The 57,671-nt window shown below is 48.2% G+C and carries 50 protein-coding genes, 1 tRNA gene and 3 pseudogenes (1 of these 54 running past the window's edge); 13 read left to right on the forward strand and 41 right to left on the reverse strand.

From position 1 onward, the window contains the following. Positions 1-73: 73 nt before the first annotated feature. From DXA93_RS11520 to DXA93_RS11555, 9 genes are all read right to left on the reverse strand, one after another. A complete protein-coding gene (locus DXA93_RS11520) occupies positions 74-1,825 on the reverse strand; it encodes a sensor histidine kinase (protein ID WP_119208356.1) in 1,752 nt (583 codons plus the stop codon). Positions 1,826-2,056: 231 nt separating this feature from the next. Then, on the reverse strand, positions 2,057-3,835 hold the full coding sequence (locus tag DXA93_RS11525) for a glycoside hydrolase family 31 protein (RefSeq protein ID WP_243109220.1): 1,779 nt from the start codon (positions 3,833-3,835) through the stop codon (positions 2,057-2,059). After that, positions 3,832-4,101: a hypothetical protein gene (locus tag DXA93_RS18615; RefSeq protein WP_243036610.1), complete on the reverse strand. Its 270-nt coding sequence runs from the start codon at positions 4,099-4,101 to the stop codon at positions 3,832-3,834. Before DXA93_RS18615 ends, DXA93_RS11525 begins: the two co-directional genes overlap by 4 nt. 127 nt (positions 4,102-4,228) lie before the next feature. After that, entirely contained in the window at positions 4,229-5,899 is a 1,671-nt protein-coding gene (locus DXA93_RS11530; protein ID WP_158565063.1) for an extracellular solute-binding protein, read from the reverse strand. Between the two features lie 56 nt (positions 5,900-5,955). Then, positions 5,956-6,867 carry a carbohydrate ABC transporter permease gene (locus DXA93_RS11535; protein WP_117804701.1) on the reverse strand — a complete coding sequence of 304 codons (912 nt, stop codon included), beginning with the start codon at positions 6,865-6,867 and terminating at the stop codon, positions 5,956-5,958. 38 nt (positions 6,868-6,905) lie between these two features. Then, positions 6,906-7,847, reverse strand: coding sequence for an ABC transporter permease (locus DXA93_RS11540; protein WP_226906294.1), 942 nt, complete (start codon positions 7,845-7,847; stop codon positions 6,906-6,908). A 198-nt stretch (positions 7,848-8,045) separates the two neighbouring features. After that, positions 8,046-9,605: a response regulator transcription factor gene (locus DXA93_RS11545; protein ID WP_117813791.1), complete on the reverse strand. Its 1,560-nt coding sequence runs from the start codon at positions 9,603-9,605 to the stop codon at positions 8,046-8,048. A gap of 95 nt (positions 9,606-9,700) precedes the next feature. After that, positions 9,701-11,113 (reverse strand): amidophosphoribosyltransferase, encoded by a 1,413-nt coding sequence (locus DXA93_RS11550; RefSeq protein WP_117813789.1) that lies wholly within the window; start codon positions 11,111-11,113, stop codon positions 9,701-9,703. 207 nt (positions 11,114-11,320) lie between these two features. Continuing rightward, entirely contained in the window at positions 11,321-12,196 is an 876-nt protein-coding gene (locus tag DXA93_RS11555; protein WP_119208358.1) for a LysR family transcriptional regulator, read from the reverse strand. 306 nt (positions 12,197-12,502) lie between these two features. Here DXA93_RS11555 and DXA93_RS11560 point away from each other — a divergent pair, with 306 nt between their 5' ends. Then, positions 12,503-13,687 (forward strand): MFS transporter, encoded by a 1,185-nt coding sequence (locus tag DXA93_RS11560; RefSeq protein WP_055227985.1) that lies wholly within the window; start codon positions 12,503-12,505, stop codon positions 13,685-13,687. A gap of 304 nt (positions 13,688-13,991) precedes the next feature. Here DXA93_RS11560 and DXA93_RS11570 read toward each other — a convergent pair whose 3' ends face one another. The 4 genes from DXA93_RS11570 to pepF form a co-directional block, all read right to left on the reverse strand. Beyond that, entirely contained in the window at positions 13,992-14,519 is a 528-nt protein-coding gene (locus DXA93_RS11570) for a flavin reductase (protein ID WP_117509337.1), read from the reverse strand. 519 nt (positions 14,520-15,038) lie between these two features. Next, positions 15,039-15,110: transfer RNA gene (locus tag DXA93_RS11580), tRNA-Gly, on the reverse strand. Between the two features lie 590 nt (positions 15,111-15,700). Continuing rightward, positions 15,701-16,465 carry a nitroreductase family protein gene (locus tag DXA93_RS11585; protein ID WP_022462268.1) on the reverse strand — a complete coding sequence of 255 codons (765 nt, stop codon included), beginning with the start codon at positions 16,463-16,465 and terminating at the stop codon, positions 15,701-15,703. 326 nt (positions 16,466-16,791) lie between these two features. Continuing rightward, positions 16,792-18,600 (reverse strand): oligoendopeptidase F, encoded by a 1,809-nt coding sequence (pepF, locus tag DXA93_RS11590; protein WP_243109221.1) that lies wholly within the window; start codon positions 18,598-18,600, stop codon positions 16,792-16,794. A 202-nt stretch (positions 18,601-18,802) separates the two neighbouring features. Between pepF and DXA93_RS11595 the strand changes: the two genes are divergently transcribed. The 3 genes and pseudogenes from DXA93_RS11595 to DXA93_RS11605 all read left to right on the forward strand — a co-directional run bounded on the left by DXA93_RS11595 (position 18,803) and on the right by DXA93_RS11605 (position 20,697). Next, on the forward strand, positions 18,803-19,180 hold the full coding sequence (locus DXA93_RS11595) for a GntR family transcriptional regulator (protein WP_022462266.1): 378 nt from the start codon (positions 18,803-18,805) through the stop codon (positions 19,178-19,180). Then, positions 19,173-19,870, forward strand: a pseudogene (locus DXA93_RS11600) (ATP-binding cassette domain-containing protein). Before DXA93_RS11595 ends, DXA93_RS11600 begins: the two are co-directional and overlap by 8 nt. Beyond that, a complete protein-coding gene (locus DXA93_RS11605) occupies positions 19,864-20,697 on the forward strand; it encodes a hypothetical protein (RefSeq protein WP_118741624.1) in 834 nt (277 codons plus the stop codon). Before DXA93_RS11600 ends, DXA93_RS11605 begins: the two are co-directional and overlap by 7 nt. A gap of 73 nt (positions 20,698-20,770) precedes the next feature. Here the strand turns inward: DXA93_RS11605 and DXA93_RS11610 are convergent. From DXA93_RS11610 to DXA93_RS11665, 12 genes and pseudogenes are all read right to left on the reverse strand, one after another. After that, positions 20,771-23,034: pseudogene (locus DXA93_RS11610) on the reverse strand (glycogen/starch/alpha-glucan phosphorylase). A 168-nt stretch (positions 23,035-23,202) separates the two neighbouring features. Beyond that, positions 23,203-24,237, reverse strand: coding sequence for a LacI family DNA-binding transcriptional regulator (locus DXA93_RS11615; RefSeq protein ID WP_117802081.1), 1,035 nt, complete (start codon positions 24,235-24,237; stop codon positions 23,203-23,205). Positions 24,238-24,335: 98 nt separating this feature from the next. Then, complete coding sequence (gene malQ, locus DXA93_RS11620; RefSeq protein ID WP_119208362.1) at positions 24,336-25,817, reverse strand: 4-alpha-glucanotransferase; 1,482 nt, start codon at positions 25,815-25,817, stop codon at positions 24,336-24,338. Between the two features lie 438 nt (positions 25,818-26,255). Next, positions 26,256-27,914, reverse strand: coding sequence for a sensor histidine kinase (locus tag DXA93_RS11625; RefSeq protein WP_119208364.1), 1,659 nt, complete (start codon positions 27,912-27,914; stop codon positions 26,256-26,258). Positions 27,915-27,923: 9 nt separating this feature from the next. After that, entirely contained in the window at positions 27,924-28,595 is a 672-nt protein-coding gene (locus tag DXA93_RS11630; RefSeq protein ID WP_022462258.1) for a winged helix-turn-helix domain-containing protein, read from the reverse strand. Between the two features lie 3 nt (positions 28,596-28,598). Beyond that, positions 28,599-29,243, reverse strand: a complete 645-nt coding sequence (phoU, locus tag DXA93_RS11635; RefSeq protein ID WP_119208366.1) for a phosphate signaling complex protein PhoU — start codon at positions 29,241-29,243, stop codon at positions 28,599-28,601. Between the two features lies 1 nt (position 29,244). Beyond that, on the reverse strand, positions 29,245-29,997 hold the full coding sequence (pstB, locus tag DXA93_RS11640; RefSeq protein WP_022462256.1) for a phosphate ABC transporter ATP-binding protein PstB: 753 nt from the start codon (positions 29,995-29,997) through the stop codon (positions 29,245-29,247). A 20-nt stretch (positions 29,998-30,017) separates the two neighbouring features. Continuing rightward, complete coding sequence (pstA, locus tag DXA93_RS11645) at positions 30,018-30,920, reverse strand: phosphate ABC transporter permease PstA (RefSeq protein WP_330378100.1); 903 nt, start codon at positions 30,918-30,920, stop codon at positions 30,018-30,020. Continuing rightward, positions 30,910-31,764 carry a phosphate ABC transporter permease subunit PstC gene (pstC, locus tag DXA93_RS11650; RefSeq protein ID WP_022462254.1) on the reverse strand — a complete coding sequence of 285 codons (855 nt, stop codon included), beginning with the start codon at positions 31,762-31,764 and terminating at the stop codon, positions 30,910-30,912. The genes pstA and pstC overlap by 11 nt, the downstream gene beginning before the upstream one ends. A gap of 188 nt (positions 31,765-31,952) precedes the next feature. Continuing rightward, complete coding sequence (locus tag DXA93_RS11655; protein WP_117509344.1) at positions 31,953-32,909, reverse strand: substrate-binding domain-containing protein; 957 nt, start codon at positions 32,907-32,909, stop codon at positions 31,953-31,955. A 73-nt stretch (positions 32,910-32,982) separates the two neighbouring features. Further along, a complete protein-coding gene (locus DXA93_RS11660) occupies positions 32,983-33,207 on the reverse strand; it encodes a hypothetical protein (RefSeq protein WP_119208368.1) in 225 nt (74 codons plus the stop codon). Between the two features lie 90 nt (positions 33,208-33,297). Next, positions 33,298-34,434: an aldo/keto reductase gene (locus DXA93_RS11665; protein ID WP_243109222.1), complete on the reverse strand. Its 1,137-nt coding sequence runs from the start codon at positions 34,432-34,434 to the stop codon at positions 33,298-33,300. A gap of 355 nt (positions 34,435-34,789) precedes the next feature. On the opposite strand from DXA93_RS11665, the gene DXA93_RS11670 reads away from it, so the two are divergent. Continuing rightward, on the forward strand, positions 34,790-35,878 hold the full coding sequence (locus tag DXA93_RS11670; protein ID WP_119208370.1) for an MFS transporter: 1,089 nt from the start codon (positions 34,790-34,792) through the stop codon (positions 35,876-35,878). Between the two features lie 73 nt (positions 35,879-35,951). Here DXA93_RS11670 and DXA93_RS11675 read toward each other — a convergent pair whose 3' ends face one another. The 5 genes from DXA93_RS11675 to tsaE all read right to left on the reverse strand — a co-directional run bounded on the left by DXA93_RS11675 (position 35,952) and on the right by tsaE (position 39,149). Beyond that, the gene (locus DXA93_RS11675; protein WP_119208372.1) at positions 35,952-36,950 is read right to left on the reverse strand and encodes an alpha/beta fold hydrolase; all 999 of its coding nucleotides are present in this window, start codon (positions 36,948-36,950) and stop codon (positions 35,952-35,954) included. A 46-nt stretch (positions 36,951-36,996) separates the two neighbouring features. Continuing rightward, positions 36,997-37,239 carry a hypothetical protein gene (locus DXA93_RS11680; RefSeq protein ID WP_022462249.1) on the reverse strand — a complete coding sequence of 81 codons (243 nt, stop codon included), beginning with the start codon at positions 37,237-37,239 and terminating at the stop codon, positions 36,997-36,999. A gap of 168 nt (positions 37,240-37,407) precedes the next feature. Continuing rightward, a complete protein-coding gene (rimI, locus tag DXA93_RS11685; protein WP_179965869.1) occupies positions 37,408-37,863 on the reverse strand; it encodes a ribosomal protein S18-alanine N-acetyltransferase in 456 nt (151 codons plus the stop codon). Continuing rightward, entirely contained in the window at positions 37,860-38,612 is a 753-nt protein-coding gene (gene tsaB / locus DXA93_RS11690) for a tRNA (adenosine(37)-N6)-threonylcarbamoyltransferase complex dimerization subunit type 1 TsaB (RefSeq protein ID WP_055220568.1), read from the reverse strand. The genes rimI and tsaB overlap by 4 nt, the downstream gene beginning before the upstream one ends. A gap of 117 nt (positions 38,613-38,729) precedes the next feature. Further along, positions 38,730-39,149 carry a tRNA (adenosine(37)-N6)-threonylcarbamoyltransferase complex ATPase subunit type 1 TsaE gene (gene tsaE, locus DXA93_RS11695; protein WP_022462246.1) on the reverse strand — a complete coding sequence of 140 codons (420 nt, stop codon included), beginning with the start codon at positions 39,147-39,149 and terminating at the stop codon, positions 38,730-38,732. 245 nt (positions 39,150-39,394) lie between these two features. Between tsaE and DXA93_RS11700 the strand changes: the two genes are divergently transcribed. The 8 genes from DXA93_RS11700 to DXA93_RS11735 all read left to right on the forward strand — a co-directional run bounded on the left by DXA93_RS11700 (position 39,395) and on the right by DXA93_RS11735 (position 48,126). Continuing rightward, complete coding sequence (locus tag DXA93_RS11700) at positions 39,395-40,603, forward strand: aspartate kinase (protein WP_022462245.1); 1,209 nt, start codon at positions 39,395-39,397, stop codon at positions 40,601-40,603. A gap of 150 nt (positions 40,604-40,753) precedes the next feature. Continuing rightward, positions 40,754-41,272 carry a peptidylprolyl isomerase gene (locus DXA93_RS11705; protein WP_055227969.1) on the forward strand — a complete coding sequence of 173 codons (519 nt, stop codon included), beginning with the start codon at positions 40,754-40,756 and terminating at the stop codon, positions 41,270-41,272. Between the two features lie 2 nt (positions 41,273-41,274). Next, positions 41,275-41,805 carry a GNAT family N-acetyltransferase gene (locus DXA93_RS11710; RefSeq protein WP_022462243.1) on the forward strand — a complete coding sequence of 177 codons (531 nt, stop codon included), beginning with the start codon at positions 41,275-41,277 and terminating at the stop codon, positions 41,803-41,805. Positions 41,806-42,275: 470 nt separating this feature from the next. Next, a complete protein-coding gene (locus tag DXA93_RS11715; protein WP_022462242.1) occupies positions 42,276-43,535 on the forward strand; it encodes a saccharopine dehydrogenase family protein in 1,260 nt (419 codons plus the stop codon). Between the two features lie 4 nt (positions 43,536-43,539). Continuing rightward, complete coding sequence (gene nspC / locus DXA93_RS11720; RefSeq protein ID WP_118697649.1) at positions 43,540-44,673, forward strand: carboxynorspermidine decarboxylase; 1,134 nt, start codon at positions 43,540-43,542, stop codon at positions 44,671-44,673. Then, positions 44,645-45,775 carry an agmatine deiminase gene (gene aguA / locus DXA93_RS11725; protein WP_119208374.1) on the forward strand — a complete coding sequence of 377 codons (1,131 nt, stop codon included), beginning with the start codon at positions 44,645-44,647 and terminating at the stop codon, positions 45,773-45,775. Before nspC ends, aguA begins: the two co-directional genes overlap by 29 nt. Further along, positions 45,772-46,650, forward strand: a complete 879-nt coding sequence (gene aguB / locus DXA93_RS11730; protein WP_119208376.1) for an N-carbamoylputrescine amidase — start codon at positions 45,772-45,774, stop codon at positions 46,648-46,650. The genes aguA and aguB overlap by 4 nt, the downstream gene beginning before the upstream one ends. A gap of 78 nt (positions 46,651-46,728) precedes the next feature. Next, positions 46,729-48,126 (forward strand): Na+/H+ antiporter NhaC family protein, encoded by a 1,398-nt coding sequence (locus tag DXA93_RS11735; RefSeq protein ID WP_119208378.1) that lies wholly within the window; start codon positions 46,729-46,731, stop codon positions 48,124-48,126. 92 nt (positions 48,127-48,218) lie between these two features. On the opposite strand, the gene atpC is transcribed toward DXA93_RS11735, so the two are convergent. The 11 genes and pseudogenes from atpC to DXA93_RS11790 all read right to left on the reverse strand — a co-directional run. Beyond that, a complete protein-coding gene (gene atpC / locus DXA93_RS11740) occupies positions 48,219-48,620 on the reverse strand; it encodes an ATP synthase F1 subunit epsilon (RefSeq protein WP_022462237.1) in 402 nt (133 codons plus the stop codon). A gap of 14 nt (positions 48,621-48,634) precedes the next feature. Further along, complete coding sequence (gene atpD / locus DXA93_RS11745) at positions 48,635-50,035, reverse strand: F0F1 ATP synthase subunit beta (protein ID WP_022462236.1); 1,401 nt, start codon at positions 50,033-50,035, stop codon at positions 48,635-48,637. A 35-nt stretch (positions 50,036-50,070) separates the two neighbouring features. Further along, positions 50,071-50,937 carry an ATP synthase F1 subunit gamma gene (atpG, locus tag DXA93_RS11750; RefSeq protein ID WP_055220552.1) on the reverse strand — a complete coding sequence of 289 codons (867 nt, stop codon included), beginning with the start codon at positions 50,935-50,937 and terminating at the stop codon, positions 50,071-50,073. 18 nt (positions 50,938-50,955) lie between these two features. Further along, complete coding sequence (atpA, locus tag DXA93_RS11755) at positions 50,956-52,485, reverse strand: F0F1 ATP synthase subunit alpha (RefSeq protein ID WP_119208380.1); 1,530 nt, start codon at positions 52,483-52,485, stop codon at positions 50,956-50,958. A 9-nt stretch (positions 52,486-52,494) separates the two neighbouring features. Continuing rightward, on the reverse strand, positions 52,495-53,034 hold the full coding sequence (gene atpH / locus DXA93_RS11760; RefSeq protein ID WP_118697646.1) for an ATP synthase F1 subunit delta: 540 nt from the start codon (positions 53,032-53,034) through the stop codon (positions 52,495-52,497). Continuing rightward, a complete protein-coding gene (gene atpF / locus DXA93_RS11765; RefSeq protein ID WP_022462448.1) occupies positions 53,031-53,534 on the reverse strand; it encodes a F0F1 ATP synthase subunit B in 504 nt (167 codons plus the stop codon). The genes atpH and atpF overlap by 4 nt, the downstream gene beginning before the upstream one ends. A gap of 37 nt (positions 53,535-53,571) precedes the next feature. Further along, on the reverse strand, positions 53,572-53,850 hold the full coding sequence (atpE, locus tag DXA93_RS11770) for an ATP synthase F0 subunit C (RefSeq protein WP_022462449.1): 279 nt from the start codon (positions 53,848-53,850) through the stop codon (positions 53,572-53,574). 50 nt (positions 53,851-53,900) lie between these two features. Further along, positions 53,901-54,661: pseudogene (locus tag DXA93_RS20955) on the reverse strand (F0F1 ATP synthase subunit A). A gap of 166 nt (positions 54,662-54,827) precedes the next feature. Further along, on the reverse strand, positions 54,828-55,250 hold the full coding sequence (locus DXA93_RS11780) for a hypothetical protein (protein ID WP_055227959.1): 423 nt from the start codon (positions 55,248-55,250) through the stop codon (positions 54,828-54,830). 103 nt (positions 55,251-55,353) lie between these two features. Next, the gene (locus DXA93_RS11785; RefSeq protein WP_119208404.1) at positions 55,354-55,638 is read right to left on the reverse strand and encodes an AtpZ/AtpI family protein; all 285 of its coding nucleotides are present in this window, start codon (positions 55,636-55,638) and stop codon (positions 55,354-55,356) included. Between the two features lie 267 nt (positions 55,639-55,905). Then, positions 55,906-57,671 carry the 3' portion of an alpha-L-rhamnosidase gene (locus tag DXA93_RS11790; protein WP_119208406.1) on the reverse strand. Its footprint extends 832 nt past the window's final position, so 1,766 of the gene's 2,598 nt are visible here — the last part of the coding sequence; its start codon lies off the right edge, out of view — the gene reads right to left on this strand; it ends in the stop codon at positions 55,906-55,908.

The raw sequence follows: 57,671 nt of genomic DNA on the forward strand, positions 1-57,671 counted from the left end.
AAGCTCCTGCAGTTTTTTCACGCAAAAAGGCGGGAACCCTCTATGTTCTCCGGTCCGCTTTTTTCTTTTCGCTTTATTCTGTTTTCGGCAGCCGCACCTCTACGACGGCTCCGTAATTTTCATCCATATTGGAGCACGTAATGCTCGCCCGTTCGCCGTACATCAGCGCCAGGCGGCGTTTTATATTGGAGATGCCGACATGGTGACGACCGTGGTAGATGATAGGCGTGTCGTTTTCGATTGCATCCAGTGCCTCTTTCGAAAATCCGTTTCCGGTGTCGGAAATACAGATGTAGAGGTACTCACCGTCCTCGTACGTTTCATTTGTCAGATACAGGGAAATCTCGCTCTTCCGGTCCAGGGATACACCGTGTACTACGGAGTTTTCCACCAGTGTCTGTAGCAGAAGAGACGGAACCTTCCATTCTCCGATATCACCATCCGTCGTTGCTTCAAAGGAAAAGGCTTCTTCTCCGTACCGCAGCTTCTGGATGCGGATATATGCCTCAATGTGTTCCAGCTCTTCCTCCACATCGCGCTGCTTCTTGGAATCCTGGAAAATGTAGCGCATATAGTCGGACAGCACCGTTGTGATCTCAACGATCTCGCCTTCGTTATTCTTATCCGCAATGCCATGGATCAGGCTCAGGCAGTTCAGAAAGAAGTGTGGCTTGATCTGTTCCTGCGTGTATTCCAGCTCGGCTTTCTGTTCGGCAAGCTCTTTTTCGTAGATTGCAATTTTCAATCCCTGTATTTTCCGCAGCAGTTCCTTGAATTTGCCGCTCACAGACTCCAGCTCTAACAGATTGTTGTTGCCATCGTCATTCAGACTCTGCTCTTTTTCCAGCTCCTCCAGTTTTTGTCCGAATTTTTCCAGCGGTACCAGAATCCGGTGGTAATATGCTGTAATTTCCAATGCGCAGACAATCAGAAGAACCGCGATCAGGACGACAAATGCAATCTGCATAATCAGTACATTCTCAAGAATACCTCCTCCCGGCAGAACCATAAGATTGATTTTTCCGACCGTGCCAAGCTGGTAGGAATAGACCGTCGCATTTTTCTTCTTCTTTCCCGCTTTGGAAAAATCGATAATCTCATTTTTATATTTTTCCGACGTATCTGCCTGCGTCATGACACGGCCTCTGGCATCCACCATAAACGGAATGACATCATACTCCTCTGTTTTGGCGCGGATGGTTCGGAAAATCAGGTTCAGATTGATGACACAGCCGATAACTTTTTTGTTTTTCGCGTACCAGCCTACAATATAGTCGTCGTCGCCAAACGTAATCACAGTCCATTGTGTGCTGATCGAATCCCTGGATGTCATAATCTGCAGATATGACATCAGCATCTGATTCAGTGTTGTCATTCCCTTACTCTCGGTAAACATAGTTCCGCTGTCCGTAATCAGAACATTGGCTTTCTGACCGTAGACGAAGAAGGTCTGTACCTCATGGTAACGGATTTTCAGCACACGGTTTCGCTCCCGCAGCGTCTGCTCCATTTCATAATACTGAGCATCTGTCGATGTTATCTGATCCGGGATTTCTTTGATGTTGCTGTCAGAATCCAGCAGATAGATCAGTTCACTGTTGATCTGCGACATATCACGGTTGATCTGATCGACATAGAGCTTTGCCGTATCGGCAATGTATTTATCTGCCAGCTTGCGGTTTTCCCAAACGCCCCAGAGCAGGCAGACAACAAGCCCCATAAGGACCAGAAAAACCGGAGTTCCAAGCCGCAGGGACGTATCCTTCAAACTGCGTATTCGAACGCTGCGCAGCATCCTTCGTTTTCCTTTCTGCCAGAGATTCATAAGCGCATCCACCCCCTTTTTTTCTACAGAGCAACTGCCGGACGCCGCACCTTACCGCGCAGCTCCGGCAGTCATTTTACACTCACGGAATATATTTGCAGCTATGTTCTTTGTAACACAACCCATTATATCACATTTTTTCGCTTTGTCCATGCAGAGTCCGTGTTTCACATGGTGAAAACAGGATTCTTTGTTACCGTTTGCCGGGTACCGGTGAGCGGTAACATTCTCTTATTCAGAAAAAATGTTCAGCAGATGTTCTGTATCTGCTCCTTCCCTTACGAATACCGGAATGATATCCATCGGTGCAGCAACCGTTACGTTCTGTCCTCCCTCATACTTTTCTCCGGTCCATGCGTTAAACCATGCCGTTCCATCCGGGAGATAAACCTCGCGCTCCGTTACGTGATCCTCCATCACAGGTGCAACATAAAGATCCGGTCCGAACAGATAGGCATCCTCCACATTCCAGCTTTCCTGATCTGTCGGGAAATCATAGAAAACAGGCCGCATCATCGGAGTTCCGTCCTCATGTGCTTTCTTCATCTGTGTCCGGATATAATCTCTCAGGCGCTCACGCAGGAAAATGTATTTCTTTGAAATTTCATATGCCTTATCGCCAAAGCTCCAGATCTCATTATCGCTGCCGGATCCGATCTGTTCTGCACCGTAGCCCTCCTGTGGGTTGCGGTTTCCGTGCAGACGCATGACAGGGCAGAAGCATCCGTACTCAAACCAGCGGATGTACAGACGATGGAAATCCGGGTCATCGGTTCTTGCGCCGTGGAAGCCGCCGATATCAGTGGTCCACCACGGAATACCGGCAACCGCCATGTTAAGACCTGCCTGTACCTGGCGCCGGAAGCACTCAAAGGTACTTACAATATCGCCTGACCATACGAGTGCACCATATTTCGCGCTGCCTGCCCAGGCAGAACGGATCAGGCTGATCGGCATGGTATCGCCTTCTGCCGTCATGCCGTCATAGAACGCTTTCAGATAATATTTCGGATAAATATTTCCGACCTCCTGTACGCTTCCGAGCTGATAACGGTAGTTCTTGAAATCATAAACGCTGTATTCCGGCTCTGCCACATCCAGCCAGAAGAGCTTGGCACCCTGATCATAATAATTTTTCTTGATCTTCTCCCAGACATATGTTCTTGCATCCGGGTTAGTCGCATCGAAGAAAACTTCATTTCCGCCGCAGAGCATCGTCAGCGGTACACCGTGCTCCGTGCGAACCAGATAGCCCTTCTCCTTCATCTCCTCGAAGTTTTCGGAATAAATGTCAACGGTCGGCCATACCGACACAACAACCTGAATTCCCATCTCCTTTAATTCGCGGCACATGCCCGGCACATCCGGCCAGTATTTCGGATCAAATTTGAACTCGCCCTGCTTCGTCCAGTGGAAGAAATCGACGACAATCACATCAAGCGGTACGCCAAGCTCTTTGTATTTTCTTGCTACAGACAGAAGCTGTTCCTGATTCCAGTAGCGGAGCTTACACTGCCAGAAGCCCATGCCATATTCCGGCATCATTGGCGGTTTTCCGGTCAGCGTCATATAATTCTCCTCGATCTCGGCAGGCGTATCACCTGCGATCACAAGATAATCGATTTCCTTCCCGGATTCCGTTACCCATTCCGTTCCATTATTCGCAAACATCACCTGTCCGACGCCCGGATTGTTCCATAAGAAGCCGTAGCCGATACTGGAAAGATAGAACGGAACACTGACCTGTGAGTTTCTCTGTGCCAGCTCCAGCATACAGCCCTTCAGATCCAGCTCATGCTGCTGATACTGTCCCATTCCGAAAATTTTCTCACCTTTTCTTGCTACAAACCGCGCTACAATACGGAAATTATCCCCGACGCCGTTGCTGTACTCGCGTCCCATGATATTGAGCGGCATGCTTTCCTCATCGCGTAGACGGCGGAAATGCTCCTTTAACAGAACTCTTCCATCCTCATGATAGAACGTAATAACGCTGCCGGAATCGATCACTGCATGAAGCTTTCCATTTGTGATTTTTCCGTAGGAGTATCCGTTCCCTCGTACATATTGGCAAAGGCTCCGCCTTTTGCTGATGGATCCTCAAAGATTTCAACCTCCCCCGCATGCGCATCCTTTGCTTCCAATGCCCAGTCACGGCCGGTAAAACTTCGGTTTTTTGTCGCGCGCACACGCAGTGCATCTTTCCCCCACGCTTCGATGCAGACGGTCTCGCCATCGTAGGAATAAATTAACTTACCCTCTTTTTCCAAAAACATGTAAAAATCCTCCTTTTGTCAAAAACGGCAGGTCATTTCTGGCCTGCCGTTTCTCCTGCTGTTTTGCACCTCAGACATTGATCCGCCGGATCAACGCCTGCTTCTTACAGGTAATGTTATTTTCTGTTTATTTTGCCAGATTTTCTTTGTATGCATTGTAAGCATCTGTCTGAATCTGGAGGAACTCGTCAATACCCATAGCTTTCAGCTGATCGATGTAGGAATCCCATTCATCATCGATGCCGCCGTCTACTACCCAGTGTGCATACTGTGCTTCTACATATTTATAGATATCGGTTCCGATTGCCGTGATTCTGGAAAGGTCTTCGTCGGTATACTGAACCATCGGGAATCCGCAGTTTTTCTCAGTATCAACATATTTCTCGTTGATTGCATCGTCTGCCAGTTTGATACCATCACCCTGATCTTCCGGAAGAGAAACTTTGTCATAGAAATCCCCGTTCATGTATTTTGGTCCGAAGTCACGTAAGGAGTTGGACCATGCGGAAGTATCCAGAGAAGATCCATCGCTTGGCACATCTACATTGTAGGTTCCGTCGCCATTGTCTGTGATCTGGCTTCCGATCGTACCATAGAAGGTCTGTAACGATGCAAGATCGGTGTAAAATTCATCCGCCCATTTCAGCAGGGTGTCAGGATCTTTACAGTCTTTGGAGATCATGAGCTCACGGTCGGAGATATCAAGGTAATTGGTTGCTGCTTCTACGTAGTGGTTTCCATCGTAGCCTTCTACTGCCTCAAGGGTCTTAAACTGATTTACGTTCGGACCAACCTCAGCATCTGCAGTCCATCCAAAGATAAGACCTACCTGAGAACCTCCATCTGCCTGCTGTTTTGCTGTCTTCATGGAGCCATCCTGTGTGAAGTACTCAGGGTCAACAACGCCCTCTTCCCATAACTGACGCATCCATTTTACTGCTTCTTTGTAATTTTCTTCCATCGGCATGAAGACCGGTTTTCCTTCGCCATTCAGTCCCATGTAGTTTCCGTCACGGCTTACCATGGTTCCGAACGGGGAAAGAATGTGGCGCAGATCACCGCTTAACAGTCCGCTGCCTGCTGAATTTGTGATACCGATTTCGTTGGTCGGATCCCCGTCACCATCAGCATCTTCTGTTGCAAATTTAACAAGAACCTCTTCCAGCTCTTTATAGGTCTTCGGTGTTTCCAGTCCTAAGTTATCCAGCCATTCCTGGTTGATGCACATAACATCGCCGCAAACCTTCGGACGAAGCGGAAGCTTCTTCGGTAAGCTGTAGATTCTTCCGTCACGGCTGGTGCAGACTGCTTTCAGTTCCGGATCAGCCTCAAAGGCTGCTTTCAGGTTCGGCATATCTTTTTCGATCAGATCTGTCAGATCCAGGAATGCCGATTTGTTCTGTGCCATATCTGCCTGTGTTAAGCAGATGGAGCCAAGAAATGCATCCGGGAGGTCTCCGGAAGCCAGCAGCAGAGATTTCTGCTCGGACCAGTCACTGTTGTAATAAACCTGCCAGTCGATGTTGATATTCATCTTGTCCTCGATTTCTTTCATGACGCCTTCATGCAGGAAATCGGTCGGCCAGGTATCGGTCCATCTTACCGTTGCAATCTTATAGGTTGGGCGGTCACTGGTATCTGTCGTGTCACTGGCAGAAGATTCTGTCTTGGCAGAACTTGCTGCAGTGCTTCCACTCGTACTTTCCGCTCCTCCATTACTTCCACATCCTGCAAGCAGTCCGGCTGCCATTGCGGCCGAAAGAGCAACGCTCCAGGCCATTTTCGTTTTCTTTCTCATCATCATCTCTCCTTTATGATTTTTTTATTTGCAATACTTCTCTCCTGTCCGCAGGATCAGCCTTTCAGGGATCCGAGCATAACACCCTGATTGAAGTATTTCTGCACTAACGGGTACATACACATGATCGGCGCGGAGGAAACCACGATGATCGCGTATTTGATAAGATCGGCCATCTGCTTTGCCTCAACGGCTGCAGCGCCGGTACTCATGGCACTCATGGTCTGATTGCCGACCAGAATGCTTCGAAGGACAATCTGCAGCGGCTGCAGACTTTCGCTTCGGATATAAATCAATGCATTAAAGTAGGAGTTCCACTGTCCTACTGCTGCCCACAGGGCAATAACAGCGATAACGGCTTTGGAAAGCGGAAGCACAATCTTGAAGAAGAATCCAAGGTATCCACATCCATCCAGCTGCGCCGCCTCCCAGAGATCCTCCGGGATACTGTTGTTGAAGAACGTTCGTCCTACGATGATGTAATACGTTACAACGGAGAACGGAACAACCATAACCCAGAAGGTATCCAGCAGATGAAATCTCTGTACTGCCAGGTAGGTCGGGATCAGACCGCCGGTGAAGAACATCGGGATCAGATAAAATGCTGTAAAAAATCTTTTTCCATACAAATGCTTTCTGGAAAGCGCGTAGGAAGCCGGAATATTGACAACGAGTGTCACAAGCGTTCCCATAATTACGTAAGCAATCGTATTGCGGTAGCCGGTCCACAGCTTTGCGTAGCTCGCCAGCTGTTTGTAGCCTTTGAAGTTAACTCCTTTTGGAAGGAACATAATCTGTCCGTTGGATACGGCTGCCGGATCACTGAACGATGCAATGATGATGAAGTACATCGGATACAGGGTGATGATGATCAGAAGCACGCCGATCGTATACAGGATGATATCGAAAATCCAGTCTTCTCTGGATTTCTTTACTTTATTTGTTGATACTGCTTTTGCTTTACTCATATTTTTGCTCTCCATTCCTATGTAGGCTCAAAATTCTGTCAGATCAGTGAGGTATCACTCATTTTACTGGAAATGAAGTTGACCGCCAGAAGAAGAATCAGGTTGATAATGTTGTTGAACAGGCCAATTGCAGCGGAAAGGCTGTACTGGCTGCTCACAAGACCCATCTTATACACATAGGTGGAAATGATCTCACTCGAAGTACTGTTCAGTGTATTCTGCAGCAGGTAAACCTTCTCAAATCCAATGCTCATAACGCTTCCCATTCTCATGATAAACATGATGGTTGCCGTCGGCAGCAGAGCCGGAACGTCGATGTGGATCATTTTGTGCCATTTGTTGGCACCGTCCATCGTTGCCGCTTCATACAGGCTCGGGTCTACAGAGGAAAGTGTTGCGATATAGAGGATACTGTCCCATCCTACATGCTGCCATGCCTCAGACCATACATAAATGTGCGGGAATGCTTTTGCACTTCCCATCAGGTTCGGGAGCTTGAATCCAAGCAGTCCGACCAGCTTTGCGATAATACCTGTACTCGGGGAAAGAAACAGGATCAGCATTCCGGCCATAACAACGGTGGAGATGAAGTGCGGCAGATAGGTTGATACCTGGAAGAATTTTTTAAACTTCTGTGCCTTCATCTGGTTAACCAGCAGTCCCATGATAACCGGAAGCGGGAATGTTACCGCGATGGTGTAAAGACTGATGATAATTGTGTTTTTAATGGTCAGACCGAACTGATAGGAGTTAAAGTACTGTTTGAAGTATTTCAGTCCAGCCCAGCTGCTTCCCATAATTCCTTCCGCAGGTGTAAAGTTTTTAAATGCAATCACAATTCCGTACATCGGATAGTACGTAAACAGTGCAAAAATGATAATGGAAGGAAGCATCAGTAAATATAATGGCCTGCTTCTTCTCACTCCCTCTACAAATCCTATGGAACTCTTCTTTTTGGTTTTACTATGGTTGGCGCTCACATATCATCCCTTCTTTCCTTTAGATTTCTTTTTCTCGTCTCAACCGATGAACATATTATACAAAAACTCGCCTCATTTTTCTAACATTTTCCGGCAGTCTGTATATTAAAAAAAAGACGTTTTCGCAACGTCTTTTTTTAAGTAAAATCTGTTTTTTGTTATCTATCACGTTTTTTTGTTATTGACACCATTTTTTTGTTATTTCTGACGGCTCCGGTATTCATTTGGCGTACATCCAACCAGCTCCCGGAACGTTTTACTGAAATAGGAAAAATTTCCGTACCCGACTTCCATCGCAATTTTGCTAATCGGCAGGGATGATGTGCGCAAATATTCTTTTGCCCGTTCAATTCTGCGCTCGGCGATATAATTTGGCAACGACATTCCCGTCGTTTTCATAAAAAGTTTGGAAACATAATCTTCCGAAAGAAAGACTTTTCCTGCCAGCACCGGCCGTGAGAGATCTTCTCCCAGATTCTGTTCAATATATTTTTTCAGCTGATCCACCACATTGTCGCTGTGTGTTTCGCTCTTTTTCTGTCCCTCCAGTACAGCAAACAGATATTCGATAAATTCCCGGCTTCCAACTACAGAAAGACAGGCTTCTCGTCTTCTGTGCTCGAATTCTTCTCTTTCAAAAATCTGTTCAAAAGCGATTCCACGGTCTTTTAAATAGCCATAAACCGTCTGAACCAGTTCTCCGATAAAACGAACGGTAAAATCTTTTCGCATTCCACCCGCAGCCCGGCGCTGTGTAATATAGCCCTGCAGAGATTTCCTTACCTGCTGCACAGAGTCCGTCTGCTCCATTTCTGCAAGATACGTTTTCCAGGATGGCTTTTGATATTCACGTTCCACAAAGTACCAGCGGTCTTCGTACAAAATTCCTGTCTCATCCGGCACGGCGTATTTTTCGATTTCTTCCAGTTTATCCCGGCTTTTTGGAATCTCTTCCAGCGTAACGGGTTTTCCCATATAGGTACAGAATCTTGCCGGAACCGCACCGGAAAGACACTTTCTCCATTCCTCCAGCTTTTCTTCATCCCCTGCATTTCGGATCACGTTCCGCAGTACAATCGCCCACTCCAGATCACTGGCATGGACAATGGCTTCCACACGCCGCCCTCTTGTTTCAAAAAATTCTGTCGTGACATTCTCAATCACAAAATTCTCCAGACTGATTTCTTTTTTATAATATTCTTTCGAAGGAATCTCCAGAACACGCAGCTGGATCAGGCAGAATTTTTCTTCCGGATCGTCATATTTCTTTTTTGCCTGCTCGATCCAGTATTCTTCCTGCATACACTGGATCAGAAGATCTTCCCATAGTTTCTTTTCTTTCTGTTCTGTATTTTCCTGTGCTTTTGTCTTCTGCTGTTTTTCCTTTACAATCTCGACCAAACGAAGAAGCGCGATTTCCAGATCTGTATTGGAAATCGGTTTCAGAAGATACTCTCTGGATGAAAGTTTCAGCGCCATCTGTGCATAGGCAAAATTTGCATAACTGCTCAGGAAGGCACATTCGATATCCAGTTTTTTATATCGGATCCATTCGAGCAGTTCCAGCCCGTTTCCCTGTGGCATGTCGATGTCACACAAAAGCATTTCGATTGGATATTCTTCCAGCAGTTTTTGCGCCTGGCGGATATTGTTTGCCGTAAAAACCATATCGATTCCGATTTTACTCCAGTTCACAGTCTCTTCCAGCTTATCGACCAGCAGCTTATCATCATCCACGATCAGAATAGTAATTGCCATAAAAAAGCCCCCAATATTTTTTAAGGCCAGCCGGCAGATTCCACTTACATAGAATATTCTGCCAGTTGGCCTGCTTAAAAACTATTATATCCTTTTTATTCTTTTCCGTCAAAGCAATAGGTACACATTTTGCACTTCGGCAGTCCAATGGATTCTACCAGATCATCGAGGCGGTGATACCGGAGGCTGGTAAAGTTCTGACGGCGGCAGATTTCCTGGCACATGGATTCGTAGCGGTCGCTCTTCGGATCTGCATATTCCTCCAGTGTTTTTTCTGCATTTTCTCCTTCTTTTTCGAGGATGATCCGTCTGGTAATCAGATCAAGCTCGGATTTGGAACGGGAAAAGTTCAGGAACTTGCATCCATACAGCAGCGGCGGGCATGCCGGGCGGACATGAACTTCTTTTGCACCGCTCTGATACAGAAACTCAGTCGTCTCCCGAAGCTGTGTACCGCGCACAATGGAATCATCAATCAAAAGCAGCTTTTTCTGATCGATCAGTGCCTGTACCGGAATCAGTTTCATGCGTGCGATCAGGTTTCTCTGCTCCTGATTGGTCGGCATAAAGGAACGCGGCCAGGTCGGAGTGTATTTGATAAACGGTCTTGCAAATGGAATTTTAGACTCATTGGCGTAGCCAATCGCATGGGCGATACCGGAATCCGGCACACCGGCAATGAGATCCGGGTGAACATCACTTCCCGCATCACGTTTTGCAAGCATGGCACCACAGTGATATCGCATCTCCTCGACGTTAATCCCCTCGTACGATGCTGTCGGATAGCCGTAGTAAACCCACAGGAAAGAGCAGATTTTCATCTCCTCCTGCGGCGGAACAAGCATCTCCACGCTCTCCGGTGTGATAAAGTCGATCTCTCCAGGTCCCAGTTCATGATAATCGGTATAGCCAAGATTCAGGTAAGCAAAATTTTCAAAGGAGGCACAGTAAGCGCCCTCTTTTTTACCAATGACAAGTGGCGTACGGCCTTTTTTATCACGGGCGGCGTAAATTCCGTCTTTCGTCATCAAAAGCAGCGTCATGGAGCCATCCACCACATCCTGCAGATGACGAATACCTTCCGTAATCGTTTTTTCGCTGCAGATCAGAGATGCTGCCAGCTCTGTGGCATTGATCTGTCCGGTGCTCATTTCCTGGAAATGCGTCCGTCCGTTTCCATAAACATTCTCCAGGAGCTTGTCCATGTTGTTAATCTTTCCAACGGTTGTAATCGCAAAGCTTCCAAGATGTGACTGGATCAGGAGCGGCTGCGGTTCATAGTCGGAAATGCATCCGATACCAAGATGGCCTTCCATCTCTGCTACATCGCGCTCAAATTTTGTACGAAACGGGGAATTTTCTATATTGTGGATTGCACGGCTGAAACCATTTGCTCCATAGGTCGCCATTCCTCCTCGTCTTGTACCGAGATGAGAATGATAATCTACTCCATAAAACAGTTCCAGCGTACAGTCTTCTCTTGATGCAACTCCAAAAAAGCCTCCCATTTGTCGTTTACCTCTCTTTTGTATTTTTTCTCCCTTGTGATGCGAAACGTATCGGTAATTCGGGCCATGGTCCTTTTACACCGTTTCGATTTGCACATACTTTCTTTTCTGTTATAGTGTAACACGATTTTTCCCGGATTGTAAAGTTTTTCTAATAAATTAGCTCACGAAAATAACTCACGTTAATAAATCATTTTCTGGCTGTTTTCACAAATTTTCCCGGATATGGTCGATAAACTTCGTTGCGGCAAGGCTGAATGGCTGTTCTCTTTTCCAGGTAAAAACACTGCGGCAGATGATCGGCGGATCTAAGAATCGTCCGACAATCTCGTCTTCCTTCCATAGTTCGGAGACTCCCTGCACCGTAATGAGATACCCGAGTCCCTTCCGAACCATTTTTGCTCCATTCGTCGGCATATTACAGGTAAATCGAACATTCAGCTTCTGATAATATGCTCCGAACCAGTTGGTAATCTCATTTTGCACATCCTGTCTTCTTGGCAGGATCAACGGAAGATCTTTTAAATCTTCCGGATGTACGACTTCTTTTTGTGCCAGCGGATCATCCGGGCGCATCAGCACCTGCTGCCGCTCTCCTTCTTTCAGACGCACAAACTCATATTTTCCCACATCAACCGGCTCCAGAAGCAGTGCAACATCCATCAGACCACGATCCATCCGCTCTTTCAATACATCTGCTGTTCCCGTCACCAGATCAAACGTCACGTTCGGATATTTTTGGCTGAAGGTTTCGATCAGATCTGCCAGAACATTCACAGACCTTGTCTCTCCGCATCCGATTGTCACATGTCCGTCGATCAGTGCTTCCTGCTCTGCCAGTTCTTTTTCTGTCTTATCAATCAGCCCGATAATTTCTTCTGCCCTGCGGCGCAGCAGGATTCCCGCATCCGTCAGCCGGATTCTCCTTGTTCCCCTTTCAAACAGGATCACTCCCAGTTCTTCTTCCATCTGGGACAGCTGACGGCTTAAGGTTGGCTGCGTAATATGCAGCATCTCTGCCGCACGGCTGATGTTTTCTTCCCGTGCTACGGCAAGAAAATAGCGAAGTACTCTTGTTTCCATATGTCTCCCTCTCGTTTTTCTCTCATTTTATTTCTGGTCTTTGTTTTATTTTGCTCTTTATTTCTTTTCCTTCCTGTTTTTCAGAAAGAATTTTCTTTCTTCTACTATATCGCTTTTTTTTGTTTTCTGAAAAGAAAGTATTGATTCTTTTTTTCAAGTATGATACTTTGAAATTGTTGCGTACAGAGGTTCTGCGTTAAACTTAACGCAAATTTTCTGTACCTGTTTGCTATCCACAGAAATCAGAAACACGCGCATTTTTCTCTGATTTCCTATGATAATTTTTTGTATCAGGAGGGTTTTACTATGGTTTCACTTTTGCTGCCTGTCATTTATCTGGCATTCATCAGTCTTGGACTGCCGGATTCTCTGCTCGGCTCTGCGTGGCCGGTCATGTACCAGGAACTGGGAACTTCCGTTTCCGCAGCCGGTATCATTTCCATGATTATCTCTGCCGGAACAATTGTTTCCAGTCTGAACAGTGACCGGCTGAACACACGGTTTGGCACCGGAAAGGTCACCGCTGTCAGTGTTCTGACAACCGCTGTGGCACTGTTTGGTTTTTCCATCAGCCATTCTTTCTGGGCCCTGTGCCTCTGGGGAATTCCCTACGGTCTCGGCGCCGGAAGCGTCGATGCCGCTTTGAATAACTACGTTGCGCTTCATTATAAGGCGCGCCATATGAGCTGGCTGCACTGCATGTGGGGTGTTGGCTGCAGTACCGGCCCTGTTGTGATGAGCTGGGCAATCAGTCACCTGAACTGGAACAAAGGATATCTTATCATTTCCATTTTCCAGATTGTGCTGACATTGGTTTTGTTCTTAAGCCTTCCTCTTTGGCAGAAACCTGCCGGAGCTGCCGAAGAGGATACCTCTGTTCCGGCGGAGCGGAGTTTTTCCAGTCTGATCCGTGTTCCTGGTGTCAAAGAGGTGCTGATCTGCTTTTTCTGTTATTGTGCAGTGGAATCTACTGCTGGCATGTGGGCTGCAAGTTACTGTACGCTGTTCCGCGGTATTGATGCACAGCGTGCCGCAAGCTGGGCCAGCCTGTTTTACATTGGTATTACCATCGGACGTTTTATCTGCGGTTTCGTTACCATGAAGCTGAACGATCAGAATATGATTCGTCTGGGACAGTTTTTCATCGCCGTTGGTGCGGTTCTGATGCTGCTGCCGTTTGGCGATTCCCTTCTTTTTATCGGCCTGATCCTGATCGGACTTGGCTGTGCGCCGATTTATCCTTCCATCATTCATGAGACACCGGCAAACTTCGGTGCCGACTTAAGCCAGGGAATCATCGGCATCCAGATGGCCTTTGCTTACGTCGGAACCTGCCTGATGCCGCCGGTTTTCGGTGTTCTCGGCCAGCATATTTCCTTCGGACTGTATCCGGTATTCCTGATGGCCATTTTGATTCTGATGGTTGTAATGGCAGAGCGGATGCACCGCGTAACGGCGGAAAAGAGAAATTCTTATAAAGCCAACTATTAATCCAATTATTCTGCAGCAGAATGGTCCCCTTGGATCAAACTCTGATATACTGCGTACAAAAAAGTACATCTGATCAGGTTACTCCCTGATCAGATGTACTTTTTGTAAATTTCGGAAATTTTTTCAAGCACGCTCCGCTTCAAACTCTTTCACCACATCCTCCAGCAGGTTTCTGATCTGCAGGTGCTGCAGACATACTTTCTCACATTTTCCGCATTTCACGCAGTCTGATGCCTTTCTGCCCGGTGCAGTATATACAAGATTGTGATAAGAAATACTGATACATCACGCCAATTTTCCTGTTTCATTCCTCAATCATGCCAAAGACATCTTCAATCTCGCCCATATACAGATAATGGAGATCGCCATCTTTATATAAAGTATCGCGCGTAAATTCCGGCAGATCTTCTTTCTCCATTCTGACCGCATAGATTTTTTTGCAGACAAAGGTCAGCTCTGCCTCTTCAAATCCAACCGCATTTCCCAGCATCTTCGGTGTCAGACTGGTCAGACTGATCTTATCCGGCACATCATTTCCCGATTTTGATCCCAGGATTCCAAGATCCTTCCGATATTTCTCTGGAAAAAAGCAGACCGTAAACTCGTCTTCCTTCTGCAGAATCTGATGCGTCCGGCGGCTTTCCCGGATAAATACGGTAATGATCTGCTTTCCTTTCTTTGGCGGTCCCCAGATCGTCCCCATCGTACCCCATCCGATCGTCATCGTATTATACTCCCTTGGCGTACCCGCAGTACACAAACCCCAGCGGTCATCAAAAATAGAAAACACATCATACTTTGCGGTTTTAAAATTCTCCATCGTAATGTTCATACTACATTCCCCTTTCGCTGATTTGCTTTGTTATCCTTAGCATACCGTACGGTAGTAACTACCGGGCAAGAACTTTTTTTCGAAGCCTTGAATTTTATAAAAACAGGGAATTTTTTTATTTTAGGAATAAGAATTGTATGTTATACTAATGAACGTTGCCACTCCCAGACAGGCAGAGAAGGGAGGGTTGACAGTGCAAGAACTATTCATTTCATTTTTTCTTTCCGTTATGGCAAGTATAGTAGCCTACTATATCTGCAAATGGCTGGACGGTAAGAAATAACTGGCAGCCAGCCTAAGGTTTAAGCCGCCTTGCCCAAAAGGCACAGAAAGCCCCACGAGTTGCAGCTCGTGGGGCTTTTGTTGACTTTGCAAGCCATTCATTTCATTGCCTATCGGCATTATAGCATATGAAAATTTAAAATGCAATATTCTTAAGTTTTAAAAATAAGATTTCTTTTTCATCTATTTTTCCACAACGCAAAAACCGGAATGCTTACACATTCCGGTTTCCAGCAGAGCGCGAGACGGGATTCGAACCCGCGACCCCAACCTTGGCAAGGTTGTACTCCACCCCTGAGCCACTCGCGCATTTATTAATTTTTATCTTGCTAAGTGCTCGCTGCACCTTACAAATGATACTATACAGGAACTCCCCTCATTTGTCAATACCTATTTTCAATTTTTTTCAAAAAAAATCAAAAGTATCTACGATTCCCTCAATTTTCGCTCTCCATCAGACACCCGCACAGCTGTCTTCCCCCCACAAATTCACACCGAACCACCCTCCTGACGAATCCAGACTCCTTTCCATCCGTCCTCCCAACCCCACATGCTCACGCCGATCCGCCTCCTGGCGGATCCAGACGCTTTACCCCCGTCCCCACCGTCAGACCTCGCGTGGCTTCGTACCTGCGGTGCAGCGGGCATAGAAAAAGAGGGCAAGAACTGTGAGCGCAGAAGGGGCCCGGAAAAATGGGATGACCTCTGGTGCACAATACCAGAGGTCAAAACGCACTGAATCGGGAAACCATCAGGTTTCCTGACGAATTGCGTTGATTCTCATTTTTCCGGGCCCCTTCCGCGCCACAAGTTCCGCCCTCTTTTTCTCGCCCGCTGCACCGCAGATACGAAGCCACGCGAGGTCGTCCGAGGTTGTCCGAGGTCGTCCGTATTCACCTCTACGCCTTCAGAATCGCGCTCAGCACATACTGATTATTTGAGAAGTTTTTCTGCGAAATATCCCCGAGTCTGATCAGGTCAACATCCAGCCACAGCTCCTCTGCTGCCACCATCATATTTGCAAACATAATCCCGAAATTCACCTCATCCCACTTCCGAAGCTTCTCCACACTGTGCTTCTTCGAGAAAATATGAATCCTGTTATCATACACCACAAATCTCCACGGCTGACTGTTCATACTCGATGGCGACAGTCTCGCCGCTTCCAGCATCTGCGTCATCCACTGTCGCGGCACCTCTTTGAACACACAAAGATCCTCCAGCGGCAGTCTCTTTGCTTCACTTTGCCGTCTCGTATGCGAACCATGACTCTTACCAAAAGCGACAATCCCCACCAGCCGCTTTCCGTTCTTCTCAAGCTCCGCCTTTTTCACACGATTACTTCCGATAAAGCAGGTTCCCAGTCCGATACTGCACAGATACAGCACCATCTGTTCCATAATATAACCCACGTTCATCAGATATCGTTCTGACTCCTCCGAATAAAAAGCCATATAATACGGCGCCTTCACACTGAACATACTGAGCATTCTCTCCTGCCCTTTTCTGTTGTCCAGAATCGCCATATCCACACCGATGCCCGAAAACAGTGCCGGCATCTCCTTATAATGCTCCCAAATCTTATCCAAAGTCTGCGGCGGAAGCGTATCAAAACAATAATTCCTTACTGATTTTCTAACAAAAATAGCCTCATATAAATTCATACTCTCACCCTTACTTCATCTGCTATCCGTCTGTTTTTGTTACAGTTCACTGCTGAATGAACAGTAATATTTCTTTCATAGCCGGCCGCGGCCCGCTCCCCATTTTTACAGGAGCAAAGCCGCATTCCGAAAAATTTACGTTTAATCTTCCGCATTCGACAGAAATACGGAAATTCTCCCTCTTAATCGCAAATATTTTTCAATTTCCAGCTCATCCATTTTTACTCTGTAATAATATTGTAACATATTCAAAAACTTTTTCAAGGGAAAAACGCGCCAAATTTTGTATATTTTTCACACATATTTCCATTGATTTTTATGCAATTTTAATCTTCCGCGGTCAGCTTCTCCAGCTCCTCCACATAGGAAGCAAACACGTCCAGCGCCTCTTCCACCGGCTCCGGCTTCGTCATGTCAACGCCGCAGATCTTTAAAAGATCGATTGGATCCATCGAACTGCCGCCGCTTAAGAACTGTTTGTATTTCTCCACGATGCCCGGCTCCCCTGCCAGGATCTTGCTGCTGATCGCAATCGCCGCCGAAAATCCCGTTGCATACTGATATACATAGAACGGTGTATAAAAATGCGGAATTCTCGCCCATTCCAGCGCGATCTGCGGATCCGAAATCATATCCGGTCCGAAATACTCCTTGTTGATCGACAGATACAGCTCCGAAATACCGTCCGCCGTCAGCGTGCCTTCCTCTGCCATCTTCTCATGAATCCGCTTCTCAAACTCCGCAAACATCGTCTGGCGGAACACCGTTCCCTTAAACTGATCCAGGAAATAATTCAGCAGGAAAATCTTCTCCTCCTTTTCTTTCGCATGCTTCAGCAGATAGCGGATCAGCAGTGCCTCGTTGCAGGTTGATGCCACCTCAGCGACAAAGAGGCGGTACTCCGCATACGTAAACGGCTGTGTATGGTTCGAATACCAGGAATGCAGCGAATGGCCCATCTCATGCGCCAGTGTGAAGACCGAATCGATATTTCCGTTAAAGCTCATCAACACATACGGATGGGAATCGTAAGAACCCCAGGAGTAAGCACCGCTCTTTTTTCCTTCGTTCTCATAAACATCCACCCAGCGCTCCGAAAAGCCCTTGTCCAGCAGTGCCACATAATCATCCCCGAGCACGGCAAGCGCTTTCTTCACGATCTCGATCGCCTGCTCATACGTATATTTCTGCTCGTACTCTTTCGTCAGAGAAACGTAAACATCATACATATGAAGTTCATCCACACCGAGCAGCTTCTTACGCAGTGCCACGTAGCGGTACATCGCCGGCATTTTTGCATGAATCGCCTCGAGCAGCTTGTCGTAAACCGAAACCGGGATATTTCCGCCATCCAGCGATGCAGCCAGTGCAGATGGATATTTTCTTACATCTGCAAAGAATGCGGCCTGTTTCAGATTGGCACCGAACGTTGCGGCGAGCATGTTTTTGTGTTTTTCATACTCCGCATAATACTTCTCAAACGCTTCTTTTCTGACCCGGCGGTCCTTCGACTGTAAAAATCCGACGAAGGTGCCGTGGCTCAGTGGAACCTGATTTTCCTCTTCATCCGTGACCGGCTGGAATCTGAGGTCTGCGTTCGAAAATGCCGAGAAAATCTGATCCGGGCTGGATGCCATCTCTCCGGCTTTTGCAAGAACCGCCTCCATCTCCGGCGAGAGAATGTGCTCTTTCTTGCGGAAGTTTTCTTTTAATATGCGATCGTACAGACGGAGCGGCTCATATGCTTTTTCAAATTCTGTAACCGTCTCCTCGTCAAGCTCCAGGATCTCCGGCTCTACGAAAGAAGAGGCATCCGCAAGAACAGCCATCATGCTGTCCATCTTTCCGGCATAGCCCTGATACTTCTGATTTCCCATATCCTGGTGATATTTCTGGCTTGCATAGACATACAGGCTGGAAAAGACGCGGCTGATGTCATCCAGACCGGAAAGAACGTCATACAGCGCTTTTGCACTCTCTTTCATTGTTCCCTGTTTTGCGCGGAACGCTTCTATTTTCTGCGCAAGCTCCTGCTCTGTTTTCTCAAATTCTTCATCACTACCAAACAAACTCGAAAGATCCCAGCAGTACGCCGGATCCATCTCTTCTCTTTTTTTCAGTTTAATTTCTGCCATATTTCTCCCTTCATCCATCTTTTTAGACGGAACTATTTCTGCGGTTTTTCTTCTAATACTAATGTGCCGCACTTACGCTTAGTTTACCACAATTTAACCTCTAAATCTAAAATTTTTTCTTAATTTTCTTGACAAATCCATAAACCGATTGTATGATTGTATTATCAAATTAATACAGTAGTACAAAAGGAGTGAATGCCATATGCCATGGAATCTTGATTCCTCGCGGCCGATCTATCTGCAGATCATCGAGCGGGTACAGATGGACATCATCACCGGGCGCTATCAGCCGGGCGATAAGCTTCCGTCCGTCCGCGATCTCGCGCAGGAGGCCGCCGTCAACCCGAACACAATGCAGAAAGCGCTTTCCGAACTGGAACGCAGCGGACTGATCTATTCCCAGCGGACCAGCGGACGCTTTATTACCGAAGATAAGGAGTTGATTCATCAGATGAAAAAAGAACTTGCCGCCGCAGAAGTATCTGCTTTTGTTGCCCACATGAAACAGCTCGGCATAACCCCGGAGGAAATCCGGCAGCTACTTGCCGAAACGATTGAGGAGGAAGAAAATCATGAGTGAACTTGTAACGTGTAAAGACCTGACGAAGCGCTTCGGAAACCACACCGCGCTCGATCATCTCAACCTTTCCCTGGATTCCGGGAAAATTATCGGACTGCTGGGGCCCAACGGAAGCGGAAGACGACGCTCTTAAAGCTGCTGAACGGACTGCTGACCCCGAGTGAGGGTGAAGTCCTCATCGCCGGAAATCATCCCGGTATTGAGACAAAACGGATCGTCTCCTATCTGCCGGATAAAATGTATCTCGGCAGCTGGATGCGCGTCTCGGATCTTTTAACGTATTACAGCGATTTCTTTGAGGACTTTGACATGTCCCGCGCCAATGCCATGCTGGAATCCTTAAAAATCAGCCCGAAGGACCGTTTGAAAACGATGTCGAAGGGAACGAAAGAGAAAGTCCAGCTCATCCTCACGATGAGCCGCCGCGCAAAGCTCTACTGCCTCGACGAGCCGATTGCAGGCGTCGATCCGGCAGCACGCGATTACATTTTATCTACGATTTTAAACAACTACGAACCAGACGCATCCATCCTCATCTCAACACATCTGATTTCCGACGTCGAAAATATTCTCGATGAGGTCATCTTTATCCAGGAGGGCCAGTTAAAACTGCACGCCTCGGTTGAGGATATCCGGATGCAGGAGGGTGAATCGATTGATTCTTATTTCAGGGAGGTATTCAAATGTTAAAAAAATGTCTGAAACATGAGTGGAAAGCATGCTGGAAAAACATGGCGCTGCTGAACGGTGCCGCCATTTTCATGGGCGCTCTCGGAGGCTCCGGATTCCTCTTTTCCCAGATTTCTGAGCTGCCGGATCTGCTGATCGTCCTCTATCTGTTTGCGTACGTTTTGATTGTGATCGCCGCATCCGTCATGACACAGGTGCTGATGATCCAGCGCTACTATAAAAATCTTTTTACCGACGAAGGGTATCTGACCAACGTCCTTCCGGTATCGGCAACGGATCATATTCTCTCCAAAATGCTGGTTTTCGGCGCATGGAGCATCTTAAACGCACTTTCCGTTCTCGCTTCCTTCGCTTTTTTGCTTCTGCCGTCCGCAATCCGGTATTTTACCGCAAACACCCTGCTTTTTTACAACAAGGCCATGACCTTTTCCGATTTTCTGTCCTATCTCTGGGCACAGATTACCGGTGTTGCCGATGCTGCTTTTTCCCTGATCGGCATCACGAACCACATCGGTATGGCACTGTTTTCCATCGTTGGCTTCTTCGCTTCGCTGTTCTTTGGCATTCTTCTGTTCTATGCCGCCATCAGCATCGGAAGCCTGGTATCCAGCCACAAAATTCTGACGGCTGTCCTCTCTTACATCGGCATGACTACCGTGATCCAGATCTTCGGCGGAATCAGCATCGTCCGTGTTTTCCAGGACTCCACACCGACTGCTGTGGTTACCACATCCTCGGTTTCCACACTTATCATCACCGTGGTGCTCTGCGTTGTTCTGTTCCTGATCTGCCGCTATATCTTAAGCAGACGGCTGAATCTTTCATAAAAATTGCATTAAAAAACGCCGCCGCGGACGAACCGAATCGTCTGCGGCGGCGTTTTGTATGCATGTTCTGCACTTATGCCAGATGCCAGATATCCTCGTTGTACTGTGCAATGGTACGGTCGGAGGAGAAGAAGCCTGCTTTTGCGATGTTGATCAGGCACTTCTTGTTCCATGCATCTTTGTTCTCGTAGTCTTTGTATACTCTTTCTTTTGTCTTGATGTACTCTTTCAGGTCGAGCAGCGTCATGAACCAGTCTTTGTTCAAGATCTCTTTGTAGAGTCTCTCCAGGCAAACCTTGTCGCCGATAGCAAGAAGCTCATCGCTGACGATGAAATCAACCAGCTTTGCAATCTCCGGATCTTCGTCATAGATGTCTTTTGAGCAGTAAGCAGCATCTGCGTACAGGTCGATGACATCCTGCGGTTTCTTTCCGAAGATGTAGATGTTCTCTTTTCCGACAAGATCGCCAATCTCAACGTTTGCACCGTCTTCTGTTCCAAGCGTCAGGGCACCGTTCAGCATGAATTTCATGTTTCCGGTTCCGGAAGCCTCTTTGGATGCCAGGGAGATCTGCTCGGAGATATCTGCTGCCGGGATCACCTTTGCAGCTTTTGATACGTTGTAGTTCTCAAGCATAATCACTTTGAAGTACGGGCTTACCTCAGGATCGTTATCAATCAGCTCCTGCAGGCACAGGATCAGATGGATGATATCTTTTGCGATGATATAAGCCGGTGCAGCCTTTGCACCGAATACCATGGTGATCGGGGTTTTCGGCTTGTTTCCGCTCTTGATATCCATGTATTTGTAAATAGCGTACAGGGCATTCATCTGCTGGCGTTTGTACTCATGAAGACGTTTTACCTGTACATCGATGATGGAATTTTCATCCAGCGCGATATTCTGTGTCTCATACAGGAACTGTTTGAGATCCAGTTTGCGGTTGTGTTTGATCTCCTCAAGTTTTGCAAGAACCTTCTTGTTGTCTTTGTATTTAAGCAGTTTTTCCAGCTCGTCGGCATCTTTTTTGAATCCCGGTCCGATCAGGCTCTCAATATACTGTGCCAGTTCACGGTTGCAGTGCAGCAGCCAGCGGCGGAAAGTGATTCCGTTTGTCTTGTTGTTGAATTTCTCCGGATAAATATCGTAGAACGGTTTCAGCTCGGAGTTTTTCAGGATCTCGGTGTGCAGTGCTGCAACGCCGTTAACAGAAAATCCGTAGTGGATATCCATGTGTGCCATATGGACGCGCTGATCCTTATCGATGATCGCTACTTTCTCATCTTTGTATTTCTTCTTTGCCTGTGCGTCCAGCTCGTGGATAATCGGCATCAGGTGCGGAACAACCTCCTCGAGGTAATCGATCGGCCATTTTTCCAGTGCCTCTGCCAGGATGGTGTGGTTGGTGTAAGCACAGGTCTTGCTTACAACATCGATGGCTTCCTGCATGGTAAAGCCTCTCTCCTGCAGCAGACGGATCAGCTCCGGAATGACCATGGACGGATGGGTATCGTTGATCTGGATCACAACGTGATCATACAGCTTGTGCAGATCGTAGCCCTTCTGCTCGCACTCCATGAGGATAAACTGTGCGCCGTTGCTGACCATGAAATACTGCTGGTAGATACGAAGCAGCTGTCCGGCACGGTCGCTGTCATCCGGGTAGAGGAACAGTGTCAGGTTTTTCTGGATCTGATGCTTGTCAAAGTTGATGCTGTCTGATGGAACGATACTCTCGTCTACCGTATCTACATCGAACAGATGCAGACGGTTACAGCCATTGTTGTAACCCGGTACGTCGATATCATACAGGGTAGAATGCATCGTGAAGTTTTTATACGGAACTGCAAAGGATACCGGCTGTCTGACGAGCCAGCTCTCATTTGTGATCCATGGATTTTTCACTTCTTTCTGTTTGTGGTCGACCAGAAGCTGGCGGAACAGACCGAAGTGATAATTAAGGCCGATACCGTCTCCCGGCAGGCCAAGCGTTGCGATAGAATCAAGGAAGCATGCTGCCAGACGGCCGAGACCTCCGTTTCCAAGGGACGGCTCCATTTCCATCTCCTCGATCTCGGTCAGCTCTCTTCCGTGAGCTGCAAGTGCTTTTTCAACTTCCTCGTACATGCCAAGGTTAATCAGGTTATTGGACAGCAGTTTTCCGATCAGAAACTCTGCTGAAATATAATACAGCTTCTTACTTCCGGTGTTTCTTTTGCGACCTGCCATCTCCTGTTTGGTGATAACCATCAGGCTTCAAAGATTTCGCTCTTTGTGCAGTTGTCCAGATCTCTTCCAAAACGCTCTTTTAAGATTGCCTGAATTCTTTCTTCCATTTTTTTCTCCTCGTATTGCTGTGGATAAATTCCCACAGTGTCATTTAGTTGCGCTGCCATTCCAGATTTCCTGCAATTGGCAGCTTTCGCAGTTCCATTCAAAGCTTTTCCCTGAATGGGACGGTTCACTTCTGAATCACTTTTCGGGGCAGCGAAACAGCAAATATTTTACTGCTGCGCGATCCGCGACTTCGTAGATTCCCTTACGACGAGTTCCCCATCGTATACTTTGCTGCAGGGTTCTTCTTTTCCTGAAATTAAGGAAAACAGCATCTTCGCCGTCTCTGCGGCAAGCTGCTCCACCGGCTGGCGGATCGTTGTGATACTGGGTATATAATACTCTCCCGCATCAATTCCGTCAAATCCGGCAACGGAAATATCATCCGGCACGGTAAGCCCGGCCTCTTTTAAGGCACGGCACGCACCGATTGCCAGCGTATCCGCGGTGGCATACAGCGCGGAAAACTCCGTCTTTTTTTCCAGAATTTCTTTTGTTATCTTGTACCCTGTGGCGAAAGAATACGTGTCGTCCTTCGTCATATGAAATACCAGATCAGGGTCATAAGGTATCCCATGATCCAGTAAAGCCTGGCGGTACGCATTCAGACGGAGGCGTCCGATACTGATGTCGTCCTCGCAGGCGGTAATGATGGCAATGCGCCGGTGCCCGAGACCACAGAGATAATCTACCATCTTATAGCTTTCCCTGTAGTCATCGACCGATACGCTCGCGCACGGTTTTCCTCCGTCTGAAACCGCCCCGATTGTACTGATCACGTACGGAACCGGGATCTGCGCCATTTTCTCATGCGGATGCGTAAAGTTTCCGCCGAGGAAAATGATGCCGCGCAGCCGTTTTTCTTTGACGATCTCGATCGCGGAGTCTACCTCATTTGCCTTTTCCTCTACTCGCTCAATAATGCAGGCGTATTTCTTTTTTCGCACAACCTCTTCAATCACACTGATCATGTTGTTGAAGAACATGTTGTCCATGCCTTTTACCAGAATGGCAATCGCTTTGGCATTCGACCGCTTCAGGTTTCTGGCACTGTTGTTCGGTACGTAATTCGATTCGGCAATCACCTTTAAGATCATCTCTTTTGTTTCCGGATTGATGTCCGGATGATTGTTCATCGCTCTCGATACGGTACTCACGCCTACCTTACATTTGCGGGCAATGTCCCTGATTGTTACCTGTTCCATATTCTGCAGGCCTCTCCTTTAAACTCTGTACCTGTTCTGCCGGAATCTCTTCCGGCTTGTTTCCCCGGCCTGTTTTGCTTTCTCTCCGGCGCGTGTTTTTATTTTGTAATACGTGCTGTAATCTGTGTCAGCCGATGAATTCTCTTGGCCAGCTCCGGTGTAAACTGTCCCGGAAGCAGGCGCCATTTCCAGTTATTTCCAAGTGTGGACGGATAGTTGATTCTTGCCTCCGTGCCAAGGTCTAAAAACTCCTGCATCGGAGTGACAGCCAGATTTGCCACGCTCTCCATTGACATGCGAATGAAATCCCACGGGAGTTCCTCGTCGGTACTCTTTGCATTTCCCATATACTCTTTGGAGAATTCGCGGTCTTCCTCACTCATGACATAATACCATCCAAGAATGGTATCATTGTCGTGTGTTCCGGTGTAGACAACACAGTTTCTCTCGTAATTGTGCGGCAGATAATCACTCTCCTCACGGGAGTCAAAAGCAAACTGCAGCACCTTCATACCCGGATAGCCGGATTCTTTCACCATTTCGATCACGCTCTCGGTAAGATATCCCAGGTCTTCTGCGATGACATCCACATCGCCGAGCTTTTCTTTGACGGTGTTGAACAGATCCATGCCCGGTCCTTTTTCCCAGTGGCCGCGCTCTGCCGTCTGATCACCGAACGGGATGGAATAATATTCATCAAATCCGCGGAAATGGTCGATGCGGACAGTATCGTACAGTTTAAACACGTGAGCCAGACGTAACAGCCACCATGCATAACCTGTGCTCTTATGATAGTCCCATTTGTATAACGGGTTGCCCCAGAGCTGTCCGGTTGCGGAGAACGCATCCGGCGGGCATCCGGCAACTGCTTTTGGCTGGTTGTCCTCATCAAACTGGAACAGAACCGGATTTGCCCAGGTATCGGCACTGTCAAATGCAACATAAATCGGAATATCACCGATGATACGGATACCCTTTTCATTTGCGTATGCCTTCAGTGCTTTCCACTGTTTCAGGAACATAAACTGCTGGAATTTGTAAAATGCAACCTCCTCGGCAAGTTCTTCCCGTTTCTGATTCAGTGCTGCTTCTTCTCTGTCCTTTAATTCTGCCGGCCACTCACTCCAGCTGATTCCGCCGAGTGCATCCTTAATCGCCATATACAGCGCATAATCTTCCAGCCAGTAACCATTTTCCGATACAAATGCATCATATACGTCATCTGCCGCAAATCTTTCAAATGCTTTTCTGAGTACTTTGAAACGGGACAGATAAATCTTTTCGTAATCAATATACTCTGCATTGTCGCCGAAATCGCACGCATCACACTCTTCTTCTGTCAGAAGTCCCTCTTTTACCAGGGTCTCCAGATCAATAAAATATGGATTTCCTGCAAAAGTAGAGAACGACTGGTACGGCGAATCTCCATATCCCGTCGGTCCAAGTGGAAGAATCTGCCAGTAGCTCTGGCCGGCCTCCTCCAGGCGATCCACAAATTCATACGCTTCTTTCGAAAAACATCCGATACCATATCGGGACGGCAGCGAAGCTACCGGAAGTAAAATACCACTTGCTCTCATTTTTAAACCCTTTCTCCTTGTCGTTTTTTCTATCCATCCGACCCCACAAATACATAATTCCTGTTCACGGATACGCAGCAAATTGTAACTTATACAGCCCTTCTAACCAGCTCATTTTGTTTCGTAAAAACAGGGCTGTCGGTATCTCGTCTGTATTTCCGGAAACGGTGTCGGTAACGTTTCCGGAACTCGTTATATTTACAATACCATACTCTGCATCAAAAAACAACCCCCAAACCCTTTATCATATTTACCAAATATTGAATACTCTGTTTATTCAAAACAACGAATTTGCATTTTTATAACGATACAAGCCATACATAAAAAGACAGCATGCGGGGACGGAACCGCTTTGGGCACTTAAAAATCATGAATTTTTCAAGCCTCCCATATAGGTTCTGTCCCCGCATGCTGTCTTTTGCGTTATCTGTTTTTCACTTAAAACTCCAGAATTATCTTTGTTCCGGTTCCAAGCGTACTCTCAATTTTAATCTTTGCATCATGAAGAATCGCTCCATGTTTCACAATGGAAAGTCCAAGTCCGGTACCTCCCGTTTCGCGGGAATGACTCTTATCCACACGATAGAACCGTTCAAAGATCCGCTCCTGATCTTCCTTTGCAATTCCGATTCCGGTATCTGCCACAGATACCACTGCCCGTCCGTTTCTTCCGCGTGAAACCGTCACTTCAACTTCACCGTCCCTGCGGTTGTACTTGATCGCATTGTCGCAGAGATTGTAGATCATCTCATAGAGAACCTGTCGTGCACCTTTGATCCGGCAGCTCTCTCCTCTCAGTGTCATCTTCACCTGCTGCTCCTTTGCCCGTATGGAAAGATGTCCCTCGACATCACGGCAGGTCTGCATCAGATCCACTTCCTCCATCGGGATTGACTGGTCGTTTTCGTCCAGTCTGGACAGCTTGATAATATCCTCGACAAGAGAGCTTAACCGGCTCGCCTCACTGTGGATTCTGCCCGCAAATTTGGGAATATCCTCCGGTTTTACCATGTTGTTTTCGATGATCTCTGCATATCCGGAAATCGACATCAGCGGTGTTTTCAGCTCATGTGACACATTGGCTGAAAACTCACGGCGCATCACCTCGGCTTTCTGTTTTTCCGTCACATCCAGCACCAGGATGACCGCACCGGATACAACACGGTCCACACGCACCGGATTTGCAAGAAGCTGATAGACTCTTCCATTTATCTCCAGCATCCGTTCCTCGGAACTGCCCTCCAGCGCATGATCCAGTGCCTCCTTCAGCTGCTCGTTGCGGCTGACTGTCACGATATTGTGGTTAATGCACTCCTCCGCTGTCACATCAAACAGATTCTGTGCCGAACGGTTGATGGAAAGTACGACCGACTGGTTTGTCACGATCAGACCATCCTTCATATATTCCGTGATTGCAAGATACTCCTCCTGATTATGGCGGAGCTCCTCCATCTGCTGCTGAATCTGCTTCTGCTGCTGATGAATTCTTCCAAGCAGCGGACTCAATTCCTCATACGCTTTGTTGTCCAGCGGATGATTCAGATCAATCTCATTGATCGGCTTTACAAGCGCCTTTGTCATATGGCTGACCATCAGCAGCTCCACGACAAGGACTGCCGCAATCAGTACAACCACCAGCCATATATTCCGCAGCATCACACCGAACACACTGTCTGTTGTCAGGGAAACACGGATGATTTTTCCATTGTCCAGGCGCAATGCCGTATAATATGTTTTGCTCCGCAGGGTCTCGGAATAACGGGAAATATTGCTTTCCCCGGTCTTTTCCGCCTCAATCACCTCCGGCCGCCCGGAATGGTTTCCCATCATGTTCTCATCCTCGACCGAATCAAACAGAACGGTTCCGTCCGTGTCAATCAGGGTAACCCGGCTTGCCGTAATCTTGCCGGCCGGTTTATCCAGACTGTCATCACCCATCTTGTCCAGAAAATACCTGTAATACTCACATTCATTTCTCACCGAAACACGAAGCTGCTCCGCCGTATTGTTGTACATTGCCCAGCTCATGGTGAAAAAAGTCAGGATAATCGCAGCGATAATCAACGCTCCCGCATGTTGAAAGACTTTTTTACGCATCTTACTTTCTCAGCCTCCTATCCGGTATCCCACGCCGCGGACCGTCTCGATCAGCTCGCCGCATTCGCCCAGCTTCTGGCGGAGTGTACGCACATGAACGTCTACCGTACGGGTTTCTCCGTCAAAATCATAACCCCAGACATGGCCGAGCAGACGGTCTCTTGTAAGGACAATTCCTTTATTTTCCATTAAAAATTTCAGCAGTTCAAACTCTTTTAAGGTCAGGGTAACCTTCTCCCCTTTGGCCAGAACCTGATGCTGCTTTACCTGGATCTGCAGATCCCCGGTCTCCAGCACATCGTTTTCCTTCTCTTCTTTTCCGGCACGGCGCAGCACGGCACGTACCCTTGCGATAAATTCCATCATGCCGAACGGCTTGGTAATATAGTCATCGGCTCCGCAGTCCAGGCCCATGACCTTATCATACTCAGCGCCCTTTGCCGTTACCATAATGACCGGAATTTCTTTTGTTACTTCCGATGCCTTGAGGCGTGAAAGAATTTCAAGACCATCCTCTCCCGGAAGCATGATATCCAGGAGAATCAGATCCGGAAGCTGTTCTGCAATAGCTGCATTCAGCTCTTTTCCGCTTTCCAGGCCTCTTGCGGTAAAACCGCTCGATTCCAGTGTGTATACGATCAGTTCCCGTATATTTCTTTCATCTTCCACGCAGTAAATCATCTGTTATTCCCCTTTATGGTGACCGTTAATGGAATACACAACCCATTCCGCAATGTTTGTTGCATGGTCACCGATTCTTTCATAATATTTTGCAATCATCAGATAGTCCAGAGACTGGACATCTGTGGTAATTCCCTTTCGCATACCCTGCAGAATTTCATCCTTTACCTCGTCAAAAAGATCATCCACGATATCATCGGAATCGATAACCTCCCGTGCAAGCTTCAGATCCTGCTTAACGTATGCATCGATGCATTTTGTTACCATAGAAGCTGTCGCTTTCGCCATATCCTTCAGACGGATGCTTGCATCCGGCACACCAAGACTCGTTACTTTTACGATATCCGCAATATCTGCTGCCTGGTCTCCGATCCGCTCCATATCGGTAATCATTTTTAATGCCGCAGATACCTGACGCAGATCACGTGCTACCGGCTGCTGCTGTAAAATGATGCGGAAGCAGAGATCCTCGATCTCCCGTTCTTTCGCATCGACAACCTGGTCTTTTTTGATAATCTCTTCTGCCGCTCTCTGGTTTCCCTCCAGCAGAACCTCATATGTCCGTCCGATTACCTGCTCGCAGAGTGCGCCAAGCTCAATCAGCTCCGTGTGCAGAATTTCCATCTGCTGCTCAAATCTTTCCCTCATATCAGCCAAACCTCCCTGTAATATAATCCTCTGTCCGTTTATCCTTCGGCATGGAGAAGATCTGTTCGGTCTCTCCGTATTCTACTACCTCTCCTAACAGGAAAAATGCGGTTTTGTCGGAAATTCTGGCTGCCTGCTGCATATTGTGGGTTACCATGACAATAGTATAATCTTTTTTCAATTCTACCGCAAGATCTTCGATTTTGGAAGTAGAAATCGGATCCAGTGCTGAGGTTGGTTCGTCCATCAGAAGAACCTCCGGCTGTACGGCAAGAGCACGCGCAATGCAAAGACGCTGCTGTTGTCCGCCGGACATGCCAAGTGCGCTTTTCTTCAAACGGTCCTTCACCTCATCCCAGATTGCCGCCTGTCGAAGAGACTGCTCCACAATATCATCCAGCTTCGCTTTGGAACGGACACCATGGGTTCTGGGGCCATAGGCAATGTTGTCGTAAATGCTCATCGGGAACGGATTTGGTTTCTGGAATACCATGCCGACCCGTTTTCGGAGTCCGTTGACATCCATTTTTCCGCCGTAGATGTTTTCTCCGTCCAACAGCATTTCACCGGTGATCCGGCAACCCGGAACGAGATCGTTCATTCTGTTGATGGATTTTAACAGGGTCGATTTACCACAGCCGGAAGGTCCGATAAAAGCCGTCACCTCATTGGCATCAATGCTCAGATTGATATTTTTTAAGGCATGAAAGTCTCCGTAATAAAGATCCATATTGGATACATCTATTTTACTCATGTTTTTTCCTCGTCTCTCTTTTATTTCTTTGCAATTTTCTTCGCAATCATTCCGGAACAGCCGTTGATCAGAAGGACAATCAGCATCAGGATGACGCCGGTTGCATACATCTGATTCATATAAAGGCCTTCACTGGAAAGTGCATACATATGAACGGCAAGGGTACGGCCGGAATCCATAAGGCCTGCCACCTTTGCAATCGTTCCTGCTGTGAAAAGAAGCGCTGCCGTCTCTCCTACGACACGGCCTGTCGCAAGAATGACACCGGAAAGAATGCCGGGTACGGCAGATGGAAGAACAATTTTAAAAATCGTACGAAGCTTTCCGGCTCCCAGTCCAAAGCTTGCTTCCCGATAGGAATCCGGAACCGATTTTAAGGCTTCTTCTGCTGTTCGCATAATCAGCGGAAGAATCATGATGGCAAGGGTACAGGCACCGGACATCATCGAGTATCCCATTTTCAGGGTTTTCGTAAAAAACAGCATACCGAACAAACCGTAAACGATCGACGGAATACCGGAAAGGGTCTCTGCCGTAATCCGGATCAGGCCAACCAGTTTTCCGCGTTTATTGGCATATTCAACCAGATAAATCGCCGAGAAAATGCCGAGGGGCGCAGCAAGCAGCAGGGAAAGTACTGTCATCGTAACAGTGTTGATGATCGCCGGAAGCATCGTAACATTCTCTGTATTATAGGTCCATGCAAACTGCTCCAGTGTCAGGTTTTTCACACCGTGGATCAGAATAAATCCAACCAGAAAAACCAGAATAGCAAGTGCAAGAATGGCCGCTCCACAGGTAATTCCGGTCAGTACCGAAGAAAAAACACTTTTGTGATACGTAACCTTTGTTCTTTCTTTTTCTTTTGTATTTATTTTTACAGCTTCCATTGTATTTACAGCTCCATTTCCTTTAATCACCATAATGTACCCTCCGGTTCAGCATAGACACCGATAAATTGATCAGCAGGATAAAGACAAACAGCACAACACCCGTTGCAATCAGCGCTTCCCGGTGAAGTCCGGATGCATATCCCATCTCCAGTACAATATTGGCTGTCATGGTACGAAGGCCTTCTGTGATTCCTTTTGGCATACGAGGCTGGTTTCCGGCAATCATAATCACTGCCATCGTCTCTCCGATGGCGCGTCCGATGCCAAGAACGATGCCGGCCAGGATTCCGGATTTTGCCGCCGGGACAACTGCAAAGAAAACGCTCTGGGAATGCGTTGCACCAAGGCCAAGGCTTGCTTCATAGTAGGATTCCGGAACGCTTGTAATGGCGGATTCTGTTACACCGACCACGGTCGGAAGAATCATAACGGCCAGAAGAATAGATGCCGTCAGCATTGTGTTTCCGTTTTTGCCTGTCAGCTGTGCCATCAACGGGACGATCACAACCAGTCCGAAAAATCCATATACGATAGACGGAATACCGGCCATCAGGTTAATACCTGATTTGCAGATGCCGTAAAACTTTTTCGGACAGTAACGGGAAAGAAACACCGAAGTAAGAATGGCAACCGGCACACCCATCAGGATTGCAAGGCCGGTCACGCAGATACTGCCGACAATCATCGGCAGGATACCGAAAATATTGTTTCCCGGTTTCCACACGGTACCGGTCAAAAATTTCAGCGGTCCGATTTTAAAAATGGCAGGAACACCATTCATGAACAGGAAAATGCAGATCAGTGCAACAGCCAGTACGGAGCAGCACGCCGCAATCAGGAATACAAGTTTCATGATCGTTTCTCTTAGTTTCATAAGATAAATCCTTTCATTTCATTGTTTCGCGGAGCGTGTTTGAAAAAGACTTTCGTTTTTTCTTACGAACTGCTTTTTCAAGCACGTTCCGAAAGACAGCTTCTTTTTCTGAACATTTTCGGATACGGAAGTAAGAGCGATTTTCCATTGTTCGCCCTTACTTCTTTTTCCATTGCTTTATACATTCTTTATTTTACATCTGCCCAGTCGGTTGTGTCGCCAACATAGATGCTCTTTACCTGATCGCTGGTCAGCCCGTCGGTCGGGTTCTCTTTGTTTACAATGACAGCAATACCGTCGGTTGCGATTACGGTTGCGGTAAGCCCTGAGGATTTCTCCTCATCCTTTAAGTCACGGGATGCCATACCGATGTCGCAGAGACCGTCGCTTGCGGAAGTGATACCTGTTGTGGAATCGCTCTGCTGTACTTCGATGTTAGCGTTTGAATTTACTTTTGTATAAGCCTCTTTTAATTTTTCCATCAGTGGTGTTACAGAGGAAGATCCTGCTACCACAACCTTTTCACCGCTGCAGTTTCCTTCGTAGGCTTTGGTATCTTTGATTGCAATATATCCGTCATCTGAAACAACCTGCTGTCCGTCGGTGCTTAAGATGTAGTCCATGAAATCCTGCGCATCTGCGGAAAGACCGTCTTTTGTTACAATGTTGAACGGACGGCTTACTTTATAGGAACCGTTTTCTACGTTCTCTGCGCTTGCCTCTGCTCCGTCGATTTTCAGTGCTTTGACTTCATCATTTAAGGATCCAAGAGAGATATAACCGATTGCGTACTGGTTACCTGCCACTGTGCTCATCATAACGGAAGTATTGTTGGTGATCTGTGCATCAACGGTGGTGTTGTCTACTTTCTCACCTGCATCGTTTTTCTCTTCTACACCGAACAGCTCGATGAATGCACCTCTGGTACCGGAACCATCCTCACGGGAGATCACGCTGATCTGTCCGGAAAAATCTCCGCCTGCTGCGGTGCTGTCACCGTCTGTGCTGCCATCTGCCTCTGTTGCAGAAGCCTCTTTTGTAGTGTCTGCTGTGGAAGAACTGCTGCTATCGCTGCTTCCACATCCTGCAAGCATTCCTGCAGCCATCATTGCGGTTAAGGTGATTGCAATTACTTTTCTCTTCATAATATTCTTTTCTCCTCTTTTCACATGGGATTTTTGTGATTTCTATTTTGTAAAATCGCAATCCCGACATTTTTTACATTTCGTTTTTACAGGTTTCATCATAACAACGGCGTGTAAAATGCAAAATCTCAGAGATGTTAAGTTTATGTAAAACATGAGTTTTTTCTTTTTTACATTCCATTTTTCCGGTCGTAAACCGCTCCGTCACATCTCTCGCAAGTGGCACATTTTTTCTGCGCAGTGCGATCCTGCCCAAAGGATCTTTTTCTCCGCAGGAAATTCCAACAAGATTTCCCATAGAAAAAGGCTCCCCGGAATACTCTTTTTTCAGAGTATTCCGGGGAGCCTTTTTCTAAAGCATATGCAAAAGCGGATATTCGCAATCCTCTTATTCCGTCACCGGCACGTCAAGCTTTTCGGACGCTTCTTTTAACAGGTCAATGATCGGCAGATGCTGCGGGCATACACTCTCACACTGACCGCACTGCACGCAGTCTTCTGCTTTTCCCGATGTTTCCAGCAGCTTTTTATAATAATTTTTCGCGCGGTCTTCTTCTCCATACAGGCGGATGGTATTCAATGCCTTGAACACATCCGGAATCGCGATTCCCATCGGACATCCGTCGCAGCAGTAACGACAGGCGGTACACGGAACCGCCGGACTCTTTTTCAGCGCTTCCTGTGCTTTGGCGATCACTGCTTTTTCTTCCTCATTTAACGGTACAAAATTTCGAAAGGTTTTGATATTATCCTCCATCTGTTCCTCGTTTGACATACCGGAGAGCACGGTTGCAACACCCGGGAGGGAAGCCGCAAAGCGGAGTGCCCAGGACGCAATCGATGCATCCGGATGAACACGTTTCATCTCTGCTTCAATCTCTTTGCCTGCCGATGCAAGGGAACCGCCCTTTACCGGCTCCATAACAAGGAACGGCATATTGTATTTCCGAAGCACCTCATACAGTCGTCCGGACTGGATCAGCGGATTGTCCCAGTCAGCATAGTTCATCTGGATCTGGACAATTTCGACCTCCGGATGCTCGGAGAGAATCTTGTCAAGCAGCTCCGGCGTTCCGTGGAAGGAGAAACCAAAGTGTTTGATCAATCCCTCTTCTTTTTTCTTCTTGGCCCAGTTGAAACAGTCGTATTTCACATAGCCTTCATAGTTTGCGCCGTCTTCTACGCTATGCAGCAGGTAATAATCAAAGTAGCCTGCTCCGGTGCGCGCGAGCTGATCGTTGAAAATGCGGTCACGGCCTTCGATGCCCTCGTCCATCATCCACTGCGGAAGTTTGGTTGTCAGAGTAAAGCTTTCTCTCGGATGACGCTCTACCAGCGCTTTTTTCACGATGCTCTCCGATTTTCCGCCGCAGTACATATAGGCGGTGTCAAAATAGTTCATTCCGGAGGCAAGGTACGCATCGACCATTTTACAGATCTGCTCCAGATCCAGTTCTCCGTCCTTCTCCGGAAGGCGCATCATGCCAAATCCTAATTTCGGCATTTTTGTTACATCTACACTCATGATAAAATCCCCTTTCTTTTCCGCGGAAACCTTCGTTTCCTCAGTATTGTTGAGAAAATTGTAGCATTAAAGTATACTTGAAAGTCAATAGTTTTTTTTATTTTCGTCAAAATTTTTCTTTGACTTTTTCCGTTTCCGGTGGTATTCTGATAAAAAATTATGATTACAAAAGGAGTAGCACTATGATCTGGAAAAACCAGTTTCTTCACCTCACAAATGGCGATGTTTCAGCTGTTTATGGGGATAGTGCGCTCTTTTTTAAGTAAACTTCACATCTTGTATTCTTAAAATCACACAGAAAATGCACGTATCTCCCCATCAGAATTTTACTATATTTTGACAAGGAGATTTTTTTATGTCTGAGAAAAATACCAGAAAACAAATACGAACTTTATATCTTATGACCACGGTCGGCTATTTTCAGATTGCGGCGGCTTCGTGGGTTGCACTGCTCGCACTCCGTGGATTTTCGCTGCTGCAGATCGGGATGCTCGAAAGTATTTTCCATATCGTGAGCCTCTGCTTTGAACTCCCCTCCGGCGTTGTCGCCGATGTTTTCGGGCGACGGAAAACGCTGATTGCAAGTCAGATGGCCTCCCTGATTTCCGGTACGCTGATGATTTTTTCCACCGGCTTTGCTACAACGGCGCTTGCGCTTGGATGCAGTGCGCTCAGCTATAACCTTGCATCCGGCACACGGGAGGCACTTGCGTATGACAGTCTGAAGCAGAACGGGGACGAATGGTTTTATGCCCGTTTTTCTTCTACCGAAATGATGCTGTACCGTATCACCAATTCCACCGCAACGCTCTGCGCAGGCCTTGCCCTGTGGCTGGGATACCGGCGCGCGTATGCGATTGATCTCTTCTTCGGGCTGATTGCGCTTGGCATTTCATTCCGCCTTGCGGAAGTAAAAACGGACGCAACACCAGTTCATTATCCTGTTGGACAGGAAATCGTTTCGGTTGTGCAGGAAAGCTGGCAGTTTCTTGTCCGTGAGAAAAAAGCAAGAAATATTATGCTGGTGAACGCACTCATCGGTGCCGTTTCTACGCTGGTTCTCTTCTTTTTACAGGCGAAGCTGCCACTCACCGGCATGAACAGCGCGCTGCTTGGACCTGCCCTCTTCGTGATGGGACTCGGCGCGGCACTGGGATCGCGGATGACGGCATACTTTCACAAATACCGCTACCGCGCGATTCTGCTGTTTGGCACGATCAGTGTACTTTTCGCCTTTCTTATGAGCTTTACCGGACTGCCGGCCCTTATGGTCTTCGGCGGATTTGTCGGATCCTTTTCCGATGATTTTCTTGAAGTCCGGACCGATATTCTGCTCAATGACATGATCCCGTCCAGGCAGCGGGCGACGCTGATGTCGGTGAACTCGTTTGTCTTTTCCATGATTATGATCGTCCTTTCCACCGTATTTGGATGGATCATGTGATCGTCAAAAATTTACTTTCATTGAAAAACGCTCATCAGTTTTTTTGCTGATGAGCGTTTTTTTCAAAAAATGATCAAACACCGCCGCTCCCTGCCGGAACGCCGTCCGGGGTCTGCGGAGGTGTGCTTCCCCCCTCCACATTCTCCACCACTTTTTCTTTCTTCAACCACTTCCAGACATCGCCATATACGCGGTACTTCTCTTTCTCGTTCAGTATTTCATGCCGCATTCCCGGATACAGCTTTCCTCTGACATTGCGGTACCCGATCAGCCGCATATGGTCGATGGATTTTTTAAAGCGCCGCACATTCACATAACACGGATCATCCCCGCCGGACAAAAACAGCACCGGCAGCTTCCGGTTTGTGCAATGCCATCCATGAAATCCATACGTCTCCTTCAGCAGATCATTCAGCGCAAAAAAAGCATCATCCGAAAACGTAAAGCCACAGAGCGGATTTTCTTCATACTCCCGCACCACCTCCGGGTCCGAACAGCACCAGGCGAACCGGCTCTTCTCATCCGCAAACCGCGCCGCAAACGATCCAAACGACATCGCCTCCAGAAGATTGCTCCGATGCTCATCCCCGAGCACCGCCGCTTCTGCGTGTCCTACAGCCGCACCCAGCGGCCGCAGATAATTCTTGCTCGGTGAACCACACACAATCAACGCATCCAGCTCCCTATCATGTTCCTTCGCATACGTGCGCACAACCAGGGATCCCATACTGTGTCCCATCAGAATAAACGGCAGATCCGGGTACTCTTTTTTTGCCCATACCGTAACCTGAAACAGATCCTCCACAAGCCCTGCGCCGCCTGCGCCGTACATAAATCCGAGATCCTGCTCCGACTTCACACTCTTTCCGTGCCCGCGGTGATCATGAATCACACACACTATACCGTGTTCCGCCATAAACTCCATAAACGGCAGATACCGCTCCTTGTATTCGCTCATTCCATGGCTGAGCTGCAGAAGCGCCGTCCGCTGTACGCCCTCCTCCGGCTCCACCACAAGCCCGTCAAGCATCAGTCCATCCACCTTCGACTGAATCGTAAAACCTCTTTGCATTGCACCTTCCCCTTTCTTCCAGAACGATGCCGAACTGCCCGAAATTCTAAACCTCCGTGTCCTCCGAAATTTCCGGCGGAACCGCAAACGACAATGTAATCCGATCGTAGCACTCCTCGCACAGATCAAACTCATGCTTTTCCAGGTCCTTCCCGGAAAAGTACCCCCACGTCGTGTCGACCGAGCAGATCCCCTCCAGCAGCATTCCATTCTGTATTTTCATGCTTTTTCCGCAGCAGTTACACACCGCCGCTTCCAGCTCATTTGTGTTTTTGTTGTATTTCCGCATTTTTCTTCCTCCCGTGTATCAAAAAACGTTTCTTTCTTCGTTCCTGACACAAAACAGAAATCAGATTCTCCTGTGTCCTGTCGATTGTAACACATCTTTCCCGCCATTCCTACTGGGAATGAAAGGAAAGTCCTGTGCGTTAAATGCGTATACAATAACAATTTCTCTCTACCTCTTCGGAACCGATTCATCCGTCCGGCTCATCAGCACCGCATCCTCCTTGGGGAGATCGTAATACCCCTTCCTGAGGCCGTCCTGCACAAAGCCAAGACTCTCATACAGATTCCGTGCCGGCGTATTGCCGATGCGCACATCCAGATGAATCACGCGCACCTTTCTCTCCTGCATCCGACGGAACAGCTCTTCCATCAGTGCACGGCCGATGCCGCGTCTTCTCGCTTTTTCTGCCACGCAGACATTTGTGATCTCACTTTCATCAAAGGAAATCAGGATTCCGAGATATCCTAAAATTTCACCGTCCTCCTCTGCTACAAGAAACAGTGCGTCGTCACGGATCAGAAAGGTAAAAAATCCAGTTTCTGTCCATGGAATCGAAAAGTTGGCCTCCTCAATCGGCATCACCTGCTCCAGATCGTCGATCTGCATTTCCCGGATTGTGATCATTCGCTCTTCTCTCCGTTTTTCTGTTTTTTCAGCACATCGGCATGCTTCACAGATTCCCGTTCGGCTCTTTCCCGCTCCGCCTGCGATTTTCTCAGGTATTCCGGCTCATGCTCCTCGGCCGTCTGAATCTTTCCTTCTTTATAATAAACCTCAGCCAGTGCTGCGACTGCGGCCGCTCTCTGGCGGTTCACGTGCGCCGGTGCAAACGAAAACGGAATCGTAAGAAGCTCCTGCAATTTTTCCCGGTAAACCGCAACGCCGTCCCCGAGGAAAATCACTTCGTGGTCGAGGCAGTTCAGGCCCTCCGCCAGTGCCTCAATGCTCATCGTATCCTGTTCCCAGACCGTATCGAGACGATGATCCGTGTAGCAGTAAACTCCGGTATAGACCTGGTTTCTTCTCGCATCCATGATCGGGCAGACAAATTTGTTAGTATCCCATATATTGTACGCGATTGCCGCCGTCGTTGGAATGGAAATCAGTGGTTTTTCAAGTGCCAGACCAAGTCCCTTGGCTGTTGCAGAACCGATGCGAAGACCGGTAAACGAGCCCGGACCTCCGGCAACTGCAATCGCATCGATCGTCGAAAGATCCAGCTCTGTCATGTTCGAGATTTCATCCAGCATCGGAAGCAGAGTCTGGGAATGTGTTTTTTTATAATTTACGGTGTATTCCGCAAGCAGTGTGTCATTTTCAACAACAGCCACCGAAGCCACCAGGCCGGAGCTGTCCAGTGCAAGTATTTTCATAATTTTTTGTTTCCTTTCCGATATTTCCTTCCTGTGCAACTCATTTTGGCAGTCTGCCGGAAACAGGAATCTTTACGATTTCCTTTTGTTTTTCCACCACATTCAGGATTTTTTCTTTTATTCCACCGTAATTTTCCGGTAATCAAACCCTTTTTCGAGGTCTTTTTCTATCGTAATCGAAATCGCACCCTCCGGGATCAGCTCTTCAATCAGTTCTGCCCATTCGATCAGGCAGACACCCTCACCGAAAAAGTAATCATCGTATCCGATTTCTTCCATTTCTTCTATATCACCGATCCGGTAAACATCGAAATGATAAAATGGCAGACGTCCCTCAGTATATTCCTGAATAATGGTAAATGTGGGACTGTTGACTGCCTCTGTGATGCCAAGTCCTTTTGCAAAGCCCTGCGTCAGAACGGTTTTTCCAACACCAAGGTCTCCGTTTAATGTATAAATCTGGCCAGGCTTCGCCGCTTTTCCCAGCTTTTCGCCAAGGGCAAGCGTCTCCGACGCAGAATTTGTTTCTATGATCATATGCTTTCTTCTCCTCTTTTTCTGCCTATCATTTTAACACAAACAAAAAGGTAATACAACCGCAGAACGAAACCGCTTTTCCTTGTGCTTTTCCTTGCTTTTTCTATCTGTTTTCGCTATACTATGTATCAGAGTTTCGCGGCCCAAAAACGTCCCACTCCTGTTTTTTCGGCCCGGAAAACGCGGTAAAACACGCTCTGCGCTTTTGTCCGCGTAAATCAAAAAGGAAAGAGATCAAAACTGTTATGCTGACTGTAATGAAATTTGGCGGAAGCTCCGTCGCAGATCTTGCGCACATCCGCAATGTAGCACAGCGCTGCATCGAAAAACAGCAGGCCGGAAGCCAGGTCGTTGTCGTTCTCTCCGCGATGGGAAAAACGACGGACGGACTGATTGCAACCGCAAAACAGATTACGGAAAAACCGTCCCGCCGCGAGATGGATATGCTTCTTGCCACCGGTGAACAGGTTTCCGTTTCCCTGATGGCCATAACCATGATTCAGATGGGCGTCAGTGCTGTTTCTTTAAATGCCTGGCAGGTACCGATGCACACGACCTCCGATTATCAGAACGCGCGCTTCAAACGGATCGACACCGAGCGCATCCGTAAAGAGCTGGATGACAACAAAATTGTCATTGTCACCGGCTTCCAGGGGATCAACAAATACGATGATATCACAACGCTCGGACGCGGCGGCTCCGATACGACTGCGGTTGCCCTCGCTGCAGAGCTGCACGCGGATGTCTGTGAAATCTACACGGATGTAGACGGCGTCTACACCGCAGATCCGCGGATTGTACCGAATGCGCGCAAAATGGAAGAGGTAACTTACGATGAAATGCTGGAGATGGCTTCGCTCGGCGCAAAAGTCCTTCACAGCAGATGCGTGGAAATCGCAAAAAAATACGGCGTGGAACTTCTGGTCTGCTCCAGTCTGAACCGGAATTCCGGAACGATGGTAAGGGAGAAAACCAAAATGGAAAAAATGTTAATCAGCGGCGTGGCTGCCGACAAAAATGTGGCAAAAATCCGTGTTGCAGGCCTTGGCAACGATCCGGAGAGCACGTTCCGCCTCTTAAATTTACTGGATCGGAACAATCTGAACATCGATGTCATGATCCAGTCACTCGGAAAGGACGGCACAAAGTCCGTTTCCTTTACCGTTGCAAAGCCGGATATGCTGCGCACGATCGATGTGCTGAACGACAATAAGGATTCGCTCGGCATCAAAAAGCTGGATTATGATGAGAACGTGGCAAAGATTTCCGTCATCGGAGCCGGTGTCCGCTCCCATTCGGGCGTGGCTGCCAAAATGTTCGGCGCGCTCGCCAATGCAGGAATCAATACCGAGATGATTACCACCTCAGAAATCCGCATCACTGCCCTGATCGACGAAGCATACGCAGATCAGGCAATGCGTGCGATCCATGAGACATTCCTGGAGCGTGTCTGAAAAAAAGGGGGAACCCCTTTGATACCAGATTGCTACGTGCTTTGCACTCCGGCAATCATCAAAAACATTCGTAATCCGCCCATTTTTCTTCGAAAAATGGCTGCTTACGTCTTATCAAGAAATCGTTTAAAAATCAGGAGGAAAACAATGATGTCTAACCCAATCGTTACAATTACTATGGAAAACGGCGATGTGATGAAAGCAGAGCTTTACCCGGAAATCGCCCCGAACACCGTAAACAACTTCATCAGTCTGGTAAAAAAAGGCTTCTATGACGGCCTGATCTTCCACCGCGTCATCCCGGGATTCATGATCCAGGGCGGAGATCCTGCAGGCACAGGCGCCGGCGGCCCGGATTACTGCATCAAGGGTGAGTTCTCCCAGAACGGATTTGAGAACAACCTCGCACACACCCCAGGCGTTCTCTCCATGGCACGTACCATGTTCCCGGACAGCGCAGGAAGCCAGTTCTTCATCATGCACAAAGCTGCTCCGCATCTGGACGGCGCATACGCTGCTTTCGGAAAAGTAACAGAAGGCCTGGAAGTCGTAGATAAAATCGCATCTGTCAACACCGACTACAGCGACAAACCGCTGCAGCCGCAGAGAATGGCTACCGTTACCGTTGAGACCTTCGGCGTCGAGTATCCGGAACCGGAGAAATGCTAAGGATGAACGATGAACTGATGTTAGTTGAACCGTCGGAGGAATACTTCGCCGAGCTCGCCGCCTACCGGAACGATTTTCTGGAAAACAGCGATTCCATGGACGGCTGCGGACCGCTTCGCCGGTTTGATGATATGAAGGCGTATCTTGAAGATACCATGCGGTATACCAGAGAGGAGACTCTGCCGGAGGGCATGGTTCTCGCAACACAGTTTCTGTGCATCCGCAAATCAGACAACCGCCTTGTCGGCATGATTCAGGTGCGCCACTACCTGAACGATTTTCTGCGCACCTTTGGCGGCCATATCGGCTACTCCGTCCGCCCGTCGGAACGCAGAAAAGGCTATGCCTCCTGGATGCTGAAAAATGTGCAGCCGTACTGCAAAAGCCTCGGCCTTTCCGAAATTCTGGTCTGCTGCCTAGATACCAACGAGGGAAGCCGCAGAACGATCCTGAAAAATGGCGGCCGGTTCGACGGCACCGCTTATCGTGCCGATGAAAACAAAACACTGGAGCGTTACTGGATCACCCTGTGATTTTTAATCTTCCATTTCGCATAGCTCTGAATAGTTTCACAAATTTTTCTTGACATCCATGTCATTTCACTTTATAATTTGGAACTGCAAGCGAACAATTCTGTTCTTATGCAAAATATATGCCCCTGGTAAAAAACCGACGGACAGGCAGGGGTAGTTGCCGAGCGTGGTTAAGAGCCACATTATTGATTGCGTTAAAAGCGCAAATTTTATGAGTTGATTACTTTATAATCGATGCTCTACGACGAGCACATCATCTTATGAAACGGTCAATAAGAGTACGTGACTATATATTTCTGCATAGGAAAACAGGGAGAAGCTTGGATTTTTGTCCATCCCCTGAAGTTTGCACAATACGATCATGTATAAATTTCGATTTTTAGACAGATGATGCACGTCATCTGTCTTTTTTTCGTGCTTATAGCCAAAGATGAACCCAACACCATTTTCTGAAAAAGGAGAACCAAACAATGTCAAAAGTTATGATCATCGGATGCGGCGGTGTTGCATCCGTAGCCATTCACAAATGCTGCCAGAACAGTGAAGTATTTTCTGAAATTATGATTGCAAGCCGCACCCTTTCCAAGTGCGATGCTTTAAAAGAAAAGCTGGCTCCGACCACAAAAACCATTATCACAACAGCAAAGGTGGATGCCGACTGCACAGAAGAATTAATCGCCTTAATCAAACAGTATCAGCCGGATGCCGTATTAAATCTGGCTCTTCCTTATCAGGATCTTACCATTATGGATGCCTGCCTTGCATGTAAGGTTCCTTACATTGATACTGCAAACTACGAAGCAGAAAACACGGATGATCCGGCATGGCGTGCGATCTACGAAAAGAGATGCGAAGAGCTTGGCTTTTCTGCTTACTTTGATTACTCCTGGCAGTGGGCTTATATGGACCGTTTCAAGGAAGCCGGCATCACCGGTCTTCTCGGAACCGGCTTTGACCCTGGTGTCACCAGCGTTTTTGCAGCCTATGCACAGAAACACTATTTCGATGAAATTCACACGATTGATATTCTGGACTGCAACGGCGGCGATCATGGATATCCGTTTGCAACCAACTTCAATCCGGAAATCAACCTCCGCGAGGTATCCGCTCCCGGTTCTTACTGGGAAAACGGCCACTGGGTGGAAATTCCGCCAATGTCGATCAAACGGGAATATAACTTCGATGAGGTAGGCGAGAAGGATATGTATCTTCTTCATCATGAAGAAATTGAGGCTCTTGCCAAAAACATCCCGGGCGTAAAAAGAATCCGCTTTTTCATGACCTTCGGCCAGAGCTATCTGACTCATATGAAATGTCTGGAGAATGTAGGACTTCTCTCTACCACTCCGATTACCTTCAACGGGCAGCAGATTGTACCGATCCAGTTTTTAAAAGAGCTTCTCCCGGATCCTTCCACTCTTGGCCCGCGCACCGTGGGTAAAACCAATATCGGCTGTATTTTTACCGGTATCAAGGATGGAAAAGAAAGAAGCATTTACATTTACAACGTCTGTGACCACCAGGAATGCTACCGGGAAGTAGAGTCTCAGGCAATCTCCTACACCACCGGCGTTCCGGCTATGATCGGAACCATGATGGTCGTGAACGGCCTCTGGAACAAGCCGGGTGTCTACACCACAGATGAATTCGATCCGGATCCGTACATGGAAGCACTCAACAAGTGGGGTCTTCCGTGGAAGGTCGTAGAAAATCCTGTTTTAGTAGATTAAGCCTATGTATAAGATAAACGAACTGCCAACTCCCTGTTTTGTCATTGATGAAGGCAAACTGGAAGAAAACTTAAAGATCCTGCACCAGGTAGAAGAACGCACCGGTGCAAAAATTCTGCTGGCTCAGAAATGCTTTTCCTGCTTTTCGGAATATCCGCTGATTGGAAAATATATCAGCGGAACAACTGCCAGCGGACTCTATGAGGCGCGGCTTGGAAAGGAAGAAATGGGGCTGGAGAATCATGTGTATTCTCCGGCCTACCGCCCGCAGGATATGGAAGAGCTCGCACAGATCTGCGATCACATTATTTTCAATTCAGAAAAGCAGCTCCGAACGTACCTCCCTGTACTTAAGGCTTCCGGAACCGCAAAAGCCGGACTTCGCATCAACCCGGAATGCTCCACGCAGGAAGGCCATGCGATTTATGATCCCTGTGCGCCCGGCTCCCGCATGGGCATCCGCGCCTGCGATTTTACAGACGAACTGGCTGATCTTGTGGACGGTCTTCATTTTCATACCCTCTGTGAACAGAATTCGGATGATCTGGAAACCACGCTGCGCGCCGTGGAAGAAAAATTCGGCAAGTGGCTTTTTAAAATGAACTGGCTTAACATGGGAGGCGGACATCATATCACCCGTGAGGATTACGATATCGAACGCCTGATTTCCTGTATCAACCATATGAAAGAAACGTATGGTCTTCAGATTTACCTGGAGCCCGGGGAAGCATTTGCCTTAAACGCAGGCTACAATGTCACAGAAGTTCTCGATATTGTCGAAAATAACGGAAAAATTTTAATTCTTGACACTTCCGCCGCCTGCCATATGCCGGATGTGCTTGAGATGCCGTACCGCCCTCCGCTCAAAGGCAGCGGACTGCCCGGAGAAAAGCCTTATACCTACCGCCTTTCCTGCAATACCTGCCTGGCGGGCGACGTAATCGGCGAATATTCCTTCGATTCCCAAATCCGGATCGGTGACAGACTGTATTTTGAAGATATGGCGATTTATTCGATGGTAAAAACCAATACCTTTAACGGAATCCCACTCCCTTCCATCGCGGTGATGGACAAAGCTGGAAACTGCCGAATGATAAAGGAGTTTGGATATGAAGATTTCAAAAACCGATTGTCTTAGAACCCCAAAAGCCGATGGCTTTTACATGCCGGGCGAATTTGAGCCCCACGAAGGCACGCTGATGATCTGGCCGTGGCGCCCCGGTTCCTGGAATTACGGGGCAAAAGCGGCAAGAACGGCATTTGCAGAAATTGCAGAAGCAATTGCCGCTTATGAACAGGTTTATCTTTTCGTCCGGCCACAGGATAAAGCATCGGCACAGGAACTGCTTTCCTCCGACCGGATTCATCTGATCGAAGCCCAAACAGAGGATGCCTGGGCAAGAGATACCGGCGCTACGTTTGTGGTCAACGATCAGGGCGTTCGAAGAGGCATTCAATGGGAATTCAACGCCTGGGGCGGCCAGTATGACGGTTTGTATTCCCACTTTGAGCATGACCGTGAGGTTCCGGAACGAATCTGCAGTTTTCTCGGAGATTCCTTCTATAATGCCCGCCCCTTTGTTCTGGAAGGCGGTTCCATCCATGTTGATGGAGAAGGAACCCTGCTTACTACCGAAGAATGTCTGCTGAGTCCGGGGCGCAATCCTTCTCTTACAAGAGCGGAAATTGAAGAAAAGCTGCGTCAGTATCTTTCGGTTGAAAAAATCATCTGGCTGCCTTTTGGTATTTACAACGATGAAACCAACGGCCATATTGATAATATGTGCTGCTTTGTAAAGCCAGGAGAAGTGCTTCTTGCCTGGACAGATGACGAAAACGATCCTCAGTATGCCAGAAGCAGGGCCGCTTTTGATCTTCTCTCCCATACCGTTGACGCGAAGGGACGAAGCTTTGTGATTCACAAGCTGCCCATTCCAAAGCATCCCATCTGTATTACAGAAGAAGATCTTCTCGGCTATGATTTTGAAGCTGGCGAAGACCAGCGGGAAGCCGGCGAACGTCTTGCCGCCAGTTATATCAATTTTTACCTTGCCAATCACTGTGTCCTTCTTCCCCGGTTCGGCGATGAAAACGACACCGCGGCTGCAGAAATTCTCGGAAAATGCTTTCCGGATCGACGGATCCTCCCTGTCGATGCACGCGTCATTCTGACCGGCGGAGGCAACATTCACTGTATTACCCAGCAGATTCCGGCAAAGAAAAGAGGAAACAGATTATGAGAAATATAAAAATTGCCGCACTGCAGTTTTCATGCTGCAGCCAGGTACAGGAAAATATAGACAAAGCAGAGACCATGGTCCGTGAAGCCGCTTCCAACGGCGCCAATCTCATCCTTCTTCCTGAATTGTTTGAAAGACCGTATTTTTGTCAGGAAAAGCGATACGATTATTATGATTATGCCCTGCCTTTGACAGAAAATCCCGCCATCCGGCGTTTTCAGGCCGTTGCCGGAGAACTTGGGGTCGTGATTCCGGTCAGCTTTTATGAAAGGGATGTTCAGCGCCTGTTTAATTCCATTGCCATGATTGATGCAGACGGATCCATTCTTGGCGTTTACCGCAAGACCCATATCCCGGACGATCATTTTTATCAGGAAAAATTCTATTTCACTCCGGGAGATACGGGATTCAAAGTCTTTGAAACACGTTTTGGAACCATCGGCGTCGGCATCTGCTGGGATCAGTGGTTTCCGGAAACAGCACGATGTATGGCTGTTCAGGGAGCTGAAATCCTGCTCTATCCTACCGCGATCGGAAGTGAGCCGATCCTGAATGTAGACAGCAGCGGGCACTGGCGGCGCGTCATGCAGGGACATGCTGCCGCAAATCTTGTTCCGGTTGCTGCTGCAAACCGGATTGGTACCGAAATCGTAACGCCCTGTGAAGAAAATGGCGGCCAGTCCTCTTCTCTTACCTTCTACGGTTCTTCCTTTATTGCCGATGCAACCGGTGAGCTTGTGGCATCTGCCGGAAGAGATACCGAGGAAATCCTGTACGCCTCCTTCGATCTGGATGCCCTGCGCGAAGAACGTTTTTCCTGGGGGCTTTTCCGTGACCGGCGGCCGGAAACTTATCGTATCATGACGAAACAGTAAAGCTCTGTCTCTTCCTGTTGTAACTCTTCTTACAGCGGTGCGCTGCATCACATATTCTAACTACAAAGGAGAACCGCTATGCAATATGGAATTTTATGTCTGCTGCCGCCTGCGGCGATGCTGATTTTTGCATTAAAAACGAAAAAATCTTTCGAAGCTCTGATTTTCGGAACCCTGGTTGCCTATCTCATCATGTATAAAACGGCTTTTATCGGACCCTGGTGTGATCTGCTGCTTTCGGAGATCAGCAACGCAGATAACCAGTATATTCTTCTTCTCTGCGGACTGTTCGGAGGCTTCATCTTCCTGCTCCGCGAGGCAAAAGGAACACTTGGTTTTTCCAACCTGTTAAGCCGCTTCTGTAAAAATGAACGGATCACCATGATGATGTCGGTATTTCTCGGAATCATTATTTTTGTCGATGATTATCTCAACATCATGACCGTTGGAACCTGTATGAAGGATGTCTGTGATAAACGAAAAGTCCCACGCCAGGCCCTTGCCTATATCATTGACTCAACCGGTGCACCTGTCTGTGCACTGATTCCCTTTTCCACCTGGGTAGTTTTTTATTCCGGTGTTTTTATTCAGGAACCGGACATTCTCAATATGGGCTTTTCCACCGGTATGAGTGTTTACTTAAAAGTGCTTCCTTATATGTTTTATCCCATGGCTGCACTTCTGGTTGTCATTCTGTTTGCCTGCAAACTGATGCCAAAGCTCGGAAAAATGAAAGATGCCTATACCGATCTGGAAAAGAAAGAGCAGACACCGGAGCATCCAAAAATGCACAATGCCCCTTCCGTTGACATTGCCATGGCCGGAATGAGCGTTGATTACCCGCCCGAAAATACCAATCCCGGAAATATACTGGATTTTCTGATCCCCATCGGAATTCTGATCGGTGTGACAGTAGCCACACAGGATATGATGCAGGCGATTATTCTTGCTCTTGCTTCCTGTATGATTCTTTATCTTCCGCGGAAAAAAATGACCTTTACGCGGTACGTGGAACTGTTCTTTGCCGGCTTTGCAGATATTCTTCCGGTTCTCGCCATTCTTCTTGCATCCTTTATGATCAAGACTGCCTGCGGCGAAATGGGACTCTCGGAATACGTCATCAACCTGTGTGTTCCGTATATGAATGCCAAAACACTGGCAGCTATTATTTTTGTTGTCATTGCAGTTCTGACCTTTGTCACCAGCTCTTTCTGGGGAATTGAGGCCGTAGCCGTTTCCATCGTTGTTCCGCTTGCCATCGCCCTTGATGCTAATGTACTTCTGGCGCTTGGCGCTGTCGTATCCGGCGGTGTTTTCGGAAGCCATGCATGCTTCTATTCCGACGCAACGGTTCTTTCCTCCGCGACCTGCGAGATTGACAATATGTCGCATGCCGTGTCGCAGTTTCCTTACGTCCTGATCAGTGCTGCTCTCGCCGTAGCGGGATTCTTAATCTGCGGAATTTTTGCTCTTTAAAGACACACAGGAAATTTCAACGAAGTTTCCTGTAAATTAAAAAAGCCTCCGACGATAGGATTTTTCTGAATTCGTCGAAGGCTTTTTGTTTTTTATTCTTTTACACTCAGCCGCACCAGCGCACGCTGCAGCTTGGCTTCGGCAATACGGTATTCTTTGTCTGTCAGACCGCCGTTTGCCAGCGCCTGCTCGGCCCTGTGTTTGGCAGCCTCGGCGCGCTCTGCATCAATATCCTCTTCCCACTCCCAGGTCGTTGCCAGAACACGGCAGACCCCGTTCATCATGGAAAGCATTCCGCCGATGCAGGCGGCATTTCTTCTCGTTCCGTCCTCCAGCACAATATGCGCCTCGCCCATACCGAGTGCAGTGCAGTAATTGCAGTGCCCAGGCAGAATTGCCAGGTCGCCGCTGATGGTTCTGCAGACAACGCGCGCTACGTCACCCTCATAGAGAAGTCCGTCCGGCGTGCCGACACGTAAAGGAAATGTACTCATACGTCATTCCTCCTTTACTGATTCAGTGCTTTTGCTTTTTCAAATACCTCGTCGATGGTTCCTGCAAACAGGAAGCAGCTCTCCGGAAGATCATCGCACTCGCCGTCAAGGATCATGCGGAATCCGCGCAGAGTTTCTTTTAACGGCACGTATTTTCCTTCCATACCGGTAAACTGCTCCGCTACCGAGAAGCTCTGGGACAGGAAACGCTGTACCTTACGGGCACGGCTGACCGTCAGCTTATCCTCCTCGGACAGCTCGTCCATACCCATGATGGCGATGATATCCTGCAGCTCTTTGTATCTCTGCAGCACCTGCTGTACGGCACGTGCTACCTCATAGTGCTCATGGCCTACGATTTCCGGTGTCAGGATACGGCTGGTAGAATCGAGCGGATCAACAGCCGGGTAAATACCCTGGCTGGAGATTTCACGGGAAAGTACCGTCGTGGCATCCAGATGGGTAAACGTTGTTGCCGGAGCCGGGTCGGTCAGGTCATCGGCCGGCACGTAAACAGCCTGTACCGATGTGATGGATCCCTTTCTTGTGGAAGTAATACGCTCCTGCAGTGCGCCCATCTCGGTTGCCAGCGTCGGCTGGTATCCTACTGCGGACGGCATACGGCCAAGCAGAGCCGAAACCTCGGAACCTGCCTGCGTAAATCGGAAAATATTATCGATGAACAGCAGCACATCCTGATTTTTCACATCACGGAAATATTCTGCCATGGTAAGGCCGGAAAGTCCGACACGCATACGCGCTCCCGGCGGCTCGTTCATCTGTCCATAGACCAGTGCTGTCTTGTCGATAACACCGCTCTCTTTCATCTCGTTGTAAAGGTCATTTCCTTCACGGGTACGCTCTCCGACACCGGTGAAAACGGAAAGTCCGCCGTGTGCCGTTGCCACGTTGTGGATCAGCTCCATGATAAGGACTGTTTTTCCAACGCCGGCACCACCGAACAGACCGATTTTTCCGCCCTTGGCATACGGGCAGATCAGGTCAACGACCTTGATTCCGGTTTCGAGGATCTCCGTTGCCGGAACCTGTTCCTCATAGGACGGCGGATCGCGGTGGATCGGCCATTTTTCTGCTGTTTCCGGTGCCGGCTTATTGTCTACGGTCTCACCGAGCAGGTTGAACACGCGGCCTAAGCACTCCTCTCCGACCGGAACGGCGATCGGGCCGCCCGTGTCAACTGCTTTTGTTCCGCGGACAAGTCCGTCTGTGGACTTCATGGCAATGCAGCGGACCATGTTGTCGCCCGTCTGCTGCGCCACTTCCACAACCAGCTTCTCGCCGTGGTTGTCTATCTCGATGGCATTCAGAAGTGCCGGCAGCTCTCCTTCCGGAAAACGGATGTCCAGAACAGGACCCGTTACCTGCACAACCTCGCCAATGTGTTTTTCACTCATTTAACGACTTCTCCTCACTTTTCTTGTTTCCACTCTTACACGCCTTCCGCACCGCCGACGATCTCCGTGATCTCCTGCGTAATGCTTGCCTGACGGGCACGGTTGTAATACAGATTGAGCTGTTCAATCATCTCCTCTGCATTTCCCGTTGCCGCCTCCATTGCGGTACGGCGTGCCGCAAGCTCACTTGCCACACTCTCACAGATACCGCCGTAGATCAGGCCGCCTAAGTATTCCGGCACAATCGCTTCGAATACCTCGACACCGTTTGGCTCATACAGGATCAGATTTCGGATTTTTTTCGCTTCCGGATCCTCTCCATCCTCTTTTGCAATGTCAATCAGAGGCAGGATCGGCACGGAAACCGGCATCTGCGACAGCATCGACACGAATTTTGTGTAACAAAGCTCCACATGTCCGAAGGTCCCTTTCCGGAACTCACGGCACAGCGCGCGCGCGATCTCAAAGCTGTCTGCCACGGAAAGATTTGCGATCTCGGCAAAGCTGTCCGTCAGAATGTCCAGCTTCCGGGATTTTGCATACTCCACTGCCTTTTTGCCGACCGGAACCACACAGATCTCTTTTCCTTTGGCATCTGCCTCAAAGCATCGGAACAGATTCGCGTTGTATCCGCCCGCAAGGCCGCGGTCTCCGGCAACCAGCACGTAGCAGCATTTCTCGTTTTTTGCCTCTTTTGCATAAATGGAATAAAATTCCGTGTTTCCTTTTGCAATATCCTGCAAAGTGCGGTACAGCTCCTGAAAATACGGACGGCAGGTATCAGCCCGCTCCTTCGCTTTTCGCAGCTTGGAGGACGCTACAAGTTCCATCGCCTTGGTAATCTGCATCGTGCTTTCGACACTTTTGATCCGCAGCTTTACGGCTTTCATGTTTGCAGCCATAGGCTCCTCCTTCTTTCCTTATTTTGCAGGTCTTGTATTGATAAAGTTTTCGGTGTACGATTCGAGCGTACTTTTCAGCTTCTCTTCGGTATCTGCCTCGAGTTTTCCGGTTGCGGAAATCTCCTGCATCACGGCAGCACCCTCTGCGTCGGTATCAAGCCAGGTATACAGTCCGTCCTCATAGGCGCGGACATCCTCAGCTGCAACCTTTGACAGAATTCCTTTCGTTACCGCATAAAGAATGGCCACCTGTTTTTCTACCGGAACCGGTGCATTCTGGTTCTGTTTTAATACTTCCACGATACGCACACCCTGCTCCAGACGCGCCTTTGTATCGGCATCCAGATCGGATCCGAACTGTGCAAAGCTTGCCAGCTCGCGGTACTGGGAATAGATCAGTTTCAGAGTTCCGGCTACCTTCTTCATCGCCTTAATCTGCGCATTTCCACCGACACGGGATACGGATACGCCAGGGTTTACCGCCGGCATAACGCCCGAGTGGAACAGCTCTGTCTCAAGGAAAATCTGTCCGTCTGTGATGGAGATAACGTTCGTCGGAATATAGGCGGAAATATCGCCCGCCTGGGTCTCAATGATCGGCAGGGCCGTCATGGATCCGCCGCCGTGTTCATCGTCCAGCTTTGCGGCACGCTCCAGAAGTCTGGAATGGAGATAGAAAACATCTCCCGGATAAGCCTCACGTCCCGGTGGACGGCGGATCAGCAGGGAGAGTGCACGGTATGCAACCGCGTGCTTACTTAAGTCATCATAAATGATCAGCACATCTTTTCCCTGATACATAAAGTACTCGCCCATGGCACAGCCGGAATACGGTACGATATACTGCAGCGGGCTCGCTTCGGATGCCGTCGCTGCCACGACGATGGTGTACGCCATTGCGCCGTTCTTCTCAAGATTTTCTACTAAGGACGCTACTGTCGAACGTTTCTGTCCGATGGCAACGTAGATACAGATCACATCCTTGCCTTTCTGATTCAGAATGGTATCGGTTGCGATCGTTGTCTTTCCGGTCTGACGGTCTCCGATGATCAGCTCTCGCTGACCTCTTCCGATCGGAACCATGGAATCGATCGCTTTAATACCGGTCTGCAGCGGCTGATTAACACCTTTTCTCTCACAGATGCCCGGTGCCGGGCTTTCAATCGGACGGTACTCTGCTGCCGTAATCGGGCCTGCGCCGTCGATTGGCTGGCCGAGCGCGTTGACAACGCGTCCGATCATACCTTCTCCGACCGGAACCGAAACGACCTTTCCCGTTCTTTTTACAAGCTGTCCCTCGCTGATGTTCTCGCCGGAACCGAATAAAACGACAGATACACTGTTTTCCTCGAGGTTCTGTGCCATTCCATAGCTTCCATCCTCAAACTCCAGCAGCTCGCCTGCCATACAGTTCGAAAGACCGCTGGCTCTCGCGATTCCGTCTCCGACCATCAGAACGGTGCCTGTCTCATCCTGCCGGATCGCATTTTCATAATATTTGATCTGGCTGCGGATGACCTTGGATATTTCTTCTGGTTTCAGTTGCATGTTTTCCTCCTACACCACTGTATCGCTGATTCTTCTGGAAAGCTCGGACAAACGTCCCTTTACGGTTCCGTCAAACAGCTTTCCGTCGAGTTCTACGCGGACACCCGCCAGAACGGACGGATCGGTTTTCAGTTCCATCACGACCGTTTTTCCACTCATTGTTTCCAGTTTTTTCTTCAGAAGCTCTTCCTGTTCCTTCGACAGGGATGCTGCGCTCGTCACAACTGCCTCGGCAATGTTGTGCGCCGCAAAGTATCTGCGCTGAAACGCTTCCTGGCATCCGCCGAATTCCCGGAGAAGATTTTTTTCACACAGCAGTTTGATAAAATTGACCAAATACGGTTCCGCCTGGCTGCCAAATGCCGCGTCGATCAGCCCGATCCGCTCTTTTCGCGGAATCGAAGGCTCCGATAAAAGGCGCGGATACTCCGGATTTTCCCGGAACAGAGCTCGGATCTCCTTCATCTCGGAAAGGATTTCCTCCTCGAGATGCTCCTCTGCGGCCAGCTCATACAGGCTTCCACCGTATACTCTGGCAGTTTCTGTCATGATGCTTCACCTACATTCGATATAAATTCATCTATCAGCTTCTCATGGTCTTTTTCATTAATCTCACGTTCAATGACCTTTCCGGCAATATCCATGGCAATGCCGCCGATCTCGCCTTTGACTTCATTGACCGCTTTCTTTTTCTCCTGGGCAATCTCTTTTTCTGCCTTGTTTTTCAGGGCAGCTGCCTGTTCGGAAGCCTCTTTTACGATTTTCTCGCTCTGCAGCGTCGCTGTCTTTCTGGCGCTTTCGAGAATCTCGTTGGCCTTTGCCTTGGCCTCCTGCATATTCTGCTCATATTCCTCTTTGATGGCGTTGGCTTCTTTTTTTGCCGCCTCTGCGTCTGTAATCTCCGCATCGGCTGCCGCACGCCGTTTTTCCAGCATCTCATTGATCGGTTTGAAAAGGAACCGTTTGATCAGATACATCTGGATGAAGAGGTTGCAGATCTGTGCGATAAAAGTCCAGGGGACAATTCCTACCAGTTCCTGAACCTGCATAGTTTCTTTCCTCCTAGCAATCATTTACTCCTTGCAACTATTTCAGGAAGTTCATGAACATTCCCGGTGCTACGAAGATCAGAAGCAGGCCGGTTACGAAACCGTAAATACCTGTGGTCTCTGCGATCGCACAGCCAAGAAGCATCGTACTTGTTACATCACCTTTGCATTCCGGCTGACGTCCGATTGCCTCAAGTGCCTTTGCTACGGCGTTACCTTCACCGATACCAGGTCCGATACCTGCGATCAGGGAGCATCCTGCGCCGATTGCGCATCCTGCGAGAGCGATACCTTTTGCTAAAATCTGAAAATCCATCTTGTTTTCCTCCTGTATTTTCTTTTTGTAAACCTCATTTTTTAATCTCTTTAGCCTTCCTCTGCTGCATTCGCAATGTACATGACAGTCAGCATACAGAAAATAAAGGCCTGCATCACGCCGGAGAACCAGTCAAAATAGACCGACAGAACAGCCGGGACACCGACGTCCAGAATCGGGATCTGTGAAAGGGTTCTTCCGAGCACGCCGGGAAGCAGTCCCAGCAGCTTTCCACTTGCCAGTGCCAGCGATCCGTAAATCAGGGCATTGATGACAACGCCGGAAAGGATGTTTCCAAAGTGACGGCACGCCATACTGATCGGCGTTGCGAGCTCCGACAAAACGTTAAACGGTGTCATAACCGCAATCGGAGTCGTGAAGCCCTTCAGATATCCGCCAAAACCGTTGGTTTGATCTTCTGTGTGGTGATCATGATGAAAACCACAACAGCCCAGGCCGCCTCGGTGGAAAGATCTGCTGTCGGACTTCGAAGTCCGATCAGGCTGATCAGGTTCGAGACAACGCTGGTCGCGAAAAGCGCCGACACAAAAGGAATCAGATAGCGGAATTTTTCTCCCATGTTGCCGATGACAAATTTGTTTGCGGTTTCCACAATCATTTCTGCCACCGCCTGGCGTTTGGAGATGTTCCGTATCTTCAAATCTCTTGTAAGCCAGATGCAAAGTCCGGTAATGAGTGCCATTACAATCCAGCTTACCACCAGCGTTTCGCTGATCTGAATTTTCCCGAACAGCGGAAAATCGATCGGGATCGTAAAAAAGACTTTTGCACCGGAGATATCAACCTCCATTCTCTTTTCTCACCTCCTCTGTATGAGATAAAATAAAAAATTTGAACCTTTTGTCAAAGCGGATCTTCACAATCCGCTTCGCTGCTTGCTCATAACCGAATCGCTGCTTCGCAGTTTCGGTTTAAAAACGCCGTCCCGTCTTTGCGGCTTTCGCCAAAGATCAGGTTCAGCGCTTTATGCTGTTTTTTATGCCCTTCAGCTTGATGGCCGTTCCCGGAATTAAAAGCGGCAGGATTCCTGCGGCAAACTGGAAGCATGGAAGCACAATCGCCAGAATTGCCCAGAGCATCTGCATCAGGTTTCTCTGCGAATAGCTTGCCTGCATCCGCCGTTTTGCTCCCGCCTCGTCTGTCTCGGACACTGCTTTTTGTACTGCCATGCCCATCAGGAAAAAGTTCAGCACCGCAACGGCACCGCCTCCGATTCCCCCGAGGATCACCCGATAGTCAAATGGGATTTTTTCCGGCCAGATCAGGTGCAGGATCAGAAACCCGACCCACATCACAACCACGCCGACAACAGTATAGATGGCAACATTTTTCGTCTCCTTTTTTACGGCCGGCTGGACCTTGTCTCCGAAATTGCTCATATCGCCTTGTTTCCTTTCTAAGGGATTTTCCCCTTAAAATCAGTCTGAAATCTTTTCTCTGCCACTTGATCTTCGTCAACTGTGAAACTTTTTCAGACACGTTCTAAATATGTCGGTTGAAAGACACCCGCTTTTTCTTCTTTTTTCCGTCCGGCTCCGTCTCGATGCGTTTCTGATGCCGCAGAACGCTCTGCCCGAATTTCCAGGCTGTCACGGCACCGCCTCCGATCCCAAAGAAAAAGCCGATCAGATAAATCCATATTCCAACCGAAAAGCGGTCGCAAAGCCACCAGCAAAGTGTCAGACAAAGAAAAAGAGGCGTCACAAGGGACAGTCCGAATTGTGTCAACATTGTGAGATTGGTAATCATCCCCGTCCACTTCTTCATATCCTGTCCCTTTCTGCCGCCTCTTTTTGTCAGACCCTCGGATCTGTGTCTTGTTTCATTTTTTCCAAAACACACTTTCATTTTTGTAACCGCTTAGTCAGATTGTACCATAAACGTTTTCATAAGACAAATGAATTTGTATATTTTCCAAATTATTTGTTTTTATTTATATTCTTTTCATAATAATTGGAACAATTTTCTCATTTTGTCCCATTGCAAAATTGCAGCGTTCACCTCGCTTCTTATTTTTTGAAAAAAACTGCGGTTTTATTCCACACATACTGCCGTTTTTTCTTTCCAACCGGAAAGCTGATAGCTTACCTCATAGTGTCCCGGCTCCAGCAGGTATCTACCGTTTTCTTCTGATCCGAGCACTTCTGTAACCGCTTCTTTTTCACTTTTGGCAACCATTGGAAGTACGGCCTCTGCGGTACAGTCGAACGGAACATCCATGGTGATGGTCACGTGCTCTTTGTCGGAAAGCTCCCAGCGAATGCTGTACATTCCCGATGCAGAATCATATTTTGCCTCTGCATACCTCAAATCCCAGTTCAGCGTCGGTGCAAACTGTACGGTCCTGACACCCGGATGGGATTCCATCGTGTTGATGCCGGCAACGTGACGGAACATCCATTCCTGGATGGAGCCGTAAGCATAATGGTTCATACTGTTCATACTGATGCCGGAAATCGTACCGTCCGCAAGAAGGGAATTCCAGCGTTCCCAGACGGTAGTTGCACCAAGCTTAACCTCATAAAGCCAACCCGGAAATTCCTCGTTCAGCAACAGTTCGTAGGCAAGATCATTCATGCCGTTGTCGGTGAGCACATTGTTCAGCAATGGTGTTCCGACAAATCCCGTCTTCAGTTTGTGGTTACTCTGCTCAAACAGCTTCAGAAGCTGCCGTTTTGTCAGCTCTTCGTTCTTTGACAGATGGTATTTCAGCGTCAGCAGCAGCGCCGTCTGTGTTTTGATGCAGCAGCGGCCTGTTGCGCTGTAATATTCTTCCTGTACCACAGCAAACTGCTCCTCGGACAGCTTCTGATACTTCTCCTGCTCCTCGCGGTATCCCAGCACACCGGCCGCTTTTGCCACGATTCCTGCGCTGATCGCATAATACAGGTTTGCAATAAACTCCTCGTCCGTTGCACCCATGACCTGCTCAGCGCCCTGCACCGGATTGTCAAGCGCCAGCCAGTCGCCAAAGTGGAATACATATCTCCAGCCATGGTTGTCCCCATCCACTTTCGTGATGTAGTCCACCCACGATTTCATGCTCACAAACTGATCTTCCAGAATGCTCTTGTCCCCATAAAACAGATATAGATTCCACGGAATGATACACGCCGCATCGCCCCAGACACACGCTGCATCCTCGATGCCGCACGATGGCACCACATGTGGCACCTTTCCGCCGAGCACGCTCTGCTCTTTTGCCATGTCGTACAGGTATTTTGCATAGAATGCATACGTATCTTCGAGATACATCGCCGTCGGCGAGAACACCTGCGCATCACCCGTCCATCCCATGCGCTCATCACGCTGCGGGCAGTCGGTCGGAACATCCACAAAATTGCACTTTAAGCCCCAGCGCACATTGCTGATGAGCTGATTGACCAAATCACTTCCTGTTTTCATCCAGCCTGTCGCTGTGATGTTGCTGTAATAAGAAAGACCCGTGAAATCCTCTTTTTTCAGATCCGGAATGCCTTCGATCTTCACGTAACGGTAGCCGTAGAACGTAAAATGCGGCACAAGATCCATTTCGGTTCCATCGGAAATATAGATGTATTCGGATTTTGCACTCCGCAGATTGTCATTGTAGAAATTGCCGTGTTGCAAAATCTCACCTGTCTGAACATGAATTTTGGTTCCTGCCGGCACGTTGACATGCAGCTTGAAAATTCCCGTAAACTCCTGCCCCATATCGAAGACCAGCTCGCCGGCCGGAGTATGAAGCAGTTCTTTAGGTTCAAACGTCTCATGAATCGTCACCGGAAGGCTCATGCGTTCCGTCAGTTCTCCTTTTGGTG

It is taken from the genome of Blautia sp. OF09-25XD, assembly GCF_003482095.1.
Lineage (GTDB): Bacteria > Bacillota > Clostridia > Lachnospirales > Lachnospiraceae > Fusicatenibacter > Fusicatenibacter saccharivorans.

Coding starts and splice junctions, on each gene's coding strand:
- DXA93_RS11520 (WP_119208356.1), bottom strand. CDS start 1,825: ATGAATCTCTGGCAGAAAGGAAAACGAAGGATGCTGCGCAGCGTTCGA.
- DXA93_RS18615 (WP_243036610.1), bottom strand. CDS start 4,101: ATGTTTTTGGAAAAAGAGGGTAAGTTAATTTATTCCTACGATGGCGAG.
- DXA93_RS11530 (WP_158565063.1), bottom strand. CDS start 5,899: ATGAGAAAGAAAACGAAAATGGCCTGGAGCGTTGCTCTTTCGGCCGCA.
- DXA93_RS11535 (WP_117804701.1), bottom strand. CDS start 6,867: ATGAGTAAAGCAAAAGCAGTATCAACAAATAAAGTAAAGAAATCCAGA.
- DXA93_RS11545 (WP_117813791.1), bottom strand. CDS start 9,605: ATGGCAATTACTATTCTGATCGTGGATGATGATAAGCTGCTGGTCGAT.
- DXA93_RS11550 (WP_117813789.1), bottom strand. CDS start 11,113: ATGGGAGGCTTTTTTGGAGTTGCATCAAGAGAAGACTGTACGCTGGAA.
- DXA93_RS11555 (WP_119208358.1), bottom strand. CDS start 12,196: ATGGAAACAAGAGTACTTCGCTATTTTCTTGCCGTAGCACGGGAAGAA.
- DXA93_RS11560 (WP_055227985.1), top strand. CDS start 12,503: ATGGTTTCACTTTTGCTGCCTGTCATTTATCTGGCATTCATCAGTCTT.
- DXA93_RS11570 (WP_117509337.1), bottom strand. CDS start 14,519: ATGAACATTACGATGGAGAATTTTAAAACCGCAAAGTATGATGTGTTT.
- DXA93_RS11585 (WP_022462268.1), bottom strand. CDS start 16,465: ATGAATTTATATGAGGCTATTTTTGTTAGAAAATCAGTAAGGAATTAT.
- pepF (WP_243109221.1), bottom strand. CDS start 18,600: ATGGCAGAAATTAAACTGAAAAAAAGAGAAGAGATGGATCCGGCGTAC.
- DXA93_RS11595 (WP_022462266.1), top strand. CDS start 18,803: ATGCCATGGAATCTTGATTCCTCGCGGCCGATCTATCTGCAGATCATC.
- DXA93_RS11605 (WP_118741624.1), top strand. CDS start 19,864: ATGTTAAAAAAATGTCTGAAACATGAGTGGAAAGCATGCTGGAAAAAC.
- DXA93_RS11615 (WP_117802081.1), bottom strand. CDS start 24,237: ATGGAACAGGTAACAATCAGGGACATTGCCCGCAAATGTAAGGTAGGC.
- malQ (WP_119208362.1), bottom strand. CDS start 25,817: ATGAGAGCAAGTGGTATTTTACTTCCGGTAGCTTCGCTGCCGTCCCGA.
- DXA93_RS11625 (WP_119208364.1), bottom strand. CDS start 27,914: ATGCGTAAAAAAGTCTTTCAACATGCGGGAGCGTTGATTATCGCTGCG.
- DXA93_RS11630 (WP_022462258.1), bottom strand. CDS start 28,595: ATGATTTACTGCGTGGAAGATGAAAGAAATATACGGGAACTGATCGTA.
- phoU (WP_119208366.1), bottom strand. CDS start 29,243: ATGAGGGAAAGATTTGAGCAGCAGATGGAAATTCTGCACACGGAGCTG.
- pstB (WP_022462256.1), bottom strand. CDS start 29,997: ATGAGTAAAATAGATGTATCCAATATGGATCTTTATTACGGAGACTTT.
- pstA (WP_330378100.1), bottom strand. CDS start 30,920: ATGGTGATTAAAGGAAATGGAGCTGTAAATACAATGGAAGCTGTAAAA.
- pstC (WP_022462254.1), bottom strand. CDS start 31,764: ATGAAACTAAGAGAAACGATCATGAAACTTGTATTCCTGATTGCGGCG.
- DXA93_RS11655 (WP_117509344.1), bottom strand. CDS start 32,909: ATGAAGAGAAAAGTAATTGCAATCACCTTAACCGCAATGATGGCTGCA.
- DXA93_RS11660 (WP_119208368.1), bottom strand. CDS start 33,207: ATGGGAAATCTTGTTGGAATTTCCTGCGGAGAAAAAGATCCTTTGGGC.
- DXA93_RS11665 (WP_243109222.1), bottom strand. CDS start 34,434: ATGAGTGTAGATGTAACAAAAATGCCGAAATTAGGATTTGGCATGATG.
- DXA93_RS11670 (WP_119208370.1), top strand. CDS start 34,790: ATGTCTGAGAAAAATACCAGAAAACAAATACGAACTTTATATCTTATG.
- DXA93_RS11675 (WP_119208372.1), bottom strand. CDS start 36,950: ATGCAAAGAGGTTTTACGATTCAGTCGAAGGTGGATGGACTGATGCTT.
- DXA93_RS11680 (WP_022462249.1), bottom strand. CDS start 37,239: ATGCGGAAATACAACAAAAACACAAATGAGCTGGAAGCGGCGGTGTGT.
- rimI (WP_179965869.1), bottom strand. CDS start 37,863: ATGATCACAATCCGGGAAATGCAGATCGACGATCTGGAGCAGGTGATG.
- tsaB (WP_055220568.1), bottom strand. CDS start 38,612: ATGAAAATACTTGCACTGGACAGCTCCGGCCTGGTGGCTTCGGTGGCT.
- tsaE (WP_022462246.1), bottom strand. CDS start 39,149: ATGATCATAGAAACAAATTCTGCGTCGGAGACGCTTGCCCTTGGCGAA.
- DXA93_RS11700 (WP_022462245.1), top strand. CDS start 39,395: ATGCTGACTGTAATGAAATTTGGCGGAAGCTCCGTCGCAGATCTTGCG.
- DXA93_RS11705 (WP_055227969.1), top strand. CDS start 40,754: ATGTCTAACCCAATCGTTACAATTACTATGGAAAACGGCGATGTGATG.
- DXA93_RS11710 (WP_022462243.1), top strand. CDS start 41,275: ATGAACGATGAACTGATGTTAGTTGAACCGTCGGAGGAATACTTCGCC.
- DXA93_RS11715 (WP_022462242.1), top strand. CDS start 42,276: ATGTCAAAAGTTATGATCATCGGATGCGGCGGTGTTGCATCCGTAGCC.
- nspC (WP_118697649.1), top strand. CDS start 43,540: ATGTATAAGATAAACGAACTGCCAACTCCCTGTTTTGTCATTGATGAA.
- aguA (WP_119208374.1), top strand. CDS start 44,645: ATGAAGATTTCAAAAACCGATTGTCTTAGAACCCCAAAAGCCGATGGC.
- aguB (WP_119208376.1), top strand. CDS start 45,772: ATGAGAAATATAAAAATTGCCGCACTGCAGTTTTCATGCTGCAGCCAG.
- DXA93_RS11735 (WP_119208378.1), top strand. CDS start 46,729: ATGCAATATGGAATTTTATGTCTGCTGCCGCCTGCGGCGATGCTGATT.
- atpC (WP_022462237.1), bottom strand. CDS start 48,620: ATGAGTACATTTCCTTTACGTGTCGGCACGCCGGACGGACTTCTCTAT.
- atpD (WP_022462236.1), bottom strand. CDS start 50,035: ATGAGTGAAAAACACATTGGCGAGGTTGTGCAGGTAACGGGTCCTGTT.
- atpG (WP_055220552.1), bottom strand. CDS start 50,937: ATGGCTGCAAACATGAAAGCCGTAAAGCTGCGGATCAAAAGTGTCGAA.
- atpA (WP_119208380.1), bottom strand. CDS start 52,485: ATGCAACTGAAACCAGAAGAAATATCCAAGGTCATCCGCAGCCAGATC.
- atpH (WP_118697646.1), bottom strand. CDS start 53,034: ATGACAGAAACTGCCAGAGTATACGGTGGAAGCCTGTATGAGCTGGCC.
- atpF (WP_022462448.1), bottom strand. CDS start 53,534: ATGCAGGTTCAGGAACTGGTAGGAATTGTCCCCTGGACTTTTATCGCA.
- atpE (WP_022462449.1), bottom strand. CDS start 53,850: ATGGATTTTCAGATTTTAGCAAAAGGTATCGCTCTCGCAGGATGCGCA.
- DXA93_RS11780 (WP_055227959.1), bottom strand. CDS start 55,250: ATGAGCAATTTCGGAGACAAGGTCCAGCCGGCCGTAAAAAAGGAGACG.
- DXA93_RS11785 (WP_119208404.1), bottom strand. CDS start 55,638: ATGAAGAAGTGGACGGGGATGATTACCAATCTCACAATGTTGACACAA.